Here is a 57671-nt window from a genome sequence, read left to right as displayed (position 1 = left end):
CGCACCTGATCGCCCTCGACCACACCGACGCGGCGCTCGCCGTTACTCAATTCGAACTGAACTAAACGCATGATGTTCTCCCTGTAAACAATACTTAAATACACCGTCAATCACCTGTGGGAGCGGGCTTGCCCGCGAAGACGGCGGTACATTCAACATTGATGCAAGCTGACCCACCGCTTTCGCGGGCAAGCCCGCTCCCACACTGCTCATCTCAGCCTTCAAATTTCAGGTACGCGTCGCCCCCCGGGCGCTGGCGGCGAACTGATCCGCCGGCAGCACATGCTTGCGCTCCAGCAGGCGATAGACCACGCCGGTCAACACCAGGCCGAACACCATCACACCGGACAGGAAATACAGGCCCGAGGCCAGGTTGCCGGTGTACTCCTTCAGCGCACCGATCACGAACGGCCCGATGTAACCGCCCAGGTTGCCCACCGAGTTGATCAGCGCAATACCCGCCGCCGCACTGGCGCCGGCAAAGAAACGCCCCGGCAAGGTCCAGAACACCGCCGTACAGGAAAACAGCGCGAACGCCACCAGGCACAGCGCCGCCAGTTGCAACACCGGCACCGACAACCAGGCGCTGAGGAACAGGCCAATGGCGCCCAATACATAGAGCACGGCCAGGTGACCGTAGCGATCATTCAAGCGGTCGGAGCTGCGGGGAATAATCAGCAGGCCGACGATGCCAAAGATGTACGGCACCGACGAGACGAAGCCGGTCACCAGGTCGCTGCCACCGAACTGCTTGATCAGCGTCGGCAGCCACAGGCCCAGGCCGTAGATGCTCAAGGTCACCGGCAGATAGAACAGCGCCAGCAGCAGGACGCGCTTGTCCTTCAGGGCATGCAGCGGATTGCCGTGGCGGGTCTGGCCGTATTCCTGCAAATCTTTTTTCAGCTCACCGGTCAGCCAGTCCTTCTCGGCCTGGTCCATCCAGTTCACTTGTTGCGGACCATCCGGCAGGTAACGCAGCACCGGCCAGGTCAGCAGCACCGCCGGCAGGCCGATGACGATGAACAGCCACTGCCAGCCGTGCAGGCCGAGGATCCCGTCCATGCCCAGCAAGCCGCCGGACACGGGGCCGGTGATCATCATCGCGATGGGTTGGGACAGAATGAACAGGCCCAGGATCTTGCCGCGATGGCGCACCGGGAACCACTGGGTGATGTAGTACAGCACGCCCGGAAAGAACCCGGCTTCGGCCGCGCCCAGCAGAAAGCGCATCACATAGAAGCTATGCGGGCCCTGCACGAACGCCATGCCGATGGTAATGGCGCCCCAGGTGATCATGATCCGGGCGAACCAGCGCCGGGCACCGAAGCGCTCCAGCATCAGGTTGCTGGGGATCTCCAGCAGGAAGTAACCGATGAAAAACAGCCCGGCACCCAGGCCATAGGCGGCGTCGCCAATACCAATGTCGGCGCCCATGTGCAGCTTGGCGAAGCCCACCGCGGAGCGGTCCACGTAGGCGATCAGGTACAGCAGGATCAGGAAAGGAATCAGTTTCAGCGTGATGCGACGAATAAGCCGCAATTCCTGGCTCATGGGACCGGTCTCCGATTGTTGTTGTTATGGAACCTCGGGGGATTTCTCTCGCGAATGACCGCCAGGACAACCCCTCCGTTGAATCGGACTATATAGTAATACTATTTACCCAACAACACTTCCAAAGCGCGCAATTTGCGCTTATGTTACGCTCAAGCTCGAACAATATAGTCATACAATAAGAGAATCGATCATGTCTGATAAGAAACCCTCCCTGCGCTCGGCCCAATGGTTTGGCACCGCCGACAAAAACGGCTTCATGTACCGCAGCTGGATGAAAAATCAGGGCATCGCCGACCATCAGTTTCACGGCAAGCCGATCATCGGCATCTGCAACACCTGGTCGGAGCTGACGCCGTGCAACGCGCACTTCCGGCAGATCGCCGAGCACGTCAAGCGCGGCGTGATCGAAGCTGGGGGCTTTCCAGTGGAATTCCCGGTGTTCTCCAACGGCGAATCGAACCTGCGCCCCACCGCCATGCTCACTCGTAACTTGGCGAGCATGGACGTCGAAGAGGCGATTCGCGGCAACCCGATTGACGGCGTCGTACTGCTCACCGGTTGCGACAAGACCACCCCTGCGTTGCTGATGGGCGCCGCCAGTTGCGACGTCCCGGCCATCGTCGTCACTGGCGGGCCGATGCTCAACGGCAAACACAAGGGCCAGGACATTGGCTCCGGCACCGTGGTCTGGCAATTGAGCGAACAGGTCAAGGCCGGCACCATCACCATCGACGACTTCCTCGCGGCCGAGGGCGGCATGTCCCGCTCGGCCGGTACCTGCAACACCATGGGCACGGCCTCGACCATGGCCTGCATGGCCGAAGCCCTCGGCACCTCCCTGCCCCACAACGCGGCGATTCCGGCGGTGGATGCACGGCGTTATGTGCTGGCTCACATGTCCGGCATGCGCGCCGTGGAAATGGTCCGTGAAGACCTCAAGCTGTCGAAGATCCTGACCAAGGAAGCCTTCGAAAACGCCATCCGTGTCAACGCCGCCATCGGCGGTTCCACCAACGCGGTGATCCACCTCAAGGCCATTGCCGGACGCATCGGCGTGCAGCTGGACCTGGACGACTGGACCCGCATCGGTCGCGGCATGCCGACCATCGTCGACCTGCAACCGTCCGGGCGCTTCCTGATGGAAGAGTTCTACTATGCCGGCGGCCTGCCCGCGGTACTGAGGCGTCTCGGCGAAGCCAACCTGATCCCCAACCCGAATGCCCTGACGGTCAACGGCAAGAGCATCGGCGAGAACACCAAGGACGCACCGATCTACGGCCAGGATGAAGTCATCCGCACCCTGGACAACCCGATCCGCGCCGACGGCGGTATCTGCGTGCTGCGCGGCAACCTGGCGCCACTGGGGGCGGTACTCAAGCCGTCCGCCGCCACCGCCGAACTGATGCAGCATCGCGGTCGCGCTGTGGTGTTCGAGAACTTCGACGAGTACAAGGCCCGGATCAACGACCCGGAACTGGACGTGGACGCCAACTCGATCCTGGTGATGAAGAACTGCGGGCCCAAGGGTTATCCGGGCATGGCCGAAGTGGGCAACATGGGTTTGCCGGCCAAGCTGCTGGCCCAGGGCGTGACGGACATGGTGCGGATTTCCGATGCGCGCATGAGCGGCACCGCCTACGGCACTGTGGTGCTGCACGTGGCACCGGAAGCAGCGGCCGGCGGACCTCTGGCGGCGGTGAAGGAAGGCGACTGGATCGAGCTCGATTGCGCCAGCGGCCGCCTGCACCTGGACATCCCGGACGCCGAACTCGCCGCGCGCCTGGCCGACATCGCTCCCCCGCAGCAACTGCTGGTGGGCGGCTATCGCCAGCTGTACATCGACCACGTGTTGCAAGCGGACCAGGGTTGTGACTTCGACTTCCTGGTGGGCTGCCGCGGCGCCGAAGTACCACGCCACTCCCACTGAGCCCATCCATCCCCTGTGGGAGCGAGTTTTTGTGGGAGCTGAGCTTGCTCGCGATAGCGGTGTAACAGACACCATCCAAAGTTGGCTATCACACCGACTGTGGCGAGGGAGCTTGCTCCCGCTGGACTGCGAAGCAGGCCCCTCGGCGGTCGCTGCGCAACCGAGCGGGAGCAAGCTCCCTCGCCACAAGATCACCAGGCCCAAGGGTTTGGCCTGATGAATATCCGCCACGCCTGCTATCATGCGCAACACCCCCCTCGCACAGGATCGCGCCGCGCCCCATGGATTACCGTAAACCCTCCGACCGCAAGAGCATGCACGCGCGCATCGTCCAGGAACTGGGCATGCAGATCGTTTCCGGACGCTTCAAACCGGACGATAAATTGCCCGCCGAAGCCTTGTTGTGCGAAGAGTATGCGGTCAGCCGCCCGGTGCTGCGCGAAGCCACGCGGGTGCTGGTCGCCAAGGGCCTGGTGTATTCGCGTCCGCGGGTGGGCACGGTGGTCAAGGCCCGGCGGGAATGGCACATGCTCGACCCGGATGTGCTGCATTGGCTGATGCAGAGCAGCCCGCAGAATGAATTCTTCAACCTGCTGACCAGCGTGCGCAGCATCATCGAGCCGGCCGCCGCCGCCCTCGCCGCCCAGTTCGCCGACGAGGCCGACATCGCCGCCATCCGTGAAGCCTACCAACGCATGGAAGCAGCCCCGACCCCCGAGGCCGTGCTGCAACCGGACCTGGACTTCCACAGCCGCATCGCCGACGCCACCCACAACGACCTGCTCGCCAACCTCTGCAACATGTTGTCGGTGGCCATCGCCGAAGCCCTCAAGCACTCCAACCAGCGGCCCAACCTGCACGAGCTGGCGATGCCGCGCCACAAGGCGATCCTCACCGCCATCGAGAACCGCGATGCCCTCGGTGCCCGCCACGCGACCCTGGTGCAACTGGACGATGCCCGTAGCGCGCTGAACGTCGTGCTGGGCAACGACCCCGCCTGATAAGGTCAGACTTGTGGGTGGTATTTATGTACCACCCGCACCGGACAGAGAAGCCGATACTTTTCTCGCCGTCATCCCGACGGCCATGTTTTGTGAAAAGGACTTCTCATGACCGCTCCCTCCTCCGCAGACGCCATCCCCGCGTTGACGCAAAGCGTCAGCCTGCAATTCGCCAACCACCCGACCTTCGAACAGATCGTGCAACGCATGCTCGAACAGGCTATCAAGCGAACATACTCCTGGCTGGACATCGACCTCTCCACCGTCCAATTGGCGACTCCGGACGCCACCGGACGCGCCTGGCAATTCCAGCCGTTCATGCCCGTGGTGCTCGATCACCTGGCCGTTGGCACACCCGTGGATTTCAGCCCACAGGGCAACCTGGATTGTTTTCTCTCCGACACCCCGCCGCACCGGCTCCGGGCTGGCTACCAGGAAGTGGACATCCAGGTCATCAAGCACTCGCTGCTGGAACTGGCCTGGAGCGTACCGCTCGGGCTGGAGGATGCGCTGGTCCGTTACTGGGGCGACGACATGGACGCAACCGGTGCGAACAGCCACGGCAACCGCTGGCGCTGGCTCAGCGATGTGCTGAGGAACATGCTGAGCATCCGCGGGCTGCAACAGCCCGGGCTCGCTGACACAGCCCGCGAAGCCCTTGACCAGGTCGTCCGTTGGCCGGACCGGGAGCGACGCTTTCGTCTCGACCCACAGGCGCCTGTGTACGCCTACAACCTGGAAACCCGGATCACCCGGGGCACCACCAGCACCGTACTGGTCGGCAGCGAGATCCTCCTGGTCCGCGCCACGAAAGGCACCACCGACGTCCTGCTGTGCAACCCCGGCAGCGCCGTGCAATCCTTTGCTTCCCTGGAAGCCTTCAATCGGCATTGGGGCGCATCGATCGCCAGCCGTTACAGCGTCGACACCGTCACCTGCCAGCGCTATGAGATAAGCGGCGACGTCTTCGAGAGCCAGGCGGCGATGCTGCTGGAGCAACAACTGGCCGACTTGAAGGCTGTGCAGTTGCCCGCCGGGATCGGCCTGCAAAACCTGAAAAACCTCTATAACGACCTGAGCGACCCGGCTCGCTACCTGCTGGAAGCCCCCCGACTCTCGCCGCAAACCTCGGCACGCCTGGCTCCCTTGCTGCCCCGCTGGCTGAAAAAAAGCGCCATCGCCGACCAGACGACGCTTCAGCACTACAGCCTGGCCCTGGCCAGTGCCAAAAAACGCCACGAGGGCCAGACCTTCCTCAGCGACATCGAGGACATCAAGGCCTTTACCGCCAGTGCCTTGTCCAGCGCCATGAAGCAAACGAACGACAGCAGCCCGGGCAAGGTGCCATCGAGCCAATACCAACCCGACGATGTGCTGCTGAACTTCACCGTTTCCGCAGGCTACCCCGGGACCATCGGCCTCAGCGAGAAGCGGCAGATGAGCCTGACCGAACTGGCCATCCACAATCTCGTCGCCCGCCCCAGCGGCCACTTCACGCTCAGCCATCGCCTGGGCCTGACGCTGCCGACCTGGTTGACCCCGGACTTCGTGACCGGGCTGGTCGAACAGGTCGACATTGGCACGGCCTATCCTCGCTACCTGCAACAGCACCTGCTCGGTAACTCGCCCCAGGCAAAGAGCCGTCAACGGATGTTCGCCGAACAGATCCCTGCGCAACTGGTCCTCGACGCGCTGAAACAGAGGCTGGACAACGAAAACGGCATGACTGTCCAAGGCCTGCGCCTGCTGGAAGCGGTTCTCCAACCTGACGCGGCGAGCCAACGGGTCAACGGTCGCCCGGTGGTCATTCGCCATCTGGATTTGATGCGCAAGCCCCAGGCCCAGCCCGATACCGTGACCAACATGTTCCTTATCGAGGCGCAGGACGCCACGACCGGCCCGCACCTGCTGTATCGGCCGCTTTATGCCCCTGCGCTGCAAGAGTTCCCGACACGGGAGGCGCTGTTTCAGGCCATTGCCGCGGCCGGGGACCTGCAGGATAGCGTCCTGACCTGGCTGTCCGACGCCGCCCGCCCGGTGTACGCCAACGGCGGTTTCCTGGAGCCACACATCGTGCGGTTCTTTCCCGGTGACGAGTTCAACGTCCCCGACAAACCCGCCCCGGCCACACTCGCCACGCAGGACATTCACGGCGAACTGCTGCAAGCGCTGCACAACGGCGAGCTGATGCAATACCTCTATGGCTGCAATGCCCAGGCCCTGGTCGCCCAGGCCGACCGGAACTCGGTGTCCAATAGCGAGAGCCGCTGGGCCGTGTTGCTCCAGGGCGGCAGCCTGTTGTTCAACACATTGCTGTTCCCTTTATTGCGCGGCCCGGTCATGACCACCGTCTGGCTATGGAACCTGATGGCCAGCGCCCGACAGGACATTCCGGCCCTGATCAGCGAGGACCCGGTGGCACGGGAGCTGGCCGCCGTCGATCTGCTCGTCAACCTGGCCATGCTGGTAAGCCAACTGCCCACCGGTCATGCGCCGGTCACCCGTGCGGCGCTGGCCCCATCGCTGAAGGAGCAAGCCATGCGTCCTCCGGCGCCACGCACCGTTGCCGAGCAGTGGCCGGTGCCAGCGCCGCCCACCGTGGCGGAGGGCACCATCGCCGTGCCTGGCGCCCACGCCGAAGCCGCCAGTAGACGCCTGGACTTCAGTTTCGCCAGCGCCGGCCAGCGCCTGACATCGGAACAACGCACCCGGTTGCTGCGCTTGCAGGCATCGCGCCCTCCGGCAATGCCCGAACCCATCGGATATGGTCCGTACAAGGGTTTGTATGTGATCGACAAAAAATGGCATGCCGAGGTGGAAGACGTTCTGTATCAGGTCAACCCTGAAGCGGACGGCAGCGCGACCATCGTCGACCCACTCGACCCCAGTCGAAACGGTCCGCCGTTGAAAACCGACAGCCAGGGCCACTGGTTCCTCGATCTTCGTCTGCGCCTGCTGGGCGGCTCGCCCCCCAAACGGTTGCAAGCACAGCGCGACCTCAATCTGGAGCGAAGGCGGGTACTACAAGAGGAATACAATCAGGTGGTCAAGGGAGACGCAGCTCGAGGCAGAGCCCTGCAAGTGGCCCAGGAAGTGATGATCAGGCTCGATAGCGGAGCGAACTATACCGAGGCACAACGCACGGCGAAACGCAAAGTGTACTATGACCTGCTCCAGGAACAGACCGACCTTTATCTGAAGCTGGTGAACAGCGCGCCCGAACGCGCCAGCCTGGGCATAGCAATTGCCCCTACTGACCTGCGCGGGATGATGGAAAACGTGGTGAACAATGCCCGCAAAGCCGTCATCGTCACCGAAAATCAACGCACGGCCATCATCAATGCCCATCCTGAGTTCCAAGGGGATATCAATCAGATGGAGGCTGTCATCACGAACCTGCCGGCCTACTTGAAGTATCTCGACACCATGAGCGACCTCAATGATCAGGCGATTCATTGGCTGGAACTCAAGGACGAGTTTCTTGAGCGCTTATTGAATCTGGATGAGGCCGGCGCCCAGGCGTTCGAGCGCCTCACCCGAGACCGGCCGCTCGATGAGATAAATTCAATCAGCAGCAAAGCCATGCAATTCGTTACGCTTCCGATGCTGTCGGTCAAAAACTCCAGTTCCAACCTGTCCGAGAGCCTGCTGCACATCGTCGTGCCCTTGGGGGAACAAGTGCGCTCTCATTGCGAACTGCGGATGTACGAGCTCCCCGCTTCGGAACAGCTTGAGGTGCTGACCAGCCTGACCGAGCAGTACGGCAAGTCCCTGGATGCCTTGCAGGGGATCAAGACCCTCTACCTCGACCACCTCAACGAAGCCTATTTCGACAGGTTACTCAAGCTGGTCGACAGCCTGTATCAGGAGGTCTCCAGCAAACTCGCCGCAGAAATCAAGCCCGAGCCAAAGCCGCGCAGGCGTGCGCCAAAACAGTCCAGAGTGCCCGCCGGACGCCCACAGAAAAAGGTGATCAGGACCCGCAACAGAGGCGTCCTGATCGGTGACTTGAAGCCGGCCGGCACGGCCCTGCCGATTGAAGTCGTCGAGCTGCGTTTCAACGATACGCTATTGTCCACCTACTCGCGTCACGACGATGTGTGGGATGCCGTCGATATACGCAAACCGACCCCGGCGCCCAAGACGAGATCGGTCAAGGCGATCAAGGGCGATGTGCGCGAAATGCTCGATGAGCTGGACGAACGTCTGCGCCGTGCTGAAAGCTACAAGAAACACTGCCGCCATCCTCAGGAAATCGAGGAAATCATGAACAATGAGGCGAGTCGGTTTCGCAAGCTTGCCGAGGAACTCGACCGGGCGTTCACCGCCGCACAAACCCCGCGTACCCCGGCAGACCAGGCACTGGGCCAACAGTTGTCAGACGCGGTCTCCAGCCTGACCGCCAAGGGCAGTGCCCTGCGCACCGAATTGAGCCTGCAATTGCCGCCTACCGACGGCAACCTTCGCTTCCTGTTCGAAAAGAACCTGATACAAGTCGCACGGCTTGGGGATCGCAAGGCCTTGAAAGGAAGCCGGCAGGATTTCCTCCAGGAATACGCCATCAACGACCGTGATGGTTTCCCCCTCTGGTATGCGCATTTTCACTACGAAACGGCTGACACACCGAAGGACAATTTCAGCGTCGCGCACCTGAAGACCAAGGAACAACGCAAGGAGCACTACCACTCACTGCTGGCCAAGGCCACCAGCCCTTATGCGGTGGTGAACGTGCATCGAGGACAGCTCAGCAAGTCGTTGGCGCAGAGCAAGTTCTTGCCCTTGGCGCCTTGATGGCCAGGGCTTGCAGGCTGGAGTGATCAGTCGCTGAGCGCGAAAAAACTGTGGGAGCGAGCTTGCTCGCGATGGCTGACGGACATTCAATACCTTCATTGACTGTCACACCGCTATCGCGAGCAAGCTCGCTCCCACATGGGTTCGCCCCTAGGGCTGTGCTGGGCAGGTTCCGCCCCTCATCAATGGGCAAACAACGAGTTGCCCTTCTGCCCCGCCAGTTTCTCCGGCTTGATCAGGAAGCGCGCCAGCGCCGGCAACAGCCACAGTGCACCGAACATGTTCCACAGCAGCATGAACGTCAGCATCAAGCCCATGTCGGCCTGGAACTTGATGGCCGAGAAGATCCAGGTGCACACGCCGATAGCCAGGCACAAACCGGTGAACAGCACCGCCTTGCCGGTGGATTTCAGCGTCTGGTAGTAAGCCTCCTGCAACGGCAACCCGGCCCGCAGGAAGCTTTCCAGGCGGCTGTAGATGTAGATGCCGTAGTCGACGCCGATCCCGACACCCAGCGCGACCACCGGCAGCGTCGCGACTTTCACACCGATGCCCATGAAAGCCATCAGGGCATTGCCCAGCACCGACGTCAGCACCAGCGGCAGCACGATGCACAGCGTCGCCGCCCAGGAACGGAAGGTGATCATGCACATGGTCGCCACGCAGATGTACACCAGGATCAGGATGGTCAGTTCCGATTCCTTGATCACTTCATTGGTGGCCGCCTCGATGCCGGCGTTACCGGCGGCGAGGAGGAACTCCAGGCCATCGCGGTTGTTTTCCTTGGCGAAGTCCTGCACCGCCTTCACCGCGCGGTCCAGGGTCTCGGCCTTGTGGTCGTTGAGGAACACCAGCACCGGCGCCAGGGAGCAGCTGTTGTTGTACAGGCCATCGGCCCGGGCGATGGAGTTGTTCAGCACATCAGGGTTGCGCGACAGGGTCTCCCATTTCAGGTTGCCCTCGTTCATGCCTTTGATCATTTGCTTGGACACGGTCACCAGGGAAATCGCCGACTGCACGCCCTCGGTGTTCTGCATCTTCCACATCAATTCGTCGATGGGGGCCATGGCTTCATAGCGCGAGCAGCCTTCGGCCTTGGTCTTGACCATCACCACCAGCACATCGGAACTGGTGGAGTAATTGCTGATGATGAAGTTGTTGTCCTGGTTATAGCGCGAGTCCGGACGCAGTTCCGGCGCGCCCTGGTCCAGGTCGCCGATCTTCAGGTTCTGGCTATACCAGAGGCCGCCGCCGAAAGCGATCACCGCCAGGGCAATGGACACCGGCGCGACCTTGGCGCTGGCGAAGTTCGACAGCCAGCGCCAGAACGGATGTTCCCGGTTCGCGTCTTTCTTGCTGCGCTCGACGGCGCGCTTGCTGATGCCGACGTAGGAAATCGCCACTGGCAACAGGATCAGGTTGGTGAACACGATCACTGCCACGCCGATGGAGGCGCCGATGGCCAGTTCGCGGATCACGCCGATGTCGATGATCAGCAAGGTGATGAAACCCACGGCGTCCGCCAGGATCGCGATCATCCCCGGCAGGAACAACTGGCGAAAGGTGCGCCGCGCCGCCGTCAGGGCGTTGTCCGCCTCGCTGGACTGCAAGGCGATGCCATTGATTTTCTGCACCCCGTGGGAAATGCCGATGGCGAAGATCAGGAACGGCACCAGCATCGAGTACGGATCCAGGCCGAAACCGGCCGCGTGCATCAGCCCCAGTTGCCAGACCACCGCCACCAGGGTGGTGGTCAACACCGCCACGGTGCTGCGTATGCAGTTCGTGAACCAGTACAGCAGGACCAGGGTGATGACGAAGGCCACGCCGAAGAACAGCACCACCATGACCAGGCCGTCGATCAAGTCACCGACTTTCTTGGCGAAACCGACGATATGGATCTGCACATTCGGGTTCTGGGCCTCGAACTTGTTGCGGATCTTGTCTTCAAGCTCGTGGGAAAACTTCCGATAGTCGAGGGCGAGCAATTTGCCCTGGTCCTGCGGGTCGGGATAGGACTCCAGCAGCGGAATGTCGATGATGCTCGACTTGAAGTCGTTGGCCACCAGGCGCCCGACCTGGCCGGACTTGAGCACGTTGTTGCGCAGCAGGTCGAGGCTGTCGGCCGAGCCGTTGTAGCTCTGGGGGATCACCTCGCCGCCGGCGAAGCCCTCCTCCGTCACTTCGGTCCAGCGCACGCTGGGGCTCCACAACGACTTGAGCCCGGAACGGTCGACACCGGAGATGTAGAAGACCTCGTCGTGGATCTGGCGCAGGGTCTCCATGTAGTCCTTGGAGAAGATGTCGCCATTGGTGGCTTCCACGGAAATGCGCACCGTGTTGCCCAGGTTCGCCAGGTCGTTGCGGTGCTCGAGCATCTTCTGGATGAAAGGATGCTCGAGGGGGATCATTTTTTCGAAACTGGTGGAGGGGCGGATCAGCGTGGCCTGCCAGAACAGGAAAATGCTGACCAGCAGGCAAATGACGATCACTGCCGGGCGGTTGTTGAAAATCAGGCGCTCGAGGAACGTCGCCTTGTCTTGGTGATGACTGCTCATGGGGTCCGCCTTCTTGTTTTTATGCCCGTCTTGCAGGCCTGACTCATTTGCTCAGTTCGGCGCCGGTGGAGGTGGTGGCGCGCACGCCGCCTTGCCCCGCCAGGATCAGATTGCCATTGCCTGCCGCCGTGACGGCCGCCACGGAGATTCGGTCCGGACGGTTGAACACGCTGAAGGTCTCGCCATCGTCGGTACTGCGCACCACACTGCCGCCGTTGCCGACAATCACGATGGAACCGTCCTCCAGCAGTGTGGCGCCCGACAGGCCGAATTCCAGGCTGCCCCGGGCGGCCTTGAGCTCGACCTGCTCCCAGGTGTCGCCAAAATCGGTGGAACGGTACAGGTTGCCGCGCAAGCCGTAGGCCAGCAGCGTCGAAGGCTGGGCGGTGCCGATGACCCCGAACAGCGAGCCTTCGTACGGGCCTTCGACCTTCTCCCAAGTCTGCCCCCCATCGGCGGAGCGGAACATGCTGCCGGCCTCCCCCACAATGAACAGCCCGGCGTCTTTCACGGCCGCGATTGCATTGAGGTGGAACTGGTCTTCGTTTTCGAGGCGGTCGCTGGCGTCTTCCCAGTGCTTGCCGCCGTCGGTGGTTTCCAGCAGCGCACCGTACGCACCCACGGCAAAACCGTTGCTCGCGTCCTTGAACCAGACATCCAGCAGCGGCGCTTCACGGGTGAGGTCTTCGTATTGCTTGGTCCAGGTGCTGCCACCGTCGTCGCTGGCGAGGATCTGCGCGTCGTGCCCCACGGCCCAGCCGTGCTTGTCGTCGACGAAAAATACTGCGGTGAGCAGTTGGCGGGTCGGCACCTTGGCCTGGGTCCAGGATGTGCCCTGGTCGTCGGAATAGACAATGTGCCCACGGTCGCCGACCGCCACCAGGCGCTGGCCGGCATGGACCACATCGAGCATCAGGGTTTTGCTGGCCTTGGCCGATTCGACGGAATAGATGACATCGGACGTCGACGCCGCAACGGCCATCACCGGTGCCGACAACACCGCAGAGCCCAGCAGCGAGAGCGCCGAAGCCAGCAACGCGATTCTGCGCAGCATCGGCGGCCGGCAGCGGCCCACAGCCATGACAGGCTCATTCATAGACCTTTCCCCCATTATTATTGTTATGGCTTGGTACGTTGCCAGTCTTGGAGCATAGTCCTGAAACCTGCAATCTAGAGCCACTTCGGAAGCTGGCCTATCCTATCGGGCTTTCGAAAGGTCTGACAATCGACGCCACGTTATCTTTTGTTAACCAGGGGGGTTGGCGCTGAGGGTGAATGGCGGGGTATTCGGTGGGGTGATGGCGAGAGGCTAGGCGGTGACGGGGCGGACGCGATCGCGAGCAAGCTCGCTCCCACAGTAGATCTTCAGCGAACACCTATTTTGTGATCAGCATGGATCCCTGTGGGAGCGAGCTTGCTCGCGATGGGAGCACCGCGGTCCGCCAGGCAGACCGCGGCATCGAGGTCACGCCAGGCTCTTGCTCACCACCTCGAACACATCGGCCGACAGCCCGCCTGACGCCAGGATGCGTTCCAGTTCGCCTTTCATCAACGCCTGGCGGGCGCTGTCATATTTGCGCCAGCGGGTCAGAGGCGCCAGCTGCCGCGAAGCGATCTGCGGGTTGAAGCCATTGAGCTGGATCACCAGGTCCGCCAGGAAGCGATAACCCGAACCGTCGGCGGCGTGGAAGTTGATCAGGTTCTGCCCGGCGAACGCGCCGACCAGTGCCCGCACCTTGTTCGGGTTCTTGATATTGAACGCCGGGTGCTCCATCAACGCCTTGACCCGTGCCAGGCCACCGGGCAACGGGCTGCCGGCCTGGACGCTGAACCATTGGTCCATGACCAGCGGGTTGCCCTTGAAGTTTTCCGCGAACACTTCCAGGGCCTTGGCCTTCTCGGTCTCGAACGGCGAGTTGACCAGCACCGCCAACGCCGTGAGGCGTTCAGTCATGTTGTCGGCGGTGTCGAACTGCTCCAGGGTCGCGCTCAGCACCTCAGGCTTGCCGGTGAGCATCAGGTACGACAGTGCGATGTTCTGCAACGCGCGGCGGGCGAAATGCTCGGCCTCGGCCACATACGGCGTGCGTTTGGACAGGTCGCGGTTGGCTTCATAACGCAGCCACAGGGCTTCGAACAGATTGTCGGCCAGTTGCTGGCGAGCGAACTCACGGGCGGCATGGATCGCCTCGACGTCAGCCACTTCGCTGATTTCCGTCAGGTAGGCTTCGCTTGGCAACGAAAGCATTTCCGCGACCATGGCCTGGTCCAGGGACTCGTCCGACAGCACGGTGCGCAATGCGCTGACCAGGCGCGGGTCCAGCGACAGGCTGGCGCCCTGCTGATGTTGGGCGATCAGTTCCTGCAGCACCTGCACCGACAACTGCTGGCCGGCATCCCAACGGTTGAAGCCGTCGCTGTCGTGCTGCATCAGGAACATCAATTGGTCGCGGTTGTACGGGAAGCTCAGCTTCACCGGTGCCGAGAAACCACGCAGCAACGAAGGCAGCGGTTGTTCGGCGACGTCGACGAAGGTGAAGGTCTGCTCGGCCTCGGTCACCGAGATCACCCGGGAGGTGCCGCTTGCCGCCGCTTCACCGGCCAGGCGCAACGGGATCTCGGCGCCTTGGCTGTCCAGCAGGCCCAGTTCCACGGGAATCACGAACGGCAGCTTTTCCTGTTTGTCCGGCGTTGGCGGGCAGCTCTGGCGGAAGGTCAGGCTGTAGGTCTTGGCAGCGGCGTCGTAAGACTCGCTCACCGCCAGCCGTGGTGTACCGGCCTGGCTGTACCAACGCTTGAACTGCGCCAGGTCGACGCCGTTGGCATCTTCCATGGCCTTGATGAAGTCGTCGCAGGTCACGGCCTGGCCGTCGTGGCGCTCGAAGTACAGGTCACTGCCCTTGCGGAACCCCTCAGGCCCCAGCAGGGTGTGGATCATGCCGACCACTTCCGAGCCCTTTTCGTACACGGTCAGGGTGTAGAAGTTGGAGATCTCGATAAAACTGTCCGGACGCACCGGGTGGGCCATGGGGCCGGCGTCTTCGGCGAACTGGTGGGTGCGCAGGTACGCCACGTCCTGGATGCGCTTGACGGTGGCGGAGTTCATGTCGGCCGAGAACCCGGCGTCGCGGAACACCGTGAAACCTTCCTTGAGCGACAGTTGGAACCAATCGCGGCAGGTCACGCGGTTGCCCGACCAGTTATGGAAGTATTCGTGGGCAACGATCGCCTCGACCCGCTGGTGCGCGGCATCGGTGGCGGTTTCGGCGCGGGCCAGCACGGCGCTGGAGTTGAAGATATTGAGCCCCTTGTTCTCCATGGCGCCCATGTTGAAGTCGTTGACCGCGACGATCATGAAGATGTCCAGGTCGTACTCGCGCCCATACACCTCTTCGTCCCAGCGCATCGACTTCTTCAGGCTGGTCATGGCGTGCTGGCATTTGTCGATGTTTTCCGGCTCGACGTAGATGCGCAGCGCCACATTACGCTCGGTCATGGTGGTGAAGGTGTCTTCGACGCACCACAGGTCACCGGCCACCAGGGCAAACAGGTAGGCCGGTTTCTTGAATGGGTCTTCCCAGGTCGCCCAGTGCCGGCCGTCTTCGCCGGGGCCGCTGGCAATCGGATTGCCGTTGGACAGCAGCACCGGATAACTGTGCTGCTCGGCCACCACGGTGGTGGTGAACTTGCTCATCACATCCGGACGGTCGAGGTAATAGGTGATCTTGCGGAACCCTTCGGCCTCGCACTGGGTGCAGAACATGCTACCGGATTTGTACAGGCCTTCCAGGGCGGTGTTGGTTTCCGGATGGATCCTGACGGTGGTGTCGACCGTAAAGGCCTGGGCCTTGGGGTGCACGGTCAGGTGATTGTCGTCCAGTTGATAGTCACCCTGCCCCAGGTCGGCATCGTCGAGCTTGAGGGAGATCAATTCAAGATGCTGACCATCGAGCACCAGCGGCGGCAGCCCGGCGCCACGCTCGGGGTTGCGGCGCATCACCAGTTGCGCATGGACCAGGCTGTGGTCCTCGAACAACTCGAAGGTCAGGTGTGTTTCGTCGATCAGGTACTCGGGGGCCTGATAGTCCTTGAGGTAAATCATCTTCGGTTGTTCGGTGCGCATGGGTCGAATCCTTCTACTGATGCACGGCGAGCTGGTAGGCCGTGTATTTACGAATGTTGATCACGCCGGTGTCGAAAATCAGGTATTGGCCCTTGACGCCCAGCAGCGTGCCTTCGGCGATCGGGTTCTTGTCCAGGTTGAAGCTGACGATCTTGGCCGGGTACTGCTCCACCGGGTAACGAATCTCGATGGGCTCGACGTCCGCTATGGTCTGGATCGCTTGCAGGCCGAATCGTTCCTGCAAGCCTTGCAAACCCTGGGCGCAGCTTTCGAACAGCGAATCGCGGATCGCCGGCAGGTCCACCGCTGTCGCGTCGCCCTTGAGCAAGGCGCGCCAGTTGGTCTTGTCCGCCACCTGGCTGCGGAACAGGTCTTCGACAAACCCTGACTGCTGGCGGGTGGCGACCCGCAGGATCGGCAGCGCCTGGCTGGCGCCCTGGTCCAGCCAGCGGGTCGGCAATTGCGTGGCGCGGGTAATGCCGACTTTCACGCCCGAGGAATTGGCCAGGTAGACCACATGATCGGTCATGCAGAATTGCTCGCCCCAGGCCGGATCACGGCAGGTGCCCGCGTCGAAATGGCAACGCTCCGGGCTCATGATGCACAGGTCGCACTGGGCCAGCTTGGTCATGCAAGGGTAGCAGTAACCCTGGCTGAAGCTGGTCTTGGTCCGGCGTCCGCAATGGGTGCAGTGGATCGCGCCGAGGTACTCCAGGCGGATCGTGCTGCCGATCAACGGGTTGACCGGCACCTCGACCTCGTCCAGGCGAAAGGCGTATTGAACGGTCGGCCCGTCAAGGCGTGCCGACATCTTGCTGATTGCACCGCGGCCAATCTCGATCAATGGATGGCGTCCGACTTGAACAGGATATTGGGCACTTCGATCGACTTCGACTGGCATTCCTGCGGGCCCATATAGCCGGTGCGCTCGTCTTCGGGCAGGTTCTGGACTTCCCAGGCGATCATGGCCTGCAGCGACAACTCGCGCTGCTCGGCAGTGAGCTTGTTGCCGTCGGCCCATTTACCGATTTCCACGGCCAGTTTCAGGCTGCGGTAGATATCGGGGGTGATGTTCTTGATCATTTCATTGAAGGAAGACATGGGTTCTCCGCGCAATCGCGCATTCTCAAAAGGCACAGGCGCCAGTCAAAGGGCCATTTTACGGCGAGCGAACAGCCCGCCCAACAAGCCCGTGAAGCATCCGACGAGCAGCCCGCCGACGTGGGCGGCATTGGCGATTTCACCGAAGCCGATCAGCGAAACCAACCCGGACAGGCACAGCAGCAACCACACCAGCATCATCACCAGCACCCCGCGGGGCAAGTGATAGGCCGGGTTCGGTGCGAGCAGTTGGTAGATCCAGCAATGGCCCAGCAGGCCGTACAACACCCCCGACAACCCGCCGAACAGCGTCGGCCCGCTGAAAAAGTACTGGGCGAAATTGGAAACGAGGCTGAACAGCAGCGTCAGCCCCAACAAATTGATCCCGCCCTGGCGCGCTTCGATCCGCCGCCCCAGTTCCCAATACCACATGCCATTCATGGCAATGTGCAGGAAGCCGAAGTGAATCAGCATCGGCGTTACCAGGCGCCACCATTGCCCCGCCGCCAGGCTATCGCCCAACGGCGTGAACTGGATGTAGTCGCCAACGACGCGAAACTCGAGGAAGGTCAGCCAGCGTAGCGTCGCAAGATTCTCCCCCAACAGGGTGACCGCGCTGACAATCAGGCTCAGCAACAGCACCAGGGCCGTCACTGGATGGCGGGTCAGTTGCTGGACGAACCCCGCTCGCCGGTAAGTCCCCCCATTGTCGGGCAGTTCCAACAGCTGTTCGGGATCGCCAGCGGGAAAACGGGCATACAACGCACGCACGTCCTCGCTGATTTCATCCGGCACCCAGAGCACCTGCTCGCCCGCCTCTTCGCTGACGCGATGGGGCACCTGCATGCGTTGCAGCAGCTTGACGAAGCCGCTCAGGTCCACTGCCAGGGGCAGGCGCAGAACCGCGATGGCACTCATTTCATCCCCTCCGGCCGCTCGACATCGACCCAGACGAACTTGTGCGGATCCAGGCGGGTTTCCTGGTCGAGGCGATAGGCGACCAGCTTGCCGTAGAGCACCGCGCTGTAATCCAGGCAGGCCAGGTTCGGGCGGATCGGCGCGGGTTTTCCGCTGCGCCAGTAGTGACCGACGAACAACAGCGGCTCTTCGACGCCATAGCGCAGCAGGTTGTTTTTTTCATCCGGCGACAGCGGCGTGCGGGCCACCGGTTCCGGCAAGGCGTCGGGCTGGAACACGATGTCGCCGTAGGTCTGCGGGTTGTCTTCCCAGAACTTGGTGCGGAAAAACGAACGGGTCAGGCCATCGCCCCCCGTCAGCGTCAGGCCGTGGGGCAGGCGCATGTCCGTGCCGCGCAGCAAGCGATCGAACACCGTGCAGGCAAAACTGCCCGGTTGCGCCGAGGCCTGGAGGAAATGCTCGTCGACACAACCGTCCGGGAACAGGCCCCGCAGCGGTTCGATCAGGCTGGCATCCCAACAGGCGTGCACCACCCGGAAGCGGTTAGCGTCGACAAACAGCGGCAGCTCATAGAACCATTCGAGAAAGTCATGCCAGTCGCCGGGATGCTGCTCGAACTGGGTCAGTGTCTCGTTGAGCAGGCGGGCATGGCGCGGCGTGTGTTCGCGCACGTAGCGCTGGCCGCTGCCCGGCAAGGCCGGTGTGCTCCAGCCCAGGGCGTTGAACTCGTGGTTGCCCATGATGCACAGCGCTTGGCCGGCCATGACCATGTCGTGGACGATGTGCAGCGCCTCGCGGATCCGCGGGCCACGGTCGATGATGTCCCCCAGGAACACGGCCATGCGCGACGGATGCCGCCAGACCCCGCCCTGCTTGTGGTAACCGAGTCGGTCCAGCAGGTGTTCCAGGGTCAGGGCGCATCCGTGCACGTCACCGATCAAATCGTAACTGCGCGCAGGATCGAGCATCAGTCGCCTCCACCCCCCAACCGACTGCCCCAGCCAAGCTTGGTCCGGCAGACTTCGTAGTAATTGTGATCCAGCGGATGGATCAGGCGCAGCTTCTGCGCTTTTTTGCTGACGGTGATGGTGTCACCCGGCGCGCAGGTGAAATGGTTCTGACCGTCACAGGACACTTGCGGGTAGATCTGCATATCCTTGGACACGACGATTTTCAGCTCACTGTTGCCATCGACCACGATCGGTCGCCCAGACAAGGTATGGGGGTACATGGGCACAATCACAATAGCGTCGAGCTTGGGATGCATGATCGGCCCGCCGGCCGACAGCGCATAGGCGGTGGAACCGGTGGGGGTGGCGACGATCAGGCCGTCGGCTTTCTGGCTGCAGACGAACTGGCCGTCGATGTACAACTCGAATTCGATCATCCGCGTGGACTTGCCGGGGTGCAGCACCACGTCGTTGAGGGCGTCGCCCTGGCCGATGGCCTCGGCGTGACGGCGGACCTCGGCCTGCAGCAGGAAGCGGTTTTCCACCAGGTAGTGGCCGTCCAGCACCTCGGCGACCTTGATCTCCAGCTCATCGGGGCGGATATCGGTAAGGAACCCCAGGCTGCCGCGGTTGATCCCCAGCACCGGGATATTGTGCCGCGCCAGTGCCCGGGCGGCCCCCAGCAGGCTGCCGTCGCCGCCGACCACGATCACCATGTCACAGACTTCGCCGAGCATCTTGCGCGACGACGTCTGCAAGCCATGGCCCGGCAGGACTTCGGCGATGGTATCTTCGAGGATCACATGCAGGTGCCGCTCCAGGAGGAAACGTTTGAGACGGCGAACGGTGTCCAACACCTGCGAACTGCCCAGGCGACCGATGATGCCGATATTGCGAAATTGCTCCATGAGGCTCCTGCGAGGGTCTGCGGCGGGCGAAAAACACGATTATGGGCGAAAGCGCGCCGTAGACAAAATCCTTTAAGCCTTCAGCGCAACGGCTATGCTCGCAAGATGATCCTGTTCCCTGAATTGCTGGACTTGCCCCGACGCCTGCACCATCCCGAAGTGCGCGATCTCGCGTGGACGATCATCGCCCCGCCGATGCTCATCGATACGCCCTGGCCCCAGCGCCATCCCCTGACGGGCAGTGATTGGGTGCAGGAGCCTGGCCGACTGGAACACTGGCTGCGGCAACTGGACCGCGACAGCTACCCATTGCTGCACTGCCTGTCCCAAGGGCGAACGCGCCGCCTGGGCCTGTATTACGAAAGGCTGTGGCAATTCGCCGTGCAGCATGCTCCGGGCATCGAATTGATCGCCGCGAACCTGCCGATCCGACGCGAAGGCCATACCTTGGGCGAGCTGGACCTGTTGCTGCGTGATCGCGACGGCATCCACCACCTGGAACTGGCCATCAAGTTGTACCTCGGCCCCCAGCACGGAAACGGACTGGACGCCGCGCAATGGCTGGGCCCGGGCTGCCATGACCGGCTCGACCGAAAACTGGCGCATCTGCGCGAGCACCAATTGCCGATCTCGGCCCGCCCGGAAAGCCGCGAGGCCCTGGCGGCACTGGGCATCGAGCCCTCGGGCCTCGAACTGTTTCGCTCCGAGCTGTGGCTGGGCGGGTATTTGCTCTACCCCTGGCCGGGCCAGGCCGAACCACCGGCCGGCGCCCACCCCAGGCATTTGCGCGGTCGCTGGCTGCATCAACGGGACTGGCCTGCGTTCATCGCCCAACGTCCGCCGGGCCGCTGGCAACCCCTGCCCCGCGCCGCCTGGCTGGCCCCGGCGCATTATCCGGCCGAGCAAACCTGGAGCACCGCGCAACTGGAGGCTTGGCGAATGGCCCTGGACCCCATGGCGCCGGCACAGTTGATGGTGCGCCTGAGCGAAAACGCCGAGGGCGAGTGGGAAGAAGCCGAGCGGGTGTTCCTGGTAGCGGATCGTTGGCCGGATGTGCCGGGCGGTGGCTGAGCCTTGTGCTGCCTGTCAGGACCTCATCGCGAGCAAGCTCGCTCCCACATTGGAATGCGCGCCCTTGTGGGAGCGAGCTTGCTCGCGATAAAGCCAACTCGGTTCTAGAAGGACAACCGCACAGCCAACGCCGCCAACGTCACCAGCAGCACCGGCACGGTCAGCACAATCCCGACCTTGAAGTAATACCCCCAGCCGATCTGGATGTTCTTGCGCGCCAGCACATGCAGCCACAGCAACGTCGCCAGGCTGCCAATCGGCGTGATTTTCGGGCCCAGGTCGCTGCCGATGACGTTGGCGTAGATCATCGCCTCCTTCACCACCCCGGTGGCCTGGCTGGCGTCGATGGACAAGGCGCCGATCAGCACCGTCGGCAAATTGTTCATGGCCGACGAGAGCAACGCCGTCAGCACACCGGTGCCCATGGCCGCGCCCCACACGCCATATTCGGCGAAACTGTCGAGCCAATGGGCCAGGTAACCGGTCAGCCCGGCGTTGCGCAGGCCATAGACCACCAGGTACATGCCCAGGGAAAAGATCACGATCTGCCAGGGCGCTTCCTTCATCGCCTTGCGGGTGGAGATCTTGTGGCCGTGGGCCGCGACCGCCAGCAGCAACGCAGCACAGACCGCCGAGATCGCACTGATGGGAATCCCCAGCGGCTCCAGGGCAAAGCAGCCCAGCAGCAGGATCACCAGCACCGCCCAGCCGGCATAGAACGTCGCCTTGTCGTGGATCGCCGTCGCCGGATCGTCCAGTTGATCGGGGTCATAGTCACGTGGGATATCGCGGCGAAAGAACCACAGCAGTATCGCCAGGCTGGCCGCCACGCTCACCAGGTTCACCGGCACCATGACCGCCGCGTAGCGGTTGAAACCAATGCCGAAGAAGTCCGCCGAGACGATGTTCACCAGGTTCGACACCACCAGCGGCAGGCTCGCGCTGTCGGCAATGAAACCGGCGCCCATCACGAACGCCAGGGTCGCCGCCGGGGAAAACCGCAGGGCCAGCAACATGGAAATCACGATAGGCGTGAGGATCAGCGCCGCCCCGTCATTGGCAAACAACGCCGACACCAGCGCCCCCAGCAACACCATGAAGGCAAACAGCTTGCGCCCACTGCCCCGGCCCCAGCGAGCCACATGCAAGGCCGCCCAGGCGAAGAACCCCGCCTCGTCCAGCAGCAGGCTGATGATGATCAGCGCGACGAACGTCCCGGTGGCGTTCCAGATGATCTGCCAGACCAGCGGGATGTCACTGACCTGCACCACCCCGCTCAGCAAGGCCAGTACCGCGCCCAGCGTCGCGCTCCAGCCAACGCCCAACCCCTTGGGTTGCCAGATCACCAACGTAATGGTCAGCAGGAAAATCAACGACGCGATGAGCATGCGCAACAGCCTTGAAAAAGGGATGGGAAAGAAGGAATCAGCAGCAACGCGCCACCGGACGATCAGGCATGGCGTTCAAGCGCTGCACATCCGCTGTCAGCCAGGCGGTACTGGCCGCCAACGCCTGCTCCAGCATCGTACTGACCCAGGCCGGTAACTGCGGGTGCTGGCGGTAATAAACCCACTGCCCCTGGCGTCGGTCGCTGAGCAGCCCAGCGTTGCGCAACTGCGCCAGGTGCCGGGAAATCTTCGGCTGGCTCAGGCCCAGCGCGGCGGTGAGCTCACAGACACACAACTCGCCTTCACGGGCCACCAGCAACGCAATGCGCGTACGGGTGTCATCGGCCAGGGCCTTGAAGACATCGACGGGGTTGGGGGAATCGGGCATGGCGTGGGCAAGCCTGGGATGAGCGAATGGCGAATATATGGATATTCGAATACTCAGTAAAGCTCTGGATGGGTCGCGCAAAACGCTTTTGTGGCGAGGGAGCTTGCTCCCGCTCGGTTGCGCAGCGACCGCCCAAAGGGGCCTGCTGCGCAGTCCAGCGGGAGCAAGCTCCCTCGCCACGGGTTTATCTGGAATCTCGAGCATCAAGCCTTTTTATGTTGCTCGACCCACTTGCCATAGGCATCGATGAATTTTTGCAAGAATGGCCTGACGGACTCCGACAGGTTGCCCGCCTCGTCGAACGCCGTCCCGGCGTTACTCAGGTAGCCTTCCGGCTGCTGCATGCAGGGCACGTCAAGGAACACCAGGGACTGGCGCAAATGATGATTGGCGCCGAAACCGCCAATGGCACCCGGCGAGGCGCTGATCACCGCGCCCGGCTTGCCACTCAGGCAACTCTGGCCGTAGGGGCGCGACCCCACATCGATGGCATTTTTCAACGGTGCCGGCACCGAACGGTTGTACTCCGGCGTGACGAACAACAAGGCATCGGCCGCGCCTACCTGCTGGCGGAAAGTGCTGTAGGCTGGCGGAGGGGAAACATCGATGTCTTCGTTGTAGAGCGGTAACTCGCCAATCTCGATGATATTCAGTTTGAGGTTGGCTGGCGCCAGGTCAGCCAGTGCCAGCGCGACCTTGCGGTTGATCGATGCCTTGCGCAGGCTGCCCACCAAAACGGCCACTGTGTAGACATTACTCATGAGAGGCTTCTCGACTGTCGGCTCAAAGGAGCCTGTAGTTATAGATGATCGGGGTGACAATTGGACCAGTGGAGCGACAAAAACCGGCCGGCTGGACTATTTTTTTCATGTAGGAAAACTTACCGCGCTTGACCAGGGTCTACAGAACCGCAAATCGAGTGATCTATTTCCAGAGGTTCTAAGCAATGGCAGCAGTACTTGTCGGACAATTTCATGCGCGGGACGCCGAAGGTCGCGTCTATTCGGTGCATGAGTTTCAGGAATCGACCCCGTCGCCCGACGGAAACGGCAAGGAGCCTGTCACTACCTATAAATTGGCTATCGGGGATCGAGTCAACAAGCTCGACGACGGCAGATTTATTCTCGTGCAATCCCAAATCGAATTGACGCGCGAACCGGAAACGCCACTGCCCACTCAAACGCCCACTGAAACGCAAATAGCTTCATAACCGTTGGTTATGAGCAGAAGTCATGCCCGGACTTGGGTTAGGATTCAGCCAATCAATGGCTCACCCGCCGAACATGGACTTCTTGCATGCGTTTACGCCACATCGAAGTGATCCAGGCGCTGCTGCAGACCGGCCACCTCGGCACGGCGGCCGAATGGCTGCAACTGCCGGTGGCGGAGGTCGAGGCGATACTGCGCGATGCCGAGGCCCAATTGGGTTTCATGCTGTTCGCCAGCGTGCGCGGTCGCTTGCAGGCCACCCGGGAAACCCTTGAATTGCGCGACGGTATCACGCGGGTATACGACACCCTCGAACCGGTGCAGCGCCTGGCCAGCAGCCTGAAACACCATCAGGCAGCGCCCTTGCGCATTATCTGCACACCGCCGCTGGCCCAGCGGTTGCTGCCCCAGAGCATCGCCGCCTTGCGTCGTCGCCATCCGGATGCGCCGTGCACCCTGCTCAGCCGACCGACCCGCGACATCGTCCACAGCCTGCTGTTGCGCGAAAGCGACCTGGGCCTGAGCCTGCACGACCCGGAACATCCCGATATCCATTGCCGGATGATCGCCCAGGGCAAACTGCAATTGCTCGCGCCCCACGGCTGGCTGCAACCTCGTCAAAAATATATTTCGCTTCAGGACCTGGCGGGCCAGCCGTTGGTGGGCCTGGATGGCCACGACCCGCTGAGCCCCGCATTCGAGCATAAACTGGCGGCGCTGCGTCCGGCGCCCATGATCCAGCTCCGCGTCCAGACCCATCAGATGATGCGCGCCATGGTCGAGGCCGGCGAAGGCCTGGCCATCGTCGACCCGTTCACCGCCTCGGGCGCCAAGGACGGCGGCCTCGACGTCTGCCCGGTATCGCCCGCCATCGCGATTGGCCTCTATGCCTTGAGCCTCAACGGCGCCCCCTCTTCACCCGCCCTTCAATCGCTGCTGGAACGGGTTACGGAACAAGCCGAGGCGTTGCTGAACCACTGATCGACATGCCCAGTGGGTCGTCGAACAGCCGGTACCAGAACAGCGCGACTTCGGCGGTATGCCGGTCAATGCCACGATAGCGCAGGTGATCGATGCCACCCAGTACGTAACCGCAACGCTCATAGAGCCGGCAGGCGCCCAGATTGTTGTTCTGGGTCTCGAGCATGATGCCCGGCAGTTTTTTCTTGCGGCTCCAGAACTGGGCGACATCGAGCAACGCCTTGGCCACCCCGTGGCGACGGGCCGGGGCGTGTACCGCCAGCTCGTCAATGTGGGCATAGCCGTTCCAGTTGGTACTGACCACCAGGTGCCCGACGGGCTGGTCATCGAGGTAGGCCATGAAGATCTCGCTGTCCGGGGCATCGCGGAAGCTGCTGAACTCCTCGGGATCGATGCCATAGCACTTGCGATAGGGAACGATGGGCGTCACCGGCCATTGGCTGACGGGACGGCCGATCTGCGCCGTCGCGTAGTCGCTGACTTCAAAGCTGAAATCGCTGCCCCAGATGTAGGCGGCAAAGCCATCATCGACGATGCGCACCGACAGTCCGGGGTGCTTGGGATTCATGACCGGTTGCATACTGGGGAAGGTCCTCATTCCTTGAAGCACCCAACGGTGTGGTGCCATCCATTGCCCTTGTCTTTCAAATCATCACACATCAAGCGGGATCCGTACCGTAGCCTGCCCTCAGGGTAGAAGGTCGTGGCAATTGTGGCGAGAAATGAACAATGGGTGCCCCTGCGAAAACGAGCGCGTTCGCGGTGGCGGTAGTCCAGCCTGCACCAATGCTGAATGTGCCGCCGTCATCGCGAGCAAGCTCGCTCCCACAGGAGGGGTTTCATCAGTGCGTGGCGGCCTGTGCCTCGGCCAACTGTGTCCACAATGCCGGAGCACCCGCGGACTTGGCGATGGCTTCCAGACGCGCGGCATGCTCGGCCAGGTCGTTTTCGCTGGCGCGAATGATCCGCGAAGGCTGGCGGTCGGCGGGCAAACGGCGAATTTCCGTGGCCTGGTTGCCGGAGCCTTCGCCGGTACCGTTGCCGTCCGAGGCGTTGCCGGCCAGGGACAGGCTGGTCTGGCCGCCGGTCATGGCCAGGTAGACGTCGGCCAGAATCTCGGAGTCGAGCAAGGCGCCGTGCAGTTCACGACCGGAGTTGTCGACACCGTAGCGCTTGCACAAGGCGTCGAGACTGTTGCGCTGCCCCGGATGCCGTTCCCGGGCCATCATCAGGGTGTCGAGGATGGTGCAATGCTGGGTGATGTCGGCCCGTTCGTGTTGCCCCATCAGGGCGAATTCGTTGTTGATGAACCCCACGTCGAACGCCGCGTTGTGGATGATCAACTGCGCGCCCTGGATGAATTCGAAGAACTCATCGGCCACTTCGGCAAACCGCGGCTTGCCCACCAGGAATTCGTTGGTGATGCCGTGGACGCCGATAGCGCCCTCGTCACTTTCACGGTCCGGTTGCAGGTAAACGTGGAAATGGCGACCGGTCAGACGCCGGCCGATCAGCTCGACACAACCGATTTCAATAATCCGGTGACCATCGGTCACCGGCATGCCGGTGGTTTCGGTATCCAGTACTACAGATCTGTTGGCCATCAGTGTTCAGCTCTCAGCGGGCAGTCTTTCAAAAGGGCGGATCTTAACACGCTCACGCCAGTGCATCCGCAATGTCCTGTCAGCCAGGCTTTTTATGGCCTGGCGCTCTTGTGGCGAGGGAGCTTGCTCCCGCTCGGTTGCGTAGCGACCGCCTCAGGGGCCTGCTTCGCAGTCCAGCGGGAGCAAGCTCCCTCGCCACAGGTGTCATCCTGTACCGATCCTGACAACGCCCCTGTCAGGCCTGCTTGTAGCCCCGCACCTCATCCACCCCTCGATTGGCCAACTGGTCGGCCCGCTCGTTGCCGTGGTGGCCGATATGACCGCGCACCCATTTCCAGGTGACGTTGTGGCGGTTGACCTGCTCATCCAGCAGCTTCCAGAGGTCGGCGTTTTTCACCGGTTCCTTCGCCGCCGTCTTCCAGCCGCGCTTCTTCCAGTTGGCCATCCACTCGTTGATGCCTTTCATCACGTATTGCGAGTCGGTCACCAGCAGTACATCGCAAGGCCGCTTGAGCTCTTCCAGGCCTCGGATGGCGCCCATCAGCTCCATGCGATTGTTGGTGGTATTGGCTTCGCCGCCCCAGAGTTCCTTCTCCACGCCCTTGCACACCAGCAACGCGCCCCAACCGCCCGGGCCGGGGTTGCCCTTGCAGGCGCCATCAGTGAAGAGTTCTACGCTATCGCTCATGCCAATCTATCCAGAAAAAATGCAAAGGCCAGCCGACCAGGCGACTGATGCCTGTAGTCAAAAGGCCGGCCAGGCCTGCTCAAAAGGGTTATGGCTCGATGTGACGACGATTGACCTTGGCCATCGGCAAGGGAATCAGCTTGCCCATCGGCTCGCGTCGCGCCTGACGCACCGGGCGCAGCCCGACCGCGATCTTGCGCGCCACCAGCAGGTAGAAACCGCCGCCGGACAGCTGCCAGTCGCCGGCCTTGCGCTCCCAGCCGGCCAGGCGAGCCTGCCACTTGGGTGACGCAAGCGGCGGACGATAGCACCCGAAGCGGCGTTTCTCCAGCGCGAAGCCCAGCAGGTTGAGCCAGTCGCCGACCCTCGACGCCGAGATGCAGCGGGCCTGGCGCAAGGCGTCGTGGGCAAACACATGACGCAACCCCCAGGCGCTCCAGGGATTGATACCGATGATCAACAGATGCCCGCCGGGGCGCACGCTGCTGGCGGCTTCACGCAGCAAACCGTGGGGCGAGAGGCAGAAATCCAGGCCGTGCTGCATGACCACCACGTCGGCGGCATGTTCGCTCAGCGGCCAGGCCTGCTCCTCGCAGACGATTTCCACCCCGGGCAACGGCGCCCCCAGGCGTACGTTACGCTGGACCTGCGGTGCCGACGGCGGCGTTTGCGCCGAAGGCCCGTAGTGCACCAGATAGCCGCCAAAGAACCGGCCCAACTCGTCTTCGAGCATGCGCCGTTCCTCTTCCAGCAAAAATTGCCCGACAGGGCCGGACAGCCATTCACGGGCGGCGCTGATCAACGCCAGCCAGTCAGGATCAGCCTGAGCGAACGCTTCATCGGTCATTGCATTCTCCAACGCGTCAGGAAGTTCTAAGATGCGCCTTTGTTTTCCGCTTGGCGAATTCCGCGATGATACAGATCAGTGCCCTGCCCGCGTTCACCGATAACTACATCTGGTTGTTACAGGATCACTCCACCCAGCGCTGCGCCGTGGTCGACCCGGGTGATGCCGCGCCAGTACAGGCCTGGCTCGACGCCCATCCGGGCTGGGTCCTGAGCGACATCCTGATCACCCATCATCACCATGATCATGTCGGCGGCGTCCAGGCGTTGAAGAATGCGACGAACGCCACCGTCTACGGCCCGGCCAGCGAAAACATCCCGGCGCGGGACCAGGCCCTGCATGACAATGACCGGGTCAGCGTGCTCGGCTGGGACTTCGATGTCTACGCAGTGCCTGGCCATACGCTGGGGCACATCGCCTATTACCACCATGGCCTGCTCTTTTGTGGCGACACCCTGTTTGCCGCCGGTTGCGGCCGGCTTTTCGAAGGCACGCCCGCGCAGATGCACCATTCCCTGGGTCGCCTCGCCGCCTTGCCTGAAGACACTCTGGTCTACTGCACCCATGAATACACCCTCAGCAACCTGAAGTTCGCTGCCGCCGTGGAACCGGGCAACCCGGACATCGCCGCCCGCCTGGAAAAAGTCGCCCGCCAACGCAACGAAGGCATCATGACGCTGCCCTCGACCCTGGCCCTGGAAAAACTCACCAACCCGTTCCTGCGCACGACTGAAACATCCGTTAAACAAAAAGCAGACGAACGGAACGGCCAGCGAAACCAGACGCCGAGTGAGGTTTTTGCGGCCTTGAGGGCTTGGAAAGATAAGTTCTAAGGCAGCTATCGATTGATACAAAAATTCTGAAAGGTTGACCTGTTGGGGTGCGCTTCCTAGAATCGGCCGACATTTTTGCCCGGAACTTACTTCCAGCCAATGTCGTCATCCATACGCAGGTCCGTCCAGTCAGACACATTGACCCGCTTGGCTCAAGCCATTGCGGTGGCTGTGTCCGCCACCCTGGCGGGCTGCCAGAGCACGAGCCAGCTGCCGCAGACCGACGCGGCGCACACCCCGAATATCGCCGCTCGCGCCAAACAGAAGCCGGTATGGCTCACCGAGAAACCCAGCCCCCAAGTGCCCCAGGACATCTGGGAACGCATGCGCCAGGGCTTCCAGCTGCAGGAAACGGCCGGCGTCAACCCGCGTATCGAGCAACAGCGCCTGTGGTTCGCCAGCAACCCTTCCTTCCTGGAAAACGCCGGTGAGCGTGGCAGCCTGTACATCCATTACATCGTCGAACGCCTTGAAGAACGCAACATGCCGCTGGAACTGGCGCTGCTGCCGGTGATCGAGAGCGCCTACAACCCCATGGCCTATTCCCGGGCCAACGCGGTGGGGCTGTGGCAGTTCATCCCGTCCACGGGGCGTTACTTCAACCTGCGCCAGACCCGTTTCTATGACGGACGACGCGACATCACCGCCTCCACCACGGCCGCCATGGACTACCTGACGCGCCTGCATGACATGTTCAACGGCGACTGGTTGCTGGCACTGGCGGCCTACAACGCCGGTGAGGGCACCGTCAGCCGCGCCATCGAGCGCAACGAGAAGCTTGGCCTGCCCACCGACTACTGGAACCTGCCGCTGCCCAGCGAGACCCAGGCCTATGTGCCGAAGTTGCTGGCGCTGTCCCAGGTGGTGCTCGCGCCCGACGCCTATGGCGTGAACCTCAACCCGATCGCCAACGAACCCTATTTCCAGGTCGTCGAGATCAACCAGCGCATGGACCTGTCCAAGGTCGCGGCGGTAGCCAATATCGACGAAGACGAGCTGTTCCAGCTCAATCCGGCCTTCAAGCAACGCACCACCATCGATGGCCCCCAGCATTTACTGGTCCCCACCTCCAAGGCCCAGTTGCTGACCGCCAGCCTGTCGACCATGCGTCCGGAAGAGCTGATCAGCCAGCGCGCACTCAAGCCGGTTTTCGAATCAGCCGACGACAGCGAAGTGGAAGGTGCCAGGCGCACCTATCGCGTCAAGCGCGGTGAAAACCTGGCCCAGATCGCCAAGGCCAACAACGTCCAGACCAAGGACCTGCAGCGCTGGAACAAACTCAGCGGCAATAAACTCAAGGTCGGCCAGACCCTGGTGATGCAGGACGCCAAGGCCAGCAAGGCCACCGGCAAGCGCATCAGCACCGTGATAGCCGCCAACAGCAAGAACCAGAAGAAACAGACCCAATACAAGGTCAAGCAGGGCGATTCGCTGTACGTCGTCGCTAAGCGCTTCAACGTGGAAATGCAGCACCTCAAGCGCTGGAATCCACGGATGGGCAAGGCACTCAAGCCTGGGCAGATGCTGACGGTGTACTCCCCGCACTGACCGAGGGACTCTCTGTGGCGAGGGAGCTTGCTCCCGCTGGGCTGCGCAGCAGCCCCAAAAGCAGCGACTCAATCCACCTGTTGCACCGAGGTGCCAGATTCGGGGTCGCTTCGCAACCCAGCGGGAGCAAGCTCCCTCGCCACGGTTCAAGCAAACCCTGAAGCTTTGAGCCCCCGCCTTTTTCCTGCCGATACAAGCTGTTACTGTACAGGCCATAAAAGCCCAAGCCGCCTGGATCGGATCTCCGACTTGATACGTCCCCTCCTTCTGCTCCTGATCAGCCTGGCCTTGAGCTCTCCCGCCAGCGCAACCATCAGCGAAAGCCATGGCTATGCGCAGTTCGGCACGCTCAAGTACCCGGCCAGATTCACCCACTTCGACTGGGTCAACCCGCAAGCGCCCAAGGGCGGAGTCTTGCGGGTCATGGCATTCGGCACCTTCGATACGCTCAATCCCTACACGTTCAAGGGCAGCAGCCCGGTTTCCACGCCCAATTTCCTGCAATACGGCATCAATGAGCTGAACGAACCGCTGATGGTCGGCACTGGCCAGTACGCACCGTCCGGCGATGAACCGACGTCGAGCTATGGCCTGATCGCCCAGTCGGTGGAGTACAGCGAAGATCGCAGCTGGGTAGTCTTCAACCTGCGCCCCGAAGCGCGCTTCCACGATGGCGTGCCCATCACCGCCTATGACGTGGCGTTCTCCTACAGGACCCTGCTCAAGGATGGCCATCCGCAATACCGCACCAACCTGCAGGAAGTGCTGCGGGTCGACATTCTCAACCCGCTGAAAATCCGCTTTGTCTTCAAGCGCGCGGGCAATCCCTTGCTGATCCTGCGCCTGGGTGAGCTGCCGGTGTTGCCCCAGCATTACTGGAAAGGCCGCGACTTCAAGGCGACGACCTTCGAACCGCCCCTGGGCAGCGGGCCGTATCGCATCACCAAAGTGCAGCCAGGCCGCCAACTGGTGTTCGAACGGGTCAAGGACTACTGGGGCAAGGACCTGCCGGTCAATCGCGGCAAGTACAACTACGACCGCATGGAGGTGGAGTTCTACCGGGACAGCGAAGTCGCCTTCGAAGCCTTCAAGGCCGGCGAGTTCGACATCTACATCGAACATCAGGCCAAGAACTGGGCCAACGGCTACGACTTTCCGGCAGTCAACCGGGGCGATGTGATCAAGGCCCAGATCCCCCACCAGATCCCGACCCAGACCCAGGGCCTGTTCATGAACACCCGGCGCGGCACATTCGCCGACGTCAAGGTGCGCGAAGCCCTGGGGCTGATGTTCGATTTCGAGTGGACCAACCGCACCCTGTTCAGCGGCGCCTACAAGCGCACCCTCAGCTATTACCCCAACAGCGAATTCTCCGCCACCGGCCTGCCGGTGGGTCATGAATGGCTGCTGCTCAAGCCGTACCGGGATCAATTGCCGCCCAAACTGCTCACCGAACCCTTCAGCCTGCCCAAGACCGACGGGCGCGGCATTCCCCGGGAAACCCTGCGCAAGGCATTGGGACTCTTGAAGGAAGCCGGCTGGAATCTCAACGGCCAACGCCTGCTGAACGCCGACCACCACCCCCTGAGCTTCGAAATCCTGCTGGTGAACCCGAATCTGGAGCGTATCCTGCAACCCTACGTCGAAAACCTTGCCAGCATCGGTGTTCAAGCTCGGCTGCGCACGGTGGACCGCGCCCAATACAAACAGCGCCTGGACCAGTTCGACTTCGACATGATCCTGCTGACCTTGAACCAGACCCTCAGCCCGGGCCTCGAGCAATGGCAGTACTTTCACTCCAGCCAGGTCGGGGTCAAGGGCAGCAAGAACTACGCCGGGATCGCCAACCCGGTGGTCGACCATCTGCTGGAAAAACTGCTCGCCGCCCAGACCCGCGATGAACAGGTCGCCGCCGGCAAGGCCCTGGATCGCGTACTGCTGTGGCAGCATTACTGCATCCCCAACTGGTATCTCAACTATCATCGCCTGGCGTACCGCAACCGGTTCGCCTTCGTCACCACGCCGCCCTATACCCTGGGCCTGAGCGCCTGGTGGCTGAAATCTTCGGAGAAAGATCAATGAAGCCTTTACGTGCCCTGCTCCTGCAGGCCAGCAGCCTGTTATTCGCCGGGCTGGCCTGCGCCGCGCCGCAGCATGCCGTGACCTTGTACAACGAACCGCCGAAATACCCGGCCAACTTCCAGCACTTCGACTACGTCAACCCGGACGCGCCCAAGGGCGGCATCTTCCGCCAGGGCGGCTTTGGGGGATTCGACAGCCTCAACCCGTTCATCAGTAAAGGCGTGCCAGCCGATGACATCGGCCTGATCTACGACACCTTGGCCAAGCAGGGCCTGGACGAACCCTTCACCGAATATGGCCTGATCGCCGAAAAAATCGAGAAAGCCCCGGACAATGCCTGGGTGCGCTTCTACCTGCGCCCCGAAGCCCGTTTCAACGATGGCCATCCGGTACGGGCGGAAGACGTGGTCTTCAGCTTCCAGACCCTGACCAAGGACGGCGCACCGATGTTCCGCGGCTACTACAACGACGTCGCCGAAGTCATCGCCGAAGACCCGCTCAAGGTCCTGTTCAAGTTCAAGCACACCCAAAATCGCGAGCTGCCGCTGATCCTCGGCCAATTGCCGGTATTGCCGAAGCACTGGTGGGCCGAGCGCGACTTCAACAAGGGCAACCTGGAGATTCCCCTGGGCAGCGGCCCCTACAAGGTCGTCGAAGTGAAGGCCGGCCGCTCGATCCGCTATGAGCGAGTGAAGGACTACTGGGGCAAGGACCTGCCGGTCAATCGCGGGTTCTACAACTTCGACGTGCTGGTCACCGACTACTACCGCGACAACACCGTCGCGGTCGAGGCATTGAAAGCCGGGCAGTTCGATTACTGGCTGGAAATGACCGCCAAGAACTGGGCCAACGCCTACAACATCCCGGCCGTGACCGAAGGCCGGCTGATCAAGGAACAGATCCCCAACGGCAACCCCACCGGCATGCAGGGCTTTGTCTACAACCTGCGCCGGCCGGTCTTCCAGGATGTGCGGGTACGCAAGGCCTTGAGCCTGCTGCTGGATTTCGAGTGGACCAACAAGCAACTGTTCAACGGCGCCTACGCCCGCACCCGCAGCTATTTCGAGAATTCGGAAATGGCCGCCACCGGCCTGCCCGGCGAAGACGAACTGAAGATTCTCGAGCCCCTGCGCGGCAAAATCCCCGAGCAGGTCTTCAGCGAAGCCTTCCAGCCTTCGATGTGCGACGGCAGCGGCATGATCCGCGACCAGCAGCGCAAGGCCTACCAATTGCTGCAAGAAGCCGGCTGGCGCATCGTCGACGACAAGATGGTCGACGCCCAAGGCAAACCGGTGGTGCTGGAGTTCCTGCTGGCCCAGACCGAGTTCGAGCGGATACTGCTGCCCTTCAAGCGCAACCTGAGCGACCTGGGCATCGACCTGGTGATCCGCCGGGTGGACGTGTCCCAGTACATCAACCGCGTGCGTTCCCGGGACTTCGACCTGGTGGTGGGCAGCTTCCCGCAATCCAGCTCGCCGGGTAACGAACAGCGTGAGTTCTGGATGTCCGCCGCCGCCGACAAGCCCGGCAGCCGCAACACCATGGGCCTGAAGGACCCGGCCGTGGACCAACTGGTAGAGCAACTGATCAATGCCGACTCGCGCAAGAGCCTGGTGGCTCACGCCCGGGCATTGGACCGGGTCTTGCAATGGGGCTACTACGTGATTCCCAACTGGCACATCAAGACCTGGCGCGTGGCCTACTGGAACCACATCGGTCATCCGAAAATAACCCCAACCTATGACATCGGCACCACCACCTGGTGGGTCAAGCCGGAGGTCAAGCCGGCCGATGAAGTAGAAAAGCAGGTCATCGAGCAGCAAATCGCCGTCCCTGCGAGCGTGGAGTAACAAGATGCTGGCTTACATTTTTCGGCGACTGCTGCTGATCATCCCGACCCTGTTCGGCATTCTGCTGATCAACTTCGTCATCATCCAGGCCGCCCCCGGCGGGCCGGTGGAACAGATGATCGCCAAGCTCGAGGGTTTCGAGGGCGCCACCAGCCGCATTGCCGGCGGCGGTGCCGAAGTGTCGGTGGCCGGCTCCTCCTACCGCGGGGCCCAGGGCCTGGACCCAGGGCTGGTCAAGGAAATCGAACGCATGTACGGCTTCGACAAGTCGGCCCCCGAACGCCTGTGGATCATGATCAAGAACTATGCCCACCTGGACTTCGGCGACAGTTTCTTCCGCGATGCCAAGGTCATCGACCTGATCAAGGAAAAGATGCCGGTGTCCATCTCCCTCGGGCTGTGGAGCACACTGATCATGTACCTGGTGTCGATCCCGCTGGGGATCGCCAAGGCCACGCGGCATGGCAGCCATTTCGATGTGTGGACCAGTTCGGCCATCATCGTCGGCTACGCGATCCCGTCGTTCCTGTTCGCCATCCTGCTGATCGTGGTGTTTGCCGGCGGCAGTTATTTCGACTGGTTCCCGTTGCGCGGGTTGACCTCCAACAACTTCGACGAATTGAGCATGGGCGGCAAGATCCTCGATTACTTCTGGCACCTGGCCTTGCCCGTAACCGCCCTGGTGATCGGCAACTTCGCCACCATGACCCTGCTGACCAAGAACAGCTTCCTCGACGAAATCAACAAGCAATACGTGGTCACCGCCAAGGCCAAGGGCCTGACCCGCCATCGGGTCCTCTACGGCCATGTCTTCCGCAACGCCATGCTGCTGGTGATCGCCGGCTTCCCTTCGGCGTTCATCGGGATCTTCTTCACCGGTTCCTTGCTGGTGGAAGTGATCTTTTCCCTCGACGGCCTGGGCCTGATGAGTTTCGAAGCGGCCATCAACCGCGATTATCCGGTGGTGTTTGGCACCCTGTTCATCTTCACCTTGCTGGGGCTGGTGGTGAAACTGATCGGCGATCTGACCTACACCTTTGTCGATCCGCGCATCGACTTCGAAAGCCGGGAGCATTGAGATGAACCTGTCCCCTCTCAATCGCCGTCGTTTCGAACTGTTCAAGGCCAACAAGCGTGGCTGGTGGTCGCTGTGGCTGTTCCTGATCCTGTTCGGGCTGAGCCTGGGTGCCGAGTTGATCGCCAACGACAAGCCGCTGGTGGTGCATTACGACAACGGCTGGTACTTCCCGGCCCTCAAGCGCTACCCGGAAACCACGTTCGGCGGCGAATTCCCGCTGGAAGCCAACTACAAGAGCCCGTACATCCGTGAATTGCTGGCGGCCAAGGACGCCTGGGTGCTGTGGGCACCGATTCCGTTCAGCTACCAGAGCATCAACTACGACCTGAAGGTCCCGGCCCCGGCACCGCCCTCTTCCGTGAATTGGCTGGGCACCGATGACCAGGGCCGCGATGTCCTGGCCCGGGTGATCTACGGCTTCCGTATCTCAGTGCTGTTCGCCCTGACCCTGACCCTGCTCAGCTCGATCATCGGCGTGATCGCCGGCGCCTTGCAGGGCTTCTATGGCGGCTGGGTCGACCTGGCCGGCCAACGCTTCCTGGAAATCTGGTCCGGGCTGCCGGTGCTGTACCTGCTGATCATCCTCGCCAGCTTCGTACAGCCGAACTTCTGGTGGCTGCTGGGCATCATGCTGCTGTTTTCCTGGATGAGCCTGGTGGACGTGGTCCGCGCCGAGTTCCTGCGCGGGCGCAACCTCGAATACGTGCGCGCCGCGCGGGCGCTGGGTATGCAGAACGGCGCGATCATGTTCCGGCACATCCTGCCCAACGCCATGGTCTCGACCATGACCTTCATGCCGTTCATCCTCACCGGCGCCATCGGCACCCTCACCGCCCTGGATTTCCTCGGCTTTGGCCTGCCGCCGGGCGCGCCGTCCCTGGGCGAGTTGGTGGCCCAGGGCAAATCCAACCTCCAGGCACCCTGGCTGGGCATCAGTGCGTTCGCCGTGCTGGCCGTGATGCTGAGCCTGTTGGTGTTCATCGGCGAGTCCGCTCGCGATGCCTTCGATCCGAGGAAGTGATATGAACCAGGACAATCTGATCGAAGTGCGCGACCTGGCGGTGGAGTTCATCGTCGGTGAACGCCGTCAGCGCGTGGTCGAGGGCGTCAGCTTCGACATCAAGCGCGGCGAAACCCTGGCCCTGGTGGGTGAAAGCGGCTCGGGCAAGTCGGTCACCGCCCACTCGATCCTGCGCTTGCTGCCCTACCCGCTGGCCCATCACCCCACCGGGACCATCCAGTACGCCGGCCAGGATTTGCTGGGATTGAAGGAAAAGACCATCCGCCATATCCGTGGCAACCGGATCGCGATGATTTTCCAGGAGCCGATGACCTCCCTCAACCCGCTGCACTGCATTGAAAAACAGATCAATGAAGTGCTTGGCATCCACAAGGGCCTGACCGGCAAGGTCGCGACCCGCCGGACCCTGGAGTTGCTGGAGCTGGTCGGCATTCCCGAGCCCCACAAGCGCCTCAAGGCTCTGCCCCACGAGTTGTCCGGCGGCCAGCGCCAGCGAGTGATGATCGCCATGGCCCTGGCCAACGAGCCGGAACTGCTGATCGCCGACGAGCCGACCACCGCCCTGGACGTCACCGTCCAGCTGAAAATCCTGCAATTGCTCAAGGAGTTGCAGGCGCGATTGGGTATGTCGTTGCTGCTGATCAGCCACGATTTGAACCTGGTGCGAAGAATTGCGCATCGCGTATGTGTCATGCAGCGCGGTTGCATCGTCGAACAGGCATCGTGCGAAGAGTTGTTCCGCGCGCCGCAGCATCCGTACACTCGGGAACTGCTGGCCGCCGAGCCCAGCGGCACCCCGGCGACCAACGTCGTCGGCCCGCCGCTGTTGCAGGTCGAGGACCTGAAAGTCTGGTTCCCGATCAAGAAAGGCCTGTTCAAACGCACGGTGGACTACATCAAGGCCGTGGACGGCATCCGCTTCAGCCTGCCCCAGGGCCAGACCCTGGGTATCGTCGGCGAAAGCGGTTCCGGCAAATCCACCCTGGGGCTGGCAATCCTGCGGTTGATCGGCAGCCAGGGCGGGATCCGCTTCGAAGGCAAGTCGCTGGACAGCCTGACGCAGCAACAGGTCCGGCCACTGCGCCGGGAGATGCAAGTGGTGTTTCAGGACCCGTTCGGCAGCCTGAGCCCACGGATGTGTGTCAGCCAGATCGTCGGCGAAGGCCTGCGGATCCACAAGATCGGCACCGCGGCTGAACAGGAACAGGCGATAATCGCGGCATTGAAGGAGGTAGGCCTGGATCCGGAAACCCGGAACCGCTACCCCCATGAATTTTCCGGAGGGCAACGGCAGCGTATCGCCATTGCCCGGGCCCTGGTGCTCAAGCCGGCGTTGATTCTGCTGGATGAACCAACGTCGGCCCTGGACCGTACCGTGCAACGCCAGGTGGTGGAGCTGTTGCGGTCGTTGCAAACCAAGTACAACCTGACGTACCTGTTTATCAGCCATGACCTGGCTGTCGTCAAAGCGCTGAGCCACCAATTGATGGTGGTCAAGCATGGCCAAGTGGTCGAACAAGGTGATGCCCGCAGCATATTCGCCGCGCCGCAGCACCCCTATACACAGCAGTTGCTGGAGGCCGCCTTCCTGGCCCCAACAACTGCCGAATAACCTGAAAAGAGGAGCAACACATGGGTTTTCTCGCCGGTAAGCGCGTACTGATCGTCGGTGTCGCCAGCAAGCTGTCCATCGCATCCGGCATCGCCGCCGCCATGCATCGCGAGGGCGCTGAGCTTGCCTTCACTTATCAGAACGACAAACTCAAGGGTCGTGTCGAAGAGTTCGCGCAAGGCTGGGGCTCGAGCCCTGAGCTGTGCTTCCCGTGCGACGTGGCCAGCGACGAAGAAATCGCCAAGGTCTTCGAAGCGCTGAGCAAGAAGTGGGACGGCCTGGACTGCATCGTGCACTCCGTGGGCTTCGCCCCGGGCGACCAGTTGGACGGCGACTTCACCGAAGCCACCACCCGCGAAGGTTTCCGCATTGCCCACGACATCAGCGCCTACAGCTTCGTGGCCCTGGCCAAGGCCGGTCGCGAAATGATGAAAGGCCGCAACGGCAGCCTGCTGACCCTGTCGTACCTGGGCGCCGAGCGCACCATGCCGAACTACAACGTCATGGGCATGGCCAAGGCCTCCCTGGAAGCCGGCGTACGTTACCTGGCCGGTTCCCTGGGCCCGGACGGTACCCGCGTCAACTGCGTATCGGCCGGCCCGATCCGCACCCTCGCCGCTTCCGGCATCAAGAACTTCCGCAAGATGCTGGCCGCCAACGAAGCGCAAACCCCGCTGCGTCGCAACGTCACCATCGAAGAAGTCGGCAATGCCGGCGCCTTCCTGTGCTCCGACCTGGCGTCGGGCATCAGCGGTGAAATCATGTACGTGGACGGCGGCTTCAACACCACCGCCATGGGTAACCTCGAAGAGTAATCTTCACGCTACAGCAAAAACGCCGCTTGCCCTGGAAAGGCCAAGCGGCGTTTTTTATGCCCACCACACATCCCCTGTGGGAGCGAGCCTGCTCGCGATGGCGGTGGATCAGCTGGCATTGATGTTGGATTTACCACCGCCTTCGCGAGCAAGCTCGCTCCCACATGGGTTCCGGCTGTTCATAAAAGGTCGCGCCCGCCACACATTCCCTGTGGGAGCGAGCTTGCTCGCGATGGCGGTGGGTCTGCTGGCATTGCTGTTGGATGTACCGCCGTCATCGCGAGCAAGCTCGCTCCCACATTGGATCGGCGGTTGGCTTGCGCTAATTGCGAAGCGCTTGTTTCTGGGCATACATGGCCGCATCCGCGTCGGCCAACAGGTTGTCGATTGACGAATGCCGCCGGGGGTCGTATTCGATCTGGCCCACGCTGAAACGAATGTCATAGCCACGCTGCAACATCGCATTGCGCTCATCGAGGATTTCCTTGAGGCGCGCCATGATCGCCGAGGTCTCGACATAGGAAGAGCCGGTGAGCAGCGCCACGAACTCATCGCCGCCCAGGCGACCGATCACATCACTTTCGCGAAAGGCGATACGCAGCACATCAGCGAAGGTTTTCAGCGCGCTGTCACCCTCGGCATGCCCATAGCGATCGTTGATCGGCTTGAAGTCGTTGAGGTCGAAGAACAGCAGCGTCGCCGGTCGTGACAAGCGATCACACACATTCAACCCATGCTGGGCCAACGTCCTGAAGCCGCGCCGATTGGACAGCAGCGTCAACTCGTCCATGCTCGCCATCTGCACCGCAACCATTTCCTGCTCGGCCATACGCGCCAAGTCGCGCAGCAGTTCGCGCTCTTCGTCATTGAGCTGGCGCGGCTTGGTGTCGAGCAGGCACAGCGTGCCAAGCTTGCTGCCATCCTCCAACCCCAGCGGATGCCCGGCGTAGAAGCGAATGCCAGGCTTGTCCGTGACCAACGGATTATCGTGAAACCGCTCGTCCTGCTCCGCGTCGCAGATTTCAAGGATCTGATCCTGCAAAATCGCATGCCCACAAAAGGAAACTTCCCGCGGGGTTTCGCTGGCATCCAGGCCGGCATTGGACTTGAACCACTGCCGGTTGGCGTCCACCAGGGACACCAGGGCGATGGGCACGTCAAACAGACGCCGGGCAAGGCGGGTCAGGCGGTCAAACCGCTCTTCAGGCGGGGTATCGAGCAGCTTGAGCGAATGCAGATTCTTGAGGCGAACCGCTTCGTTGTCCGGTTTACCTGGCGCAAGCATCGGGAACTCCATGGGCGAGACTTCATGAAGTCTAGTTCAGGACCACTGCCGTTCAAACCGAACGGCCAAATCAATCGGGCATTTGCTGGCCAGGGCTAATACACTGCTTCACAGGTTCAAGACGAGGACGCTGACCGATGAAGCACGCCACCCATGACGCCGCCCCACGCTTCTGGCGCGACGCGGCCCTGCCCTTCATCGAAGCCCGGGCCATCGCCGATGGGCGCAAGGTCTGCTACTCACGCCACTCCCACGACCATTTTTCCATCGGAGCGATCACCGCCGGGCGCAGCACCTATATTCATGAGCGGTCGAATTTCCAAGTGCAGAGCGGCACGGTGGTGCTGATGAACCCCGGCGATGTCCATGCGTGCAACCCGATCGACGATGAGCCGTGGTCGTATGTCATGCTGTACGTCGATACCCAGTGGCTCAGGGATTTGCAACGTCGTATCGGTTTCGATCAAACCCTGGATTTCCAGAGCTTTTCCACGACCCACAGCCGTGATGTCAAGCTGTTTGCCGCGTTGCAAGGGTTGTATGAGCAACTGGTGGATGAGCGGCTCGGCACCGACCGCAAGCGCACCGCCGCCGAGGCGTTTTTCACTGACCTGCAACAACGGCTCAACCCTGCCGGCCGTCCGGACCGGGGCAGCCACCCGGGTTTGATACGCGCGGCGCAGTTCATCCACGACCATTGCAGCGAAGCGTTGAAGCTCGAAGACATCTGCACCGCGGCGCAACTCTCGCCGTCTTACCTGAGCCGCGCCTTCAAGCGTCATTACGGGATGACGCCCCATGCCTTTCTGGTCAACCGCCGAATCCAGTTCGCCCGCCGCCAGTTACGCGAGGGCAAGCTGATCGCCGACGTGGCGCTGGACAGCGGGTTTGCCGACCAGGCGCATTTCCAGCGGGCCTTCAAGCAACACCTGGCGGCTACTCCGGGCCAGTATCGCGGTTGAGGCGACGCGCTGGCCTAAACACACTTCTGTGGGCCCGACTCAAGGCACCACCAAATACACCGCACTGGCCACCAACAACACCGCCATCGCCCGGTTGAACAGGCGCAGGGTCGCCGGATTCCCCAGCCAATTACGCAGAAAGCTGCCGGCATAGGCCCAGCAGCCCACCGAGACATAACAGATCACCAGGTAGACTGCCGCGAACTGCCACACCAGCCGTGCCTCGCCATCGGCCACGAACGCGCCCATCCCTGCGACGCAAGCCAGCCAGGCCTTGGGATTGAGCCATTGCATCAGCGCGCCGTAGAACATCGACGGGGCCCGGTCCTCGTCCTTGGCGCCCAGGTGCCCGTTGTCCATCGCCAATTTCCAGGCCATGAACAACAGAAACGCCACGCCGCCCAGTTGCACCACCCGTGTGAGCCCAGGCCAGCGTTGCAGCACTTCATGCAACCCGAGCCCCATCAACACCAATAACAAGACAAAACCCAGGGTCGCGCCGGCCACGTGGCGCAAGGTCGCTCGAAACCCGTACCGGGCCCCGGAACTGAGGGCCACAATGTTGACCGGCCCCGGCGTAATGGAGGCGACCAAGGCAAACGCCGCCATGGAAAGAATCAGACTCATCGCAAACCTTCTTCATATCTGTGAGGTGGCGATCAAGGTAAATCGCCCGCTGCTGCCGGTATTGAAGAAAACTGCCTCATGAGGGGATCCACGGTGAGCTCATCCCCCGAAACAAAGCCTGTGCCCACAAAAAAGCCGCGATGCCTGGATCAGGCATCGCGGCTTTTTTGCCCAATCAGCGGTCGTTCTTGATCGAAGAACTGGTCGCGTTGGTCAGGCCCTTGGTGTTGTGGGTACCCGGAGTCGCCGTGGAAATCGCGGAAGCCTTGGTCAAGCCGCGAGTATCGCGGTCTTTGGCGATGCCCGACGTGAGCGAAGCCTTGCTGGTTCGGTCGGTGCGGGTGGTACCGGTATGCTTGCCGCTGAGGCCATGATCGCGGGTGCGGGTGCCGGCATGGTCGCTGGCCAATCCCTTGCCAAGACCGCTGGAATCGCTGGATTTGCCACTGCCCTGGCCACCGCCGACACCACCACCGTGGCCACCACCATTACCGCCGCCGTTTCCTCCACCGTTACCGCCACCACCCCCATTGCCACCGCCGGCGGCGTAGCTGGAACCGATAGGCGACAGGTCGGCAGGCAGCAAGGCCGAAGCACCGAACGCCAGGGCACAGACAGCAACGGCAATCAGGGTTTTCTTATGTTTGGTCATGATGTCTCCGAAAGACAAAAACAGCGGTTGAACCTTTAAGACTCAAAGGTTCAAATTTTGTTCATGAGCATCCGACCAACTGCGGGAAAATTCACTGTCGATTTTCCGGTGGAGTCGTCCCGGGCGCGGTTCTATGCTTTGCCCCATGAACCTACAAGACTCGCTGCTTCCGCCCCACGCCGAGATGGTCCGCGCCATGCTCGAACGAGACACCGCCTATGAGGGGGTGTTCTTCACTGCGGTCAAGACCACCGGCATCTTCTGCCGTCCCAGTTGCACCGCGCGCAAGCCGAAGCCGGAGAACGTGGAGTTCTTCGCCCATGCCGACGAAGCCATGTCGGCCGGCTACCGCGCCTGCCTGCGCTGCAAGCCGCTGGATGCCGCCGCCATCGCGCCGGACTGGATGCAGGCCCTGCTCAAAGCGGTGGACGCCGAGCCCGACCTGCGCTGGACCGACGCCCTGCTGCTGGAACAAGGTATCGAACCGCTGAAACTGCGGCGCTGGTTCAAGCAACATTTCGGCATGACCTTTCACGCCTACCTGCGCACCCGCCGCCTGGGCATCGCCCTGGGCGGTATCAAGGACGGCACTTCCATCGACAATGCTGCGTTCGATTCCGGTTATGAGTCGTTGAGCGGTTTTCGGGATGCCTTCGTCAAATCCTTCCGCATCACACCCGGCCGCGCCGCCCTCAGTGAACCCCTGTTGTTCACCCGCCTGACCACGCCGCTGGGGCCGATGCTGGCCATGGCCGAACGACGGGGCCTGGTGCTGCTGGAATTCCTCGACCGTCCGGCCCTGACCAAGGAGCTGGAAGAGCTGCAGCAACGCTACGGCTACACGGTCGCGCCGGGGCACAACGCTCACCTGCAACAGATCGAAACCGAACTGGCCGACTATTTCGCCGGCAAGCTCACGACGTTCAATGTCCCGCTGCACATGCCCGGCAGCGCCTTCGCCGTGCGGGTCTGGGCTGAGTTGCAAAAAATCCCCTACGGCGAAACCCGCAGCTACGGCGGCATCGCCACGGCCCTGGGCAGCCCAGGTGCCAGCCGCGCCGTGGGCCTGGCCAACGGGCAGAATCGCCTGGCCATCGTCATTCCCTGCCACCGGGTGATCGGTGCGGATGGCTCGTTGACCGGTTATGGTGGCGGCCAGCCGCGCAAGGCGTTTCTGTTGCGGCTGGAAAAAGCCGCGGTGCAGGTTTCACTGCCCCTGGCGTTTTGAGCGCCCCGGAGAACGAACACCTGATGCCTGTGCCCTATCACGACGCCAGTGCTTTCCTGGCCAACCTCGACGAAGACTGGCGACGGCATGTCGTGGCGATCGGCCCTTGCCTGCTGCAACCCAAGCCGGCCCGCGATCCCTATGAAGCCCTGGTCCGGGCGATTGCCTACCAGCAACTGCACGCCAAGGCAGGCGATGCGATTCTGGGCCGGTTGCTGGCGTTGTTCCCGGCACAGACATTCCCCACCCCCATGCAAATCCTGGCGACAGACGTTGCTCAATTGCGCGGTTGTGGATTTTCCGCCAGCAAGATCGCGACCATCCAGGGCATCGCCCAAGCGGCCCTGGACGGGGTGGTGCCGGATTTTGCCACGGCGCGGGCAATGGAAGACGAAGCATTGATCGAGCGCTTGGTCAGCCTGCGCGGCGTCGGGCGCTGGACCGTGGAGATGCTGCTGATCTACAGCCTGGAACGACCCGACATCCTGCCGGCCGATGACTTTGGGGTGCGCGAGGGTTATCGACGGCTCAAGGGGTTGACGCAACAACCCAGCCGCAAGCAGATGGTCGAGATCGGCCTGGCCTGGCGCCCTTATCGGACGGTGGCGGCGTGGTATTTGTGGCGGGTGCCCGGTCGTTAGACCGTGTCATCGTTCATCGCGAGCAAGCTCGCTCCCACATTGGGCTTGGGAAGTTCACAAATCCCTTGTGGGAGCGAGCTTGCTCGCGATGGCGTCCGCATGTCAGTCACGAGTTCAACTGTTCAGAACATCGGGCCGTCAGGGCTGTCCAGAGTCATTACAATCCCCAATAGGAGATTCCCATGCAGCTCGAAGGATCCTGCCACTGCGGCGCCGTGTCGTTCAGCCTGGCCTGTGCCCACCCCTACCCTTATCAACGCTGCTACTGCTCGATCTGTCGCAAGACCCAGGGCGGCGGCGGGTACGCGATCAACCTGGGGGGCGATGCCCGAAGCCTGAAGGTGCGCGGTCGCAAGCACATCTCGATCTACCATGCACGGCTCAAGGACGAAGGCGATAAACGCGCCCACCGCAGCAGTGCCGAACGGCATTTCTGTTCCCTGTGCGGTTCGGGGTTGTGGCTGTTCAGCCCCGAATGGCCGGACCTGGTGCACCCGTTTGCCTCCGCCATCGACACACCGCTGCCGGTACCGCCGGAGCACACCCACTTGATGCTCGGTTCCAAGGTGCCATGGGTAGAGGTCGAGGCGCATAAGGGCGATCAGCAGTTCGATGTCTATCCCGAGGAGTCCATTGCCCAGTGGCATGAACGCCTGGGGCTGGTCACTTAGAGATGCAGTGCTGCATAAGGCCCCATCGCGAGCAAGCTCGCTCCCACATTGGACTTGGGAAGTTCACAAACCCCCTGTGGGAGCGAGCTTGCTCGCGATGACGTCAGTACCGGCACCTCTGCACTATCGAGCCGGCACACCACTGTGGAACCGGAACTCCACATCCGGCGATTCGATCAGTTCCCGCTCGGCCTCACGGACCTTGTCGATCACCTGGGCAATGTCCTTGGCGTCACCGTATTGGTAGGCCAGTTTCAAGTAGCCCTGGAAGTGCCGGGCCTCGCTCTTGAGCAAGCCGAAATAGAACTTGCCCAGTTCCTCGTCCAGGTGCGGCACCAAAGCTTCGAAGCGCTCGCAGCTGCGGGCTTCGATGAAGGCACCGACCACAAGGGTGTCCACCAGCTTGACCGGTTCGTGGCTGCGCACCACCTTGCGCAGCCCCGAGGCATAACGCCCGGCAGAGAGCTGGCGCAAGCCGATCTTGCGTTTTTTCATCAGGCGCATGACCTGCTCGTGATGCACCAGCTCTTCCCGGGCCAGGCGCGACATCAGGTTGATCAGGTCGACGTGGGAGTGGTATTTGGCGATCAGGCTCAGGGCGGTGCTGGCGGCCTTGAATTCGCAGTTCTTGTGGTCGATCAGCAACGTTTCCTGGTCGGCCAGCGCGGCCTGGACCCACGCATCAGGGGTGCGGCAACCAAGGAATTCGTGGATTTCGGGAAGATTCATGGGGCTCACGGGCAAAGGTAGTCGAGCGAAGGGCGCCGATTATACCGGCCTGCCTCCAGACCACCAGCCACCGCCATTGATATGCATCAAGTCAATGACTCACCCACGGCAACTAGACTGCCCCACAGCAACTATAGTTGAGCAACGCCAGCCTTTTCATTGCAGGAGAACGCCGATCATGCAAGCCATTCGCAGCATCCTGGTGGTCATTGAGCCCGAGCATTCGGAAAGCCTGGCGCTCAAGCGCGCCAAACTGATCGCCGGTGTGACCCAGGCACACTTGCACCTGTTGGTGTGCGACAAAAAGCACGATCACGCCGGCATGCTCGGCGTGCTGAAGTCCGCGCTGCTGGCGGATGGCTACAGCGTGACCACCGAACAGGCCTGGAACGAAAGCCTCTACGAAACCATCATCGACGTGCAGCAGGCTGAAGGTTGCGGGCTGGTGATCAAACAGCACTTTCCCGACAGCCCATTGAAAAAAGCCCTGCTGACCCCGGCGGACTGGAAACTGCTACGCCATTGCCCCACCCCGGTGCTGCTGGTGAAGACCGCCGGTTCCTGGAAAGACAAGGTGATCCTGGCCGCCGTCGACGTTGGCAATGCCGACGGTGCACACCGCCACCTGCACGCCACCATCATCGACCATGGCTACGACATCGCGCTCCTCGCCAAGGCGCACCTGCACGTGATCAGCGCCCATCCCTCGCCGATGCTCTCGTCCGCCGACCCGACGCTCCAGCTCAAGGAAACCATCGAGGCCCGGTATCGCGAGCAATGCCGGGCGTTCCAGGCCGAGTTCGACATCGACGACCAGCATCTGCATATCGAAGAAGGCCCGGCGGATGTCTTGATTCCGTACATGGCGCGCAAGCTGCAGGCGGCGGTGACGGTGATCGGCACCGTGGCCCGCTCGGGGTTGTCCGGGGTGCTGATCGGCAACACCGCCGAGGCCGTGCTCGATACGCTGGAAAGCGATGTGCTGGTGCTCAAGCCCCAGGAAGTCGAGGATCATCTGGTGGAGTTGGCGGTCAAGGAATAAAGCGAATGAACTTTTTGTGGCGAGGGAGCTTGCTCCCGCTGGGTTGCGAAGCGACCCTCGCTCTTGATCTTAAAAATTTCTGGCCCTGAAAAATCCAGGCGTCTGCTGCGCAGCCGAGCGGGAGCAAGCTCCCTCGTCACAAAGCTCCCGGCACAAAAGCTCCTTTGCACTGGCCGGGGGTCAGCCGCCGATCGCATCCTTCAGGAACCCCGGCGCGATGTACCGCTGGTAATGGGCTTCGGACAGGAGGAAAAACTCCCGATCAATGGCATCGCGCAGGTCCGGCAGGTCCCAGTCGCGAAACTCCGGCATCAGCACCATGCCGTAGGCTTCCAGATTGTTGATCACCCGCGCGCCCCGGGCGATCAACTGGTAGGCCCAGCAATATTCCGACTGGTGCGGCACAAAACGGATCTTGCGCGATTCCAGTTGCTGGCGCAGCAACCCGGGGTCGAAAACCTCCAGCTTGGCCTCCATCACCTGCACCAACAGTTGTTCGAGCCGCATCCACACCGCGCGTTTTTCATCCTCGTTGTAGCCGTTCCAGTGAATCACTTCGTGGTGGAACCGCTTGCAGCCACGGCACACCAGGTCACCGTAGACAGTGGAGCAAAGGCCGACGCAGGGGGTCTTGATGAGCTGGTTGGGCATAAGGAAAAACACACGCAAAAGCAGGACAGGCTGGCATGTTAGCCCTTTGTCTAAGATTGATCACCCCTCAAACTTGAGCGCCCAACTTACCTTTAATTTTTTTTTCCCGTAGAATCAGCCAGCCTTTTAAGGCGCCAATGTCCGTTAGAAGCTGTTTTCAAAGCGTCACGAGCACAGTCGTTCCTTCAGAGCGGTGTTGGCGAAGGGTCTTTCCAGCGGGGAAAGCCCAACGCCAACCCTCATCAGCTCCCGTTCTGCAGGCGTAAAACTTTGAAAGCAGCTTCTGTGAGGAACGTGCGGAAACTCTGGCGTGATGGTTCAAAAAGCCGTCGACGCGCATGAGTACCGTGGGTTCCTGGATGAGCGTCCCGGACACCCATTTGGGACCACTGATGAGGGTAATAACTGTGCTTGAAGCCTACCGCAAACATATTGAAGAGCGTGCAGCCCTGGGTATCGTTCCCCAGCCGCTCAACGCCGAACAAACCGCAGGCCTGATCGAGCTGCTGAAAAATCCTCCGGCTGGCGAAGAAGCTTTCCTCGTTGACCTGATCACCCATCGCGTTCCGCCTGGAGTCGACGAAGCCGCCTACGTCAAGGCCGGCTTCCTGTCCGCTCTCGCCAAGGGCCAGGCCCAATCTCCTCTGCTGGACAAGAAGCGCGCCGTTGAACTGCTCGGCACCATGCAGGGCGGCTACAACATCGTGACCCTGGTGGAACTGCTGGACGACGCCGAACTGGCGCCGGTAGCCGCCAAGGAACTCAAGCACACCCTGCTGATGTTCGATGCCTTCCACGACGTGGCTGAAAAAGCCAAGAACGGCAACGTTCACGCCAAGGCCGTGCTGCAATCCTGGGCCGACGGCGAGTGGTTCAAGAACCGCCCGGTGCTGGCCGACAAGATCAGCCTGCGGGTGTTCAAGGTCACCGGCGAAACCAACACCGACGACCTGTCCCCTGCCCCTGACGCCTGGTCTCGCCCGGACATCCCGCTGCACGCCCTGGCCATGCTGAAAATGGCCCGTGACGGCATCGTGCCTGATGAACAAGGCAAGACCGGCCCGATGAAGCAGATCGAAGAGATGCGTGGCCAAGGCTTCCCGATCGCCTACGTCGGTGACGTGGTCGGTACCGGTTCGTCGCGTAAATCGGCAACCAACTCGGTGCTGTGGTTCTTCGGCGACGACGTTCCTTTCGTTCCGAACAAGCGCGCCGGCGGTTTCTGCTTCGGCAGCAAGATCGCACCGATTTTCTACAACACCATGGAAGACGCCGGCGCCCTGCCGATCGAATTCGATGTGTCCAACATGCACATGGGCGACGTGATCGACCTGTACCCGCATGCTGGCAAAGTCTGCAAGCACGGTACCGATGAAGTCCTGGCCACCTTCGAAATGAAGACCCCGGTCCTGTTGGACGAAGTCCGTGCTGGCGGTCGTATCCCGCTGATCATCGGCCGTGGCCTGACCGAGAAGGCACGCGCCGAACTGGGTCTGCCACCGTTCGACCTGTTCAAGAAGCCTGAAGCCCCCGCCGAAAGCACCAAGGGTTTCACCCTGGCGCAGAAGATGGTCGGCAAGGCTTGCGGTCTGGCGGAAGGCCAAGGCGTGCGCCCGGGTACCTACTGCGAACCGAAGATGACCACCGTGGGTTCCCAGGACACCACCGGTCCGATGACCCGTGACGAACTGAAAGACCTGGCGTGCCTGGGCTTCTCGGCTGACCTGGTGATGCAGTCTTTCTGCCACACCGCGGCCTATCCGAAGCCGATCGACGTCACCACCCACCACACCCTGCCTGACTTCATGATGACCCGCGGCGGCGTTTCCCTGCGTCCGGGCGACGGCATCATCCACTCGTGGCTGAACCGCATGCTGCTGCCAGACACCGTGGGTACCGGTGGTGACTCGCACACCCGTTTCCCGATGGGCATCTCGTTCCCGGCCGGCTCCGGCCTGGTCGCGTTCGCCGCTGCCACCGGCGTCATGCCGCTGGACATGCCGGAATCGATCCTGGTGCGCTTCAAAGGCAAAATGAAACCTGGCATCACCCTGCGTGACCTGGTTCATGCCATTCCGTACTTCGCCATCCAGAACGGTCTGCTGACCGTCGAGAAGAAAGGCAAGAAAAACGCCTTCTCCGGCCGCATCCTGGAAATCGAAGGCCTGGAAGGCTTGACCCTGGAACAGGCTTTCGAATTGTCCGACGCCTCGGCCGAACGTTCGGCTGCCGGTTGCACCATCAAGCTGTCGAAAGAGTCGATCACCGAGTACCTGCAATCGAACATCACCCTGCTGCGCTGGATGATCGGCGAAGGCTACGGTGATGCACGTACCCTGGAACGTCGCGCCCAAGCGATGGAAGCCTGGATCGCCAACCCGCAACTGATGGAAGCCGATGCCGACGCCGAGTACGCCGAAGTCATCGAAATCGATCTGGCGGACATCAACGAGCCTGTGCTCTGCGCGCCGAACGATCCGGACGATGCCCGTCTGCTGTCCAGCGTTGCTGGCGAGAAGATCGACGAAGTGTTCATCGGTTCGTGCATGACCAACATCGGTCACTTCCGCGCCGCCGGTAAACTGCTGGAGCAGGTCAAGGGGCAACTGCCAACCCGTCTGTGGCTGTCGCCGCCGACCAAGATGGACGCCCACCAGCTCACCGAAGAAGGCTACTACGGCATCTACGGCAAGGCCGGTGCACGGATGGAAATGCCAGGCTGCTCGCTGTGCATGGGTAACCAGGCACGCGTCGAGCCGAACTCCACCGTGGTGTCGACCTCGACCCGTAACTTCCCGAACCGTCTGGGTGACGGCGCGAACGTCTACCTGGCTTCGGCCGAACTGGCGTCCGTTGCTTCGATCCTGGGTCGCCTGCCGACCGTCGAGGAGTACATGGAATACGCCGGCAAGATCGACAGCATGGCGGCGGACGTGTACCGCTACCTGAGCTTCGACCAGATCGCCGAGTTCCGTGAAGCGGCTGCAAACGCCAACATCCCGGTCGTTCAAGCGTAAAGCTTAGAACGCCCGACTGAAAACGCCGCCCTTCTTGCGAGGGGCGGCGTTTTTTTATGCCTGTCATTTCGATGCCAGCCGAACCACCGCCATCGCGAGCAAGCTCGCTCCCACAGGGGATTTGGGGTGGATGTAAGCTCTGTGGACATCCGAAACCAGTGTGGGAGCGAGCTTGCTCGCGATGGCGCCGGCACATCCAATATCAACGCAAACTGACCCACCGCTTTGGCGAGCAAGCCCGCTCCCACAAGGGGATGGTCAGGCCATCAACGAATAAACCAACGCAGTAATCGCCACCAGCCCCACCAACACAACGAAGACATTGGAGACCTGGCCGCGATAGCGAGCCATGGCCGGTACTTTGCGGATAGCGTACATCGGCATCAGGAACAGGATGGCTGCGATGACCGGGCCGCCCAGGGTTTCGATCATGCCCAGGATGCTCGGGTTGAGGGTGGCGACGATCCAGCACACCACCAGCATGAACGCTGCGGTGAGGCGGTCCAGGGTCTTGGGGGCCGGACGGCGGCCGCTCTTGACGATCAGACCCTTGAGGCCTTCGCTGGCGCCGATGTAGTGCCCCAGGAACGACTTGGAAATGGCGACAAACGCAATCAACGGCGCGGCAAAGGCGATGGTCGGGTTGCTGAAATGGTTAGCCAGGTACGACAGGATCGACAGGTTCTGCGCCTTGGCCTCGGCCAATTGCGCCGGGGTCAGGGTCAGCACGCAACTGAACACGAAGAACAGCACCATCACCACCATCAGCACATGGGCGCGCGACAGGATCTGCGCACTGCGCTCCTCGGCGTTGCCACCGTAGCGACGCTTCTGGTCCACCGCAAACGCCGAGATGATCGGCGAGTGGTTGAACGAGAACACCATCACCGGGATCGCCAGCCACAAGGTATGCAACAACGCCGAAGGTTCAGGCGGCGTCGACGCCGTGCTCAGGATACCGCCGCTCCAGTGGGGAATCAGGAACACCGCCAGAAACAGCAGCGCCACGATGAACGGGTAGACCATCAGGCTCATGGCCTTGACGATCGCCTGCTCGCCGCAACGGACCACCGCCAGCAGGCCGAGGATCAGCACCAGGGACAGCACGACCCGCGGGGGCGGCTGGATATGCAACTGATGTTCCAGGAAGCTGCCCACCGTGTTGGTCAGCGCCACGCTGTAGATCAGCAGGATCGGGAAAATGGCGAAGAAGTACAAAAGCGTGATCAGCGCACCGGCCTTGAGGCCGAAATGCTCCGCCACCACCTCGGTGATGTCCGCGCCGTCGCGGCCGGACAACACGAAACGGGTCAGGCCCCGATGGGCATAGAACGTCATGGGGAACGCCAGCAACGCCAGGATCAGCAGCGGCCAAAAACCACCCAGGCCCGCATTGATGGGTAAGAACAGAGTGCCTGCACCGATGGCGGTGCCAAACAGACCCAGCATCCAGGTGGTGTCCTGGCGACTCCATTGGCTGAGGGTGGCTGGGACTGTCGTTTCAAAGCGCTCTTCGACGCTATTGGCCTGATCATTCATCCGGTCGGATCTCCGCTTTCCGGTCACATGCACCCGGCCGGGACGAGTCGGAAAACCCCGACAGGCAGCGCCCTGGCCGAAACAGGGGCGCGATTGTCCGGGATTCACGAGCAGAAGCAAAGACTTAGCTGAGGAGCGGTTGTGCGGATCAGGTCACGCCAATAGAAACAGCCGCCGCATTTCCTGTGGGAGCGGGCTTGCTCGCGAAAGCGGTGTGTCATTTAGCCGATGCGTTACTGATACACCGACTTCGCGAGCAAGCCCGCTCCCACAATGGCGATGCTGAACCCGAAATGCACATAAAAAGCCAAGCCCCCCTGCCCCCGGCTCCTACAATCAGGTTGAATACCCACAATCGATCCAGCGCCCACAGGAGCCCAGTATGACCGCAACCGTTCTGGTACTGGTTGAAACCGTCAATGAATACCTGCCGATTCTCGAGCGGCAGGGTTACCATCTGGAATTGGCGCCCACGCCGGCCGAACGCAAGACAGCGATTTTCGAACACGGTGAACGCTTCAGCGCGGTGCTGACCCGTGGTCCCCTGGGTTTGACGGCCGAGGAAATCGCCGCCCTGCCCAATCTGCAGATCATCTGCGTGATCGGCGCCGGCTATGAGCAGGTGGACCTGCAGGCCGCGCGCAACCGGGGCATCGTGGTAACCAACGGCGCCGGGGTCAACGCCTCGTCGGTGGCCGACCATGCCATGGCGCTGTTGCTGGCGTTGGTGCGCGACATCCCCCGGGCCGATGCGAGTGTGCGCCGTGGCGAGTGGGCCAAGGTCATGCGCCCTTCCCTGGCCGGCAAGCGCCTGGGCGTGCTGGGCCTGGGCGCGGTGGGCATGGCCATTGCCAAGCGCGCCGCCCTCGGTTTCGACATGAGCGTCAGCTACCACAATCGCCGGGTGCGCAACGACGTGCCCTACACCTTCTGCGCCACGCCCACGGAACTGGCCCGGGTCTCGGACTTCCTGATCGTCGCCACGCCCGGCGGCCTGGATACCCGGCAGTTGATCAACAAACAGGCCCTCGACGCCCTGGGGCCCCATGGTTTCCTGGTGAACATCGCCCGCGCCAGTGTGGTCGCCACCGCCGACCTGATCAGCGCCCTGGAACAGCGCCGGATCGCTGGCGCGGCCCTGGACGTGTTCGATCACGAACCCGAAGTGCCGGACGCGCTGAAAAGCCTGCCCAACGTCGTACTGACGCCCCATGTGGCCGGCCTGTCGCCGGAAGCGACGCGTGGCACGGTGGAGTTGGTGGGCCAGAACCTGAACGCGTTCTTTGCCGGCAAACCGGTGTTGACGCCAGTGCCGCTACCCGACGCGCAGCGTTAAAGCACCCCCAGCAAGGTCCACAACCGCCGGGATTCGGCATCGGCACTGATCAGTTCACCCAGCAGCTCGCTCAGCGGCTTGTTGCCCCACTCCACGCCACGCCGGATCAGATAGGGCACCGGGCTATGGGGCTCGGTACGGGCCAGGTAACCGGCGATCACCAGTAGCTGTCGGTAGGCCTCTTCACGATTGGCCGGTTCCTGGAAAACCTGGGCGGCCGCCTGCGGCTGGGGCGTCGACGTCGTCGCCGGGGACGCTTGCACCGGCACGACGGTGGGTTGCTGTGGGTGCATCGCGATGAACTCCTCTACCAGTGTCAGCAACGCCTGAATCACGTCCTGCAGGGATTTGTAGCCCGGGGCCAGGTTGCCCAGGTAAGCGTCGCTCCAGGCTTCGAGCCGTTGCAGGTGCTGCAGGCTCAGCAACAGACTGCCCTGGCGATGCAACCAGGCCTGCCCCAGCCAGGTCCTGAATCAAGTCTTTGCTGCGCTCCAGCAGCAGCGTGGTCGCGAGCCGTTCCAGGTCCGGCCACAGGGCGGTCGAAGCCCGCTACCTCAACGGCCAACTGCTGGAACCGGCCCAAGCCTCCGCCGAAGACGGCCGCCCACTGGACGCCGAGGGCAAACCGATCTCCCGGCTGCGCTGGTGGTTCAAGCGCTGGAATGACCCCGCTTGAACATGCGCCCTGACTTTCCTGTGGGCGCGGACTCGCTCGCGAAAGCGGCGGGTCAGTTTGTATCGACGTTGACTGTGCCGCCGCCCTCGCGAGCAAGCCTTGCTCCCACGAAATCCCCTCACCACAAAATCCTCAGTGTCCCAGTCCATCGGGCCCACCTTCGCACATTGGCATGCAGAGTTTGTGGTCTATAGTTCCTGACAGATCCCAGGATCTTTCGCTCGGGCCATCAGGAGCTACACCCCTCGAGCCGTACCGCGCCGACGCCCACCAGCCGTCGGTCGAACAATGCAGGGAGCACACCATGCCGATCCAGCGGCCTGAGACACTGAGGTTGGCCCCTGGCACTGCTCATCGTGCCGAGGCCGATGACGATAGCGAGGCCGGCGTGTTTCGGCGCGCCTTCGATCAAGCCAAGGAAGCCTACATCCTGTTCCCCCTGCTGGCCGTCCTGCTGTTGCTCGCCATCTGGAGCGCCACCCTCTACCTGATCAAGGTCGAACATCTTCGCGCGCAGCAAAGCGCCGCGACGGCCAGCCTGGAAATGGGCGCCACCTACGAAGCGCAAATGTTGCGCGCCATCCATGAAATCGATCAAACCCTCAAGCTGGTCAAATACACCTACGAGACCGAGGGCGAGCCTAACCCCCTGCGCCGGCTCCAGGAGCGGGCCTTGTTGCCGCCGGCCTTGGTGTTCGACGTCAGCGTGGTCAACCCGGACGGCAGGCTCGTGACGAGTACACGGGTCAACGGCCGGGAAAATATCGCTGACCCGAATGAGCAGCAAACACTGCGGCACAGCGACTCATTGTCCATCAGTCACCCGTGGAAAAGTCCAATCACCGGAGAATGGCGCTTGCGCTTCAGCCGGCGACTCGACGCCGCGGACGGCACGCTTTCCGGGATCGCCAGGGTCGAGGTCGACGCCGCCTATTTCGTCAGTAGCTACGACGCCGCGAAACTCGGCGAACAGGGTGCGCTCGGGTTGCTGGGCACTGACGGCCTCTTCCGCGTGCGGCGCACCGGAGAAACGGTACTGGCCGGCGATACGGTCGATTACACGGCAGTGGTGCCGGACGCGGAAAACACCGAGGCGGTGCTCTCGGTCAATGGTTGGGACGGGGTGCGGCGCTACACCAGTGCCCGCCAGCTCTACGACTTTCCGCTGGCGGTGATTGTCGGGTTGTCCGAGGAAGAACAACTGGCCGCGGTGAACCAACAGGCGCGTACCTACCTCTGGCGCGCGGCGGGCGGCAGCCTGGTGCTGGTGCTGCTGGTGGGCGTGCTCGCCCGGATGAGCTGGCAACTGGCGCAGAGCCGTTTGCGCGCCGCCGAAGCCCAGGCTCAACTGGCCGCCGCCGCTCGCCAGGCCGGCATGGCCGAAATCGCCACCAATGTCCTGCACAACGTAGGCAATGTGCTTAACAGCGTGAATATTTCCGCCGACCTGGTCACCCGCAAGCTGCGCACCAGCAAGGCCTTGGGGCTCGGTAAGGCGGTGCAAATGATGAACGAGCACGCCGATGACCTCGGCGACTTCATCTCCCACGACGAGAAAGGCAAGCTGCTGCCCGGCTACCTGAACCAACTGGTGGACGCGCTTGCGCTCGAGCAACAGAGCATGACCGAAGAACTCGGCCAACTGAGCAAAAGCGTTGATCACATCAAGGAAATCGTCGCCGCCCAGCAATCTTACGCCGGCACCTCCAGCCTTGCCGAAACCGTGCAGATCAAGGACCTGATCGAGGATGCCTTGCGCATGAACGCCGGCATCATCGCGGCGCATCGGATCACCGTGGTGCGAAACCTGGCCGAAACACCCTTGCTGCAACTGGACAAGCACCGGGTGCTGCTGATCCTGATCAACCTGATAAAAAACGCCAGCAGGGCGATGGATGACCGACCGGAGCCGCCCCCTATACTCATCCTGCAGAGCGAGATTCCCCAAAAAGACACCCTGGTGATCAAGGTCATCGACAACGGCGAAGGCATAGTGCCCGAGAACCTGACGCGGATCTTTGCCCATGGCTTTACCACACGCAAGGATGGCCATGGTTTTGGCCTGCATAGCTGCGTCCTGGCGGCCATGGAGATGGGCGGCTCGCTGGAGGCCCATAGCGATGGCCCGGGAACGGGAGCGACCTTTACGCTCAAACTGGCGATCTAGGCTACGCTTCGGCGCGTGATAACGCAGCTTCAGCCAACGTTACAAGGAACAGACGAATGGCGATCCACGCAACGAGGTTACCTTGACCCCCATGGTGAAAAAGCCCAATACCTTGGCCTTGGTAGTCGTGACACTGTATGCCGGCGGCGCCAGTGCCGACGCAGCCGACATGTTCTCGCTGAGCAGTTTCGGCACGGTGGGGATCGTTCATTCCAGCGAGAAAAAAGCCGACTTCACGTCCAGTATCTTCAAGCCCAACGGCGCGGGGCATTCGCGCAACTGGAGCGCCGACGTCGACAGCCTGATAGGCGCCCAGCTGACCGCCACCTTCACCCCGCAGCTGTCGGCCGTGGTGCAGGTCATTTCCGAGCAGCGCTACGACAACAGTTACCGGCCCTTCGTCGAGTGGGCCAACATCAAGTACCAGTTCACGCCGGATTTCAATGCACGCATCGGCCGTACCGTGTTGCCGACGTTCCTGGTGTCCGACACCCGCAAAGTGGGCTACACCCAGCCCTGGGTGCGGGCGCCCATGGAGGTCTACAGCCTGATGCCGATCTCCAGCAGCGACGGCATCGATGGCAGCTACCGGTTTCGTGTCGATGAAATCACCAACACGGTGCAGGCCCATTACGGCCAGACCGACAGCCGTCAGCCCGACGGGGCCGGCAAGGCGCTGACGAGAAATCTCTGGGGGGTCACCAACACCACCGAGCTCGGCGTCCTCACCACACGCATCACCTACATGAAGGCCGACCTGACCCTGGAGCCATTCAATTCACTCTTCGATACGTTCAGAGAGTTCGGTCCGGAAGGTATCGCCATCGCCGATCGCTACGATTCCGATGACACCCCCGTCGACTTTATCGGCGTGGGTGCCAGCTACGATCCGGGCGACTGGTTCGTCATGAGTGAATGGGGGCGTCTGGACAGCCGTTCCGGCCTGGGCAGGACCAGCGCCTGGTACATCAGCGGCGGGTACCGCATCGCAGCATTCACCCCCTATGTCACCTACGCGCGTTCCAGGACCGAAACCGAAGTCTCCAGCCCGGGCCTGACGCTATCGGCCTTGCCGCCGGCCCTGGCGGGCACGGCCGCCGAACTCAACGGTGCGCTCAACAGCATCCTGGGCTCGAACGAAGGCCAGCAGACCCTTTCCCTGGGTATGCGCTGGGACTTCACCAAAAACATGGACGCCAAAATGCAATTCGATCACACACGTTTCAAGGGCAACTCGGTCGGTCCGTTGATCAACCCCCAACCGGACTTCACGTCGGGGGGTTCGCTCAACGTCATCAGCCTGGCTGTTGATTTTGTCTTCTGATGGAGCAGGCCATGTGGGTTGTGAGACTCATCGGATTCGCCATGGCGGGGCTCGCCCTGTGCGCCGCCAGCGTTGCCGTCAAGGCCGACGTGGTGGTGGTCGTCGCCGCGTCCAGCCCGGTGAAAACGCTCGCGCGCAATCAGGTGGCGGATATTTTCCTGGGCAAGGCCAGTCGTTTTCCCAGCGGCGGACAGGCGATTCCCATTGACCAGACAGAAGATTCACCGACCCGCGATGAGTTCTACACAACGTTCACCGGCAAGTCCGCAGCCCAGCTC

47 protein-coding genes and 2 pseudogenes (2 of these 49 only partly in view) are annotated in these 57671 nt (G+C 62.0%); 25 read left to right on the top strand and 24 right to left on the bottom strand.

Annotated features, from left to right (window positions below; genetic code table 11):
* Window positions 1-71: the 5' end (the start) of an AraD1 family protein gene (gene araD1, locus BLO80_RS10000; protein ID WP_092327775.1), read on the bottom strand. It extends 922 nt beyond the left edge of the window; the window shows 71 of its 993 coding nt (coding positions 1-71); it begins with the start codon at window positions 69-71; its stop codon lies off the left edge, out of view.
* Window positions 72-228: 157 nt separating this feature from the next.
* Window positions 229-1551 (bottom strand): MFS transporter, encoded by a 1323-nt coding sequence (locus BLO80_RS09995; protein ID WP_092198226.1) that lies wholly within the window; start codon window positions 1549-1551, stop codon window positions 229-231.
* A gap of 193 nt (window positions 1552-1744) precedes the next feature.
* Between BLO80_RS09995 and BLO80_RS09990 the strand changes: the two genes are divergently transcribed.
* From BLO80_RS09990 to BLO80_RS29900, 3 genes are all read left to right on the top strand, one after another.
* Window positions 1745-3481 (top strand): IlvD/Edd family dehydratase, encoded by a 1737-nt coding sequence (locus BLO80_RS09990; protein WP_092198223.1) that lies wholly within the window; start codon window positions 1745-1747, stop codon window positions 3479-3481.
* A 281-nt stretch (window positions 3482-3762) separates the two neighbouring features.
* Window positions 3763-4482: a FadR/GntR family transcriptional regulator gene (locus tag BLO80_RS09985; RefSeq protein ID WP_060741988.1), complete on the top strand. Its 720-nt coding sequence runs from the start codon at window positions 3763-3765 to the stop codon at window positions 4480-4482.
* A 108-nt stretch (window positions 4483-4590) separates the two neighbouring features.
* Complete coding sequence (locus BLO80_RS29900; RefSeq protein ID WP_092327774.1) at window positions 4591-9273, top strand: dermonecrotic toxin domain-containing protein; 4683 nt, start codon at window positions 4591-4593, stop codon at window positions 9271-9273.
* A gap of 182 nt (window positions 9274-9455) precedes the next feature.
* Here BLO80_RS29900 and BLO80_RS09975 read toward each other — a convergent pair whose 3' ends face one another.
* The 8 genes from BLO80_RS09975 to BLO80_RS09940 all read right to left on the bottom strand — a co-directional run bounded on the left by BLO80_RS09975 (window position 9456) and on the right by BLO80_RS09940 (window position 19831).
* A complete protein-coding gene (locus BLO80_RS09975) occupies window positions 9456-11831 on the bottom strand; it encodes an efflux RND transporter permease subunit (RefSeq protein WP_092327772.1) in 2376 nt (791 codons plus the stop codon).
* 43 nt (window positions 11832-11874) lie between these two features.
* Window positions 11875-12927 carry a WD40/YVTN/BNR-like repeat-containing protein gene (locus BLO80_RS09970; protein WP_092327771.1) on the bottom strand — a complete coding sequence of 351 codons (1053 nt, stop codon included), beginning with the start codon at window positions 12925-12927 and terminating at the stop codon, window positions 11875-11877.
* A gap of 369 nt (window positions 12928-13296) precedes the next feature.
* Complete coding sequence (gene pepN, locus BLO80_RS09965) at window positions 13297-15954, bottom strand: aminopeptidase N (RefSeq protein WP_092327769.1); 2658 nt, start codon at window positions 15952-15954, stop codon at window positions 13297-13299.
* Between the two features lie 13 nt (window positions 15955-15967).
* Window positions 15968-16798: a DUF2797 domain-containing protein gene (locus BLO80_RS09960; protein WP_092327767.1), complete on the bottom strand. Its 831-nt coding sequence runs from the start codon at window positions 16796-16798 to the stop codon at window positions 15968-15970.
* On the bottom strand, window positions 16795-17055 hold the full coding sequence (locus tag BLO80_RS09955; protein WP_072404544.1) for a YeaC family protein: 261 nt from the start codon (window positions 17053-17055) through the stop codon (window positions 16795-16797). Before BLO80_RS09955 ends, BLO80_RS09960 begins: the two co-directional genes overlap by 4 nt.
* 45 nt (window positions 17056-17100) lie before the next feature.
* Window positions 17101-17973: a rhomboid family intramembrane serine protease gene (locus BLO80_RS09950; protein WP_092327766.1), complete on the bottom strand. Its 873-nt coding sequence runs from the start codon at window positions 17971-17973 to the stop codon at window positions 17101-17103.
* Complete coding sequence (locus BLO80_RS09945) at window positions 17970-18944, bottom strand: metallophosphoesterase (RefSeq protein WP_371914570.1); 975 nt, start codon at window positions 18942-18944, stop codon at window positions 17970-17972. The genes BLO80_RS09950 and BLO80_RS09945 overlap by 4 nt, the downstream gene beginning before the upstream one ends.
* Window positions 18941-19831 carry an NAD(+) kinase gene (locus BLO80_RS09940; protein ID WP_003180647.1) on the bottom strand — a complete coding sequence of 297 codons (891 nt, stop codon included), beginning with the start codon at window positions 19829-19831 and terminating at the stop codon, window positions 18941-18943. Before BLO80_RS09940 ends, BLO80_RS09945 begins: the two co-directional genes overlap by 4 nt.
* 105 nt (window positions 19832-19936) lie before the next feature.
* On the opposite strand from BLO80_RS09940, the gene BLO80_RS09935 reads away from it, so the two are divergent.
* Window positions 19937-20902 carry a DUF1853 family protein gene (locus tag BLO80_RS09935; RefSeq protein WP_092327763.1) on the top strand — a complete coding sequence of 322 codons (966 nt, stop codon included), beginning with the start codon at window positions 19937-19939 and terminating at the stop codon, window positions 20900-20902.
* A 104-nt stretch (window positions 20903-21006) separates the two neighbouring features.
* Here the strand turns inward: BLO80_RS09935 and BLO80_RS09930 are convergent, their stop codons facing one another.
* The 3 genes from BLO80_RS09930 to BLO80_RS09920 all read right to left on the bottom strand — a co-directional run bounded on the left by BLO80_RS09930 (window position 21007) and on the right by BLO80_RS09920 (window position 23439).
* Window positions 21007-22290, bottom strand: a complete 1284-nt coding sequence (locus BLO80_RS09930; protein WP_092327761.1) for an arsenic transporter — start codon at window positions 22288-22290, stop codon at window positions 21007-21009.
* A gap of 37 nt (window positions 22291-22327) precedes the next feature.
* The gene (locus tag BLO80_RS09925) at window positions 22328-22678 is read right to left on the bottom strand and encodes a metalloregulator ArsR/SmtB family transcription factor (protein WP_060741977.1); all 351 of its coding nucleotides are present in this window, start codon (window positions 22676-22678) and stop codon (window positions 22328-22330) included.
* Window positions 22679-22881: 203 nt separating this feature from the next.
* The gene (locus BLO80_RS09920; protein WP_072404556.1) at window positions 22882-23439 is read right to left on the bottom strand and encodes an NADPH-dependent FMN reductase; all 558 of its coding nucleotides are present in this window, start codon (window positions 23437-23439) and stop codon (window positions 22882-22884) included.
* 185 nt (window positions 23440-23624) lie between these two features.
* On the opposite strand from BLO80_RS09920, the gene BLO80_RS09915 reads away from it, so the two are divergent.
* Window positions 23625-23888 (top strand): hypothetical protein, encoded by a 264-nt coding sequence (locus BLO80_RS09915; protein ID WP_092327759.1) that lies wholly within the window; start codon window positions 23625-23627, stop codon window positions 23886-23888.
* An 86-nt stretch (window positions 23889-23974) separates the two neighbouring features.
* On the top strand, window positions 23975-24868 hold the full coding sequence (locus BLO80_RS09910; RefSeq protein WP_092327758.1) for a LysR family transcriptional regulator: 894 nt from the start codon (window positions 23975-23977) through the stop codon (window positions 24866-24868).
* Here BLO80_RS09910 and BLO80_RS09905 read toward each other — a convergent pair.
* The 4 genes from BLO80_RS09905 to BLO80_RS09890 all read right to left on the bottom strand — a co-directional run bounded on the left by BLO80_RS09905 (window position 24834) and on the right by BLO80_RS09890 (window position 28007).
* Window positions 24834-25448, bottom strand: coding sequence for a GNAT family N-acetyltransferase (locus BLO80_RS09905; RefSeq protein WP_060741973.1), 615 nt, complete (start codon window positions 25446-25448; stop codon window positions 24834-24836). The genes BLO80_RS09910 and BLO80_RS09905 overlap by 35 nt on opposite strands.
* A gap of 262 nt (window positions 25449-25710) precedes the next feature.
* Window positions 25711-26472 carry a DNA polymerase III subunit epsilon gene (gene dnaQ / locus BLO80_RS09900; RefSeq protein WP_092327756.1) on the bottom strand — a complete coding sequence of 254 codons (762 nt, stop codon included), beginning with the start codon at window positions 26470-26472 and terminating at the stop codon, window positions 25711-25713.
* Window positions 26473-26707: 235 nt separating this feature from the next.
* Complete coding sequence (gene rnhA / locus BLO80_RS09895) at window positions 26708-27160, bottom strand: ribonuclease HI (protein WP_030142629.1); 453 nt, start codon at window positions 27158-27160, stop codon at window positions 26708-26710.
* Window positions 27161-27248: 88 nt separating this feature from the next.
* A complete protein-coding gene (locus BLO80_RS09890; protein WP_057452232.1) occupies window positions 27249-28007 on the bottom strand; it encodes a class I SAM-dependent methyltransferase in 759 nt (252 codons plus the stop codon).
* 65 nt (window positions 28008-28072) lie between these two features.
* On the opposite strand from BLO80_RS09890, the gene gloB reads away from it, so the two are divergent.
* The 8 genes from gloB (at window position 28073) to fabI (ending at window position 38846) form a co-directional block, all read left to right on the top strand.
* Window positions 28073-28840 (top strand): hydroxyacylglutathione hydrolase, encoded by a 768-nt coding sequence (gene gloB / locus BLO80_RS09885; RefSeq protein ID WP_092327755.1) that lies wholly within the window; start codon window positions 28073-28075, stop codon window positions 28838-28840.
* Window positions 28841-28939: 99 nt separating this feature from the next.
* The gene (locus BLO80_RS09880) at window positions 28940-30388 is read left to right on the top strand and encodes a transglycosylase SLT domain-containing protein (RefSeq protein WP_092327753.1); all 1449 of its coding nucleotides are present in this window, start codon (window positions 28940-28942) and stop codon (window positions 30386-30388) included.
* 249 nt (window positions 30389-30637) lie between these two features.
* The gene (locus BLO80_RS09875; protein ID WP_092327751.1) at window positions 30638-32470 is read left to right on the top strand and encodes an extracellular solute-binding protein; all 1833 of its coding nucleotides are present in this window, start codon (window positions 30638-30640) and stop codon (window positions 32468-32470) included.
* Window positions 32467-34320, top strand: coding sequence for an extracellular solute-binding protein (locus tag BLO80_RS09870; RefSeq protein ID WP_092327750.1), 1854 nt, complete (start codon window positions 32467-32469; stop codon window positions 34318-34320). The genes BLO80_RS09875 and BLO80_RS09870 overlap by 4 nt, the downstream gene beginning before the upstream one ends.
* A 4-nt stretch (window positions 34321-34324) precedes the next feature.
* The gene (locus BLO80_RS09865) at window positions 34325-35398 is read left to right on the top strand and encodes a microcin C ABC transporter permease YejB (protein ID WP_092198160.1); all 1074 of its coding nucleotides are present in this window, start codon (window positions 34325-34327) and stop codon (window positions 35396-35398) included.
* A 1-nt stretch (window position 35399) separates the two neighbouring features.
* On the top strand, window positions 35400-36419 hold the full coding sequence (locus tag BLO80_RS09860; protein WP_092327748.1) for an ABC transporter permease: 1020 nt from the start codon (window positions 35400-35402) through the stop codon (window positions 36417-36419).
* 1 nt (window position 36420) lies between these two features.
* Window positions 36421-38031 (top strand): ABC transporter ATP-binding protein, encoded by a 1611-nt coding sequence (locus BLO80_RS09855; RefSeq protein ID WP_092327746.1) that lies wholly within the window; start codon window positions 36421-36423, stop codon window positions 38029-38031.
* A gap of 20 nt (window positions 38032-38051) precedes the next feature.
* A complete protein-coding gene (gene fabI / locus BLO80_RS09850; RefSeq protein ID WP_025213267.1) occupies window positions 38052-38846 on the top strand; it encodes an enoyl-ACP reductase FabI in 795 nt (264 codons plus the stop codon).
* Between the two features lie 322 nt (window positions 38847-39168).
* Here fabI and BLO80_RS09845 read toward each other — a convergent pair whose 3' ends face one another.
* Complete coding sequence (locus tag BLO80_RS09845; protein ID WP_092327745.1) at window positions 39169-40131, bottom strand: sensor domain-containing diguanylate cyclase; 963 nt, start codon at window positions 40129-40131, stop codon at window positions 39169-39171.
* Window positions 40132-40268: 137 nt separating this feature from the next.
* Between BLO80_RS09845 and BLO80_RS09840 the strand changes: the two genes are divergently transcribed.
* The gene (locus BLO80_RS09840; RefSeq protein ID WP_092327743.1) at window positions 40269-41093 is read left to right on the top strand and encodes a helix-turn-helix transcriptional regulator; all 825 of its coding nucleotides are present in this window, start codon (window positions 40269-40271) and stop codon (window positions 41091-41093) included.
* Between the two features lie 39 nt (window positions 41094-41132).
* Here BLO80_RS09840 and BLO80_RS09835 read toward each other — a convergent pair whose 3' ends face one another.
* Window positions 41133-41720 (bottom strand): LysE family translocator, encoded by a 588-nt coding sequence (locus tag BLO80_RS09835; RefSeq protein WP_092327742.1) that lies wholly within the window; start codon window positions 41718-41720, stop codon window positions 41133-41135.
* Between the two features lie 175 nt (window positions 41721-41895).
* Window positions 41896-42372 carry a hypothetical protein gene (locus tag BLO80_RS29895; protein WP_175459477.1) on the bottom strand — a complete coding sequence of 159 codons (477 nt, stop codon included), beginning with the start codon at window positions 42370-42372 and terminating at the stop codon, window positions 41896-41898.
* Between the two features lie 145 nt (window positions 42373-42517).
* Here BLO80_RS29895 and BLO80_RS09825 point away from each other — a divergent pair, with 145 nt between their 5' ends.
* The 3 genes from BLO80_RS09825 to BLO80_RS09815 all read left to right on the top strand — a co-directional run bounded on the left by BLO80_RS09825 (window position 42518) and on the right by BLO80_RS09815 (window position 44912).
* The gene (locus BLO80_RS09825) at window positions 42518-43600 is read left to right on the top strand and encodes a bifunctional transcriptional activator/DNA repair enzyme AdaA (protein ID WP_092327739.1); all 1083 of its coding nucleotides are present in this window, start codon (window positions 42518-42520) and stop codon (window positions 43598-43600) included.
* 23 nt (window positions 43601-43623) lie between these two features.
* On the top strand, window positions 43624-44241 hold the full coding sequence (locus BLO80_RS09820; RefSeq protein ID WP_092327737.1) for a DNA-3-methyladenine glycosylase family protein: 618 nt from the start codon (window positions 43624-43626) through the stop codon (window positions 44239-44241).
* A gap of 182 nt (window positions 44242-44423) precedes the next feature.
* Window positions 44424-44912, top strand: coding sequence for a GFA family protein (locus BLO80_RS09815; RefSeq protein WP_092327736.1), 489 nt, complete (start codon window positions 44424-44426; stop codon window positions 44910-44912).
* 123 nt (window positions 44913-45035) lie between these two features.
* Here the strand turns inward: BLO80_RS09815 and BLO80_RS09810 are convergent, their stop codons facing one another.
* Window positions 45036-45641, bottom strand: coding sequence for a MiaE family protein (locus BLO80_RS09810; protein ID WP_060741958.1), 606 nt, complete (start codon window positions 45639-45641; stop codon window positions 45036-45038).
* Window positions 45642-45819: 178 nt separating this feature from the next.
* Between BLO80_RS09810 and BLO80_RS09805 the strand changes: the two genes are divergently transcribed.
* Window positions 45820-46683 carry a universal stress protein gene (locus tag BLO80_RS09805; protein WP_092327734.1) on the top strand — a complete coding sequence of 288 codons (864 nt, stop codon included), beginning with the start codon at window positions 45820-45822 and terminating at the stop codon, window positions 46681-46683.
* Between the two features lie 180 nt (window positions 46684-46863).
* On the opposite strand, the gene BLO80_RS09800 is transcribed toward BLO80_RS09805, so the two are convergent.
* Window positions 46864-47334 carry a DUF1289 domain-containing protein gene (locus BLO80_RS09800; RefSeq protein ID WP_092327733.1) on the bottom strand — a complete coding sequence of 157 codons (471 nt, stop codon included), beginning with the start codon at window positions 47332-47334 and terminating at the stop codon, window positions 46864-46866.
* A 407-nt stretch (window positions 47335-47741) separates the two neighbouring features.
* Between BLO80_RS09800 and acnB the strand changes: the two genes are divergently transcribed.
* On the top strand, window positions 47742-50351 hold the full coding sequence (acnB, locus tag BLO80_RS09795) for a bifunctional aconitate hydratase 2/2-methylisocitrate dehydratase (protein WP_092327731.1): 2610 nt from the start codon (window positions 47742-47744) through the stop codon (window positions 50349-50351).
* Window positions 50352-50609: 258 nt separating this feature from the next.
* Here the strand turns inward: acnB and BLO80_RS09790 are convergent, their stop codons facing one another.
* Window positions 50610-51890 carry a serine/threonine transporter gene (locus BLO80_RS09790; protein ID WP_092327729.1) on the bottom strand — a complete coding sequence of 427 codons (1281 nt, stop codon included), beginning with the start codon at window positions 51888-51890 and terminating at the stop codon, window positions 50610-50612.
* Window positions 51891-52272: 382 nt separating this feature from the next.
* On the opposite strand from BLO80_RS09790, the gene BLO80_RS09785 reads away from it, so the two are divergent.
* Entirely contained in the window at window positions 52273-53226 is a 954-nt protein-coding gene (locus tag BLO80_RS09785; protein ID WP_092327727.1) for a 2-hydroxyacid dehydrogenase, read from the top strand.
* Here BLO80_RS09785 and BLO80_RS09780 read toward each other — a convergent pair.
* Window positions 53223-53675: pseudogene (locus tag BLO80_RS09780) on the bottom strand (type VI secretion system protein TssA); the annotation flags it as partial. The gene BLO80_RS09785 and the pseudogene BLO80_RS09780 sit on opposite strands and share 4 nt — an antisense overlap.
* A 74-nt stretch (window positions 53676-53749) precedes the next feature.
* Here BLO80_RS09780 and BLO80_RS09775 point away from each other — a divergent pair.
* The 4 genes and pseudogenes from BLO80_RS09775 to BLO80_RS09760 form a co-directional block, all read left to right on the top strand.
* Window positions 53750-53902: pseudogene (locus BLO80_RS09775) on the top strand (toxin-antitoxin system YwqK family antitoxin); the annotation flags it as partial.
* Between the two features lie 304 nt (window positions 53903-54206).
* Complete coding sequence (locus BLO80_RS09770; RefSeq protein WP_092327725.1) at window positions 54207-56069, top strand: ATP-binding protein; 1863 nt, start codon at window positions 54207-54209, stop codon at window positions 56067-56069.
* A gap of 91 nt (window positions 56070-56160) precedes the next feature.
* Window positions 56161-57393, top strand: a complete 1233-nt coding sequence (locus BLO80_RS09765) for a porin (protein WP_092327724.1) — start codon at window positions 56161-56163, stop codon at window positions 57391-57393.
* An 11-nt stretch (window positions 57394-57404) separates the two neighbouring features.
* On the top strand, window positions 57405-57671 hold the 5' portion of the coding sequence (locus BLO80_RS09760) for a type 2 periplasmic-binding domain-containing protein (protein WP_092327722.1). Its footprint extends 171 nt past the window's final position; 267 of the gene's 438 nt are visible here — the first part of the coding sequence; its start codon is at window positions 57405-57407; the stop codon falls past the right edge of the window.

Source organism: Pseudomonas sp. NFACC56-3 (genome assembly GCF_900100025.1).
Lineage (GTDB): Bacteria > Pseudomonadota > Gammaproteobacteria > Pseudomonadales > Pseudomonadaceae > Aquipseudomonas > Aquipseudomonas fluorescens_AA.
This window is presented reverse-complemented; position numbering and strand designations above follow the sequence as displayed.

What these genes read in the sequence shown, in the direction of transcription:
- BLO80_RS09995 (WP_092198226.1), bottom strand. Translation starts at nt 1,551, where the DNA reads ATGAGCCAGGAATTGCGGCTTATTCGTCGCATCACGCTGAAACTGATT.
- BLO80_RS09990 (WP_092198223.1), top strand. Translation starts at nt 1,745, where the DNA reads ATGTCTGATAAGAAACCCTCCCTGCGCTCGGCCCAATGGTTTGGCACC.
- BLO80_RS09985 (WP_060741988.1), top strand. Translation starts at nt 3,763, where the DNA reads ATGGATTACCGTAAACCCTCCGACCGCAAGAGCATGCACGCGCGCATC.
- BLO80_RS29900 (WP_092327774.1), top strand. Translation starts at nt 4,591, where the DNA reads ATGACCGCTCCCTCCTCCGCAGACGCCATCCCCGCGTTGACGCAAAGC.
- BLO80_RS09975 (WP_092327772.1), bottom strand. Translation starts at nt 11,831, where the DNA reads ATGAGCAGTCATCACCAAGACAAGGCGACGTTCCTCGAGCGCCTGATT.
- BLO80_RS09970 (WP_092327771.1), bottom strand. Translation starts at nt 12,927, where the DNA reads ATGAATGAGCCTGTCATGGCTGTGGGCCGCTGCCGGCCGCCGATGCTG.
- pepN (WP_092327769.1), bottom strand. Translation starts at nt 15,954, where the DNA reads ATGCGCACCGAACAACCGAAGATGATTTACCTCAAGGACTATCAGGCC.
- BLO80_RS09955 (WP_072404544.1), bottom strand. Translation starts at nt 17,055, where the DNA reads ATGTCTTCCTTCAATGAAATGATCAAGAACATCACCCCCGATATCTAC.
- BLO80_RS09950 (WP_092327766.1), bottom strand. Translation starts at nt 17,973, where the DNA reads ATGAGTGCCATCGCGGTTCTGCGCCTGCCCCTGGCAGTGGACCTGAGC.
- BLO80_RS09940 (WP_003180647.1), bottom strand. Translation starts at nt 19,831, where the DNA reads ATGGAGCAATTTCGCAATATCGGCATCATCGGTCGCCTGGGCAGTTCG.
- BLO80_RS09935 (WP_092327763.1), top strand. Translation starts at nt 19,937, where the DNA reads ATGATCCTGTTCCCTGAATTGCTGGACTTGCCCCGACGCCTGCACCAT.
- BLO80_RS09930 (WP_092327761.1), bottom strand. Translation starts at nt 22,290, where the DNA reads ATGCTCATCGCGTCGTTGATTTTCCTGCTGACCATTACGTTGGTGATC.
- BLO80_RS09925 (WP_060741977.1), bottom strand. Translation starts at nt 22,678, where the DNA reads ATGCCCGATTCCCCCAACCCCGTCGATGTCTTCAAGGCCCTGGCCGAT.
- BLO80_RS09920 (WP_072404556.1), bottom strand. Translation starts at nt 23,439, where the DNA reads ATGAGTAATGTCTACACAGTGGCCGTTTTGGTGGGCAGCCTGCGCAAG.
- BLO80_RS09915 (WP_092327759.1), top strand. Translation starts at nt 23,625, where the DNA reads ATGGCAGCAGTACTTGTCGGACAATTTCATGCGCGGGACGCCGAAGGT.
- BLO80_RS09910 (WP_092327758.1), top strand. Translation starts at nt 23,975, where the DNA reads ATGCGTTTACGCCACATCGAAGTGATCCAGGCGCTGCTGCAGACCGGC.
- BLO80_RS09905 (WP_060741973.1), bottom strand. Translation starts at nt 25,448, where the DNA reads ATGCAACCGGTCATGAATCCCAAGCACCCCGGACTGTCGGTGCGCATC.
- dnaQ (WP_092327756.1), bottom strand. Translation starts at nt 26,472, where the DNA reads ATGGCCAACAGATCTGTAGTACTGGATACCGAAACCACCGGCATGCCG.
- rnhA (WP_030142629.1), bottom strand. Translation starts at nt 27,160, where the DNA reads ATGAGCGATAGCGTAGAACTCTTCACTGATGGCGCCTGCAAGGGCAAC.
- BLO80_RS09890 (WP_057452232.1), bottom strand. Translation starts at nt 28,007, where the DNA reads ATGACCGATGAAGCGTTCGCTCAGGCTGATCCTGACTGGCTGGCGTTG.
- gloB (WP_092327755.1), top strand. Translation starts at nt 28,073, where the DNA reads ATGATACAGATCAGTGCCCTGCCCGCGTTCACCGATAACTACATCTGG.
- BLO80_RS09880 (WP_092327753.1), top strand. Translation starts at nt 28,940, where the DNA reads ATGTCGTCATCCATACGCAGGTCCGTCCAGTCAGACACATTGACCCGC.
- BLO80_RS09870 (WP_092327750.1), top strand. Translation starts at nt 32,467, where the DNA reads ATGAAGCCTTTACGTGCCCTGCTCCTGCAGGCCAGCAGCCTGTTATTC.
- BLO80_RS09865 (WP_092198160.1), top strand. Translation starts at nt 34,325, where the DNA reads ATGCTGGCTTACATTTTTCGGCGACTGCTGCTGATCATCCCGACCCTG.
- BLO80_RS09860 (WP_092327748.1), top strand. Translation starts at nt 35,400, where the DNA reads ATGAACCTGTCCCCTCTCAATCGCCGTCGTTTCGAACTGTTCAAGGCC.
- BLO80_RS09855 (WP_092327746.1), top strand. Translation starts at nt 36,421, where the DNA reads ATGAACCAGGACAATCTGATCGAAGTGCGCGACCTGGCGGTGGAGTTC.
- fabI (WP_025213267.1), top strand. Translation starts at nt 38,052, where the DNA reads ATGGGTTTTCTCGCCGGTAAGCGCGTACTGATCGTCGGTGTCGCCAGC.
- BLO80_RS09845 (WP_092327745.1), bottom strand. Translation starts at nt 40,131, where the DNA reads ATGCTTGCGCCAGGTAAACCGGACAACGAAGCGGTTCGCCTCAAGAAT.
- BLO80_RS09840 (WP_092327743.1), top strand. Translation starts at nt 40,269, where the DNA reads ATGAAGCACGCCACCCATGACGCCGCCCCACGCTTCTGGCGCGACGCG.
- BLO80_RS09835 (WP_092327742.1), bottom strand. Translation starts at nt 41,720, where the DNA reads ATGAGTCTGATTCTTTCCATGGCGGCGTTTGCCTTGGTCGCCTCCATT.
- BLO80_RS29895 (WP_175459477.1), bottom strand. Translation starts at nt 42,372, where the DNA reads ATGACCAAACATAAGAAAACCCTGATTGCCGTTGCTGTCTGTGCCCTG.
- BLO80_RS09825 (WP_092327739.1), top strand. Translation starts at nt 42,518, where the DNA reads ATGAACCTACAAGACTCGCTGCTTCCGCCCCACGCCGAGATGGTCCGC.
- BLO80_RS09820 (WP_092327737.1), top strand. Translation starts at nt 43,624, where the DNA reads ATGCCTGTGCCCTATCACGACGCCAGTGCTTTCCTGGCCAACCTCGAC.
- BLO80_RS09815 (WP_092327736.1), top strand. Translation starts at nt 44,424, where the DNA reads ATGCAGCTCGAAGGATCCTGCCACTGCGGCGCCGTGTCGTTCAGCCTG.
- BLO80_RS09810 (WP_060741958.1), bottom strand. Translation starts at nt 45,641, where the DNA reads ATGAATCTTCCCGAAATCCACGAATTCCTTGGTTGCCGCACCCCTGAT.
- BLO80_RS09805 (WP_092327734.1), top strand. Translation starts at nt 45,820, where the DNA reads ATGCAAGCCATTCGCAGCATCCTGGTGGTCATTGAGCCCGAGCATTCG.
- BLO80_RS09800 (WP_092327733.1), bottom strand. Translation starts at nt 47,334, where the DNA reads ATGCCCAACCAGCTCATCAAGACCCCCTGCGTCGGCCTTTGCTCCACT.
- BLO80_RS09790 (WP_092327729.1), bottom strand. Translation starts at nt 51,890, where the DNA reads ATGAATGATCAGGCCAATAGCGTCGAAGAGCGCTTTGAAACGACAGTC.
- BLO80_RS09785 (WP_092327727.1), top strand. Translation starts at nt 52,273, where the DNA reads ATGACCGCAACCGTTCTGGTACTGGTTGAAACCGTCAATGAATACCTG.
- BLO80_RS09770 (WP_092327725.1), top strand. Translation starts at nt 54,207, where the DNA reads ATGCCGATCCAGCGGCCTGAGACACTGAGGTTGGCCCCTGGCACTGCT.
- BLO80_RS09765 (WP_092327724.1), top strand. Translation starts at nt 56,161, where the DNA reads ATGGTGAAAAAGCCCAATACCTTGGCCTTGGTAGTCGTGACACTGTAT.